Below are 57671 nucleotides of genomic sequence, written 5' to 3'. Positions count from 1 at the left end.
GTAAGGATCAATATTTACATGTGTTCTTATATGTGTGGAGCCATTTGATAAAAGTGTTTCAATCATTCTACTTGCTCGGTCTTTTGTTGAGTCAGCCAGTTCTGGAAGCTCAACTGCTTCTAAATCAAGGCGTTGTTGTAAGTTTTTAACTGGAATGCATGAACGCCAGCCTAAACCCATATACGTTTTATCTAAGTGGTTATGCATTTCTTTAAATGTAGGTACTGCTAGTAATCCTTTAACATCCACTTTTTCTATAGAGTCATGTATTGGTTCACTACTATTGATTTGCTCTATTATTTTTCCTTCCTTAATCTTTAGGTGAAATGTATTTGTATTCGTATAGGAGTAATTATCTTTATCCGTATATGCATCTGTCTCTAGCTTGACGTTTAAAAGCCATTTTTCATTCATAAATCAACACTTCCTTTTCAAAAAGTTATTTAATTATGTTGCCATTCGATATTGTATGTTTAATTTCTTTTCTTCTAGCTACTGTTTCAGCAGAACAACTGGCATCAACAATTAAAATATTGGCCTTATCCCCAGCTTTGGGCCAAACTTGCTCTCCGCCTTCGTTTAACGGTGTTACACCACCACTTGCGTACTTCCAGGTTTGACTTAGGCCGCGTTCATCGCTTATTTTGAAACGCTCAGCCAGAATGCTAAGCTTTTCGATTGTGTCCCCTGTACCAAATGGACTCCAGTGATCTGTTAAACTATCATGACCTATTGATACTTCTATGCCAGCTTTATCGAGTGCTAGGATGGGAATGGTTGGACGGTTTACTGGGATAGTTGTTGTAAGGTCAATCTGTGCTTTGCTGAGTGCAGTCATCATATTTTCTAAACTCTCTCCATGTAAATCACCTAGAGCGATAGCATGACTAATTGTTACTTTACCTTCTAAGCCATGTTTATGTGTTAAGTCTATTAATTTATAAAATGTAAATTCACCCAAAGTATCAGGGTCATGAAGATGAAGATCAAGTCCAGTATTTGCCTCTGTAGCAATATCGAACATTGTTTCTAATGATATATCTATATTTCTATCAATAGTTGCTGGATCAACACCACCAACTAAGGTTGCCCCCATTTTCATTGCTTCTCTCATAAGTGGCTCTACCTCACTCCGGAGTAATCCGTGTTGAGGGAAAGCAACTATATCATAGGTGATTTGGTCTTTATATTTTTCTAATGCTTTCACCGTTACACTTAAATTTTTTAGTCCAATAGATGGATCAATATTACAATGCGAGCGAATGTGTGTATGGCCATTACGGATTAGATGTTGGATGAAAATATCTGCTCGTTCTTCAGCAAACTCAAGCTGCTTTGGCAATAACTCTGTTTCTTCTTCAATTCTAGTTAAAATTCCGTTAGTAATTGGTTTACAAGCTTTCCAGGGTCCACCAAAATATGTTTTGTCAATGTGAATGTGCATTTCTCTAAAACTAGGTAAAACTAATTGACCTTTTGCATCAAGAATCTCCAAACCACTAGAAGGGGAGATGTTATCATCAATGGTTGTTATTACCCCGTCTTCAATCATGATATCTTTCGTTTGTGTAAGTGTTGAAGTGGCCTTCTGTTCGTGTTCTTGAAATCCGTATTCTAGCAAAGCGTTTTTTATTAATAAGTTATGCATAGAAACTACCTCCTAAATATAATTGAAGGGAGAAAAATTCTCCCTTCAGTTTTTTATTGCTCTACTGTTGCCTCGTTAATCATTAGATAATTAACAGGGCTCAACCAGAAGTCTTGGACATTATTACCGTGTACTGCTAGATGTTCATAATTACGAATTGGAATATAAACCGCATCTTCCATTTCTATTATTTGAGCTTTTTCATATAATTCTTTCCGTTTTTCATCACTTGGTTCTTTTCTAGCTTCTTCAATAATTTTATCAACCTCTGGATTTGAGTAATAGAAGTGGTTTCCTGGTGAACCGAATGAATCTGTGTGAAATAGATTATACTGATTATAATCTCCGTCTCCAGTAGCATTCCCCCAGCCGCCGATGAACATATCGTGTTCACCGCTATCAACCATTTCAATGTATGCTCCGTATTCCAGTACTTGGATGTTTACATTTAACCCAATTCCTTTTAACTGGGACTGAATTACTTCAGCCATGCTGATACGCTCTTTTCGATCACTCGTAATTAGTGTGACTTCTGTATCTGGATCTACACCACTTTCTTGAACTAGATCTTTAGCTTTATTTACATCATAGCTATATGGCTCTACTTGATCACTGTAGCCAAATACATTAGGACTCATCGTAGCATTTGCTAATGTTCCGATATTGTTGTAAATTCCGGATATAATCGCTTCTCGTTCAATTGCATGACTTACTGCTTTACGCAATTCAACATTATCAAAAGGAGCCTTCTGCGTATTGAACCCAACATATTCAACTGCTAAACCTTCTGTACGGACTAAATTCATATCATCAGAGTCTTTAATACGCTCAATTTCAGAAACAGGCACATTATCAGAGATATGTGCTTCCCCAGTCTCGATCATTGCCAAGCGTGTAGCATCTTCGGGGATAATCTCGAAAACGACTTTGTCTACTTTTGCAGGTGTATTCCAGTAATCCTCATTTTTAACTAGTGTAATAGCTTTTCCGGATTCCCATGAGTCAAAAACAAATGGACCCGTTCCAACTGGACTATCAGATAAAGATTCTGGGTCTTCCTGTATAGCTTTGGGACTCATGATGCTTGCTTCTTGACTTGATAGGATAGAAAGAATTGGTGAATATGGTTTGCTTAACTTGAGTTGTACTGTTGTATCATCGATAACCTTCACTTCATTGATCATGCTTAGTTTATCTCGTTGCGGTGATCCTGTTTCAGGGTCTAACAAACGATCGAACGTAACTTTTACAGCTTCAGCATTAAATGGTGTTCCGTCATGGAATGTAATACCTGTGTTTAATTTAAATTGCCATGTGTGGCTATCTAGTTGTTCCCATTCTTTTGCCAAGTTTGGAACAATGTTCATATCCTTATCAAATGTTACAAGTGTTTCATATACCTTTTGATATAAAACATTAGCAGAAGGTATGTTTGTAATGAAATGTGGGTCTAAACTTGTTGCATCCGATAACGTGACTATCTTTAATGTGCCACCTTCTTTTCCTGTTTTATCATCTGCTTGGGTACTATTGTCAGACCCATCTCCTGTAGAACAGGCTTGTAAAAAAACTACTAATAGTAAAATGGATACTATGAAACCAAACTTTCTTTTTTTAGCTAATTTAGCTATGTACATGTTATGCACTCCCTTGTCTCAAATTTAAAATCCTATATTGCTATTATAGAAGGTATTTTTTATTTTTGTTTACAATAAATTTACAACTCTTTAAATAATTTTGACAATTCCAAATAAAGTAATTGCAGATAAATTGGTTTTCTTCTATCTTAAAATATACCAGCCAATATAATTGGTTCTGAAAAAGACGGGGAGGTAAATGTTTATATGGAAGCTCAGGTTGATAGTAAGGATCAATTAGAATCTTTTAAAAGAATAAGGAAGGAAAGACGGATTGAAAACCTTCAAGAATTTTCCGGTAAGTTCTTTAATAATAAAGTTGCAGTTGCTGGAGGTATCATTGTAGCTTTCTACGTTTTTATTGCTTTGTTTGCTCCTTTTCTAGCACCATTTGATCCCTACGCAGTTGATTTAGAAAATAAACTGCAATCACCATCGTGGGAAAATTGGATGGGGACAGACGATAAAGGCCGGGATATTATGAGTAGAATTATTTATGGATCACGTTTATCAATGGGAGTCGGATTTGCAGCTGTTTTATTTGGTGCTTTTTTTGGGATTATTATGGGGTTAATTGCAGGTTACTATGGTGGATGGATCGATTCTGTGATTAGTAGAATACTTGACGTTATGCTAGCATTCCCCGGAATTCTTTTAGCGCTAGCTATCATTAGTGCGCTGGGTCCAAGTTTATTTAATGTAACGGTTGCGGTGGGTGCATTTTCTGTACCGCTCTTCGCTAGAATTGCACGTGGTTCAACAATGGAAGTTAGAAATTTGGAGTACGTTGATGCGATTCGTACTTTGGGTGCGCATGATGGGATTATAATTTTTCGACATATCTTTCCGAATATTTTATCTCCATTAATTATTCAAGGAACTTTACGTATTGCTACCGCCATTCTTTCGGCAGCCGGCCTTTCATTCTTAGGATTAGGAGCCCAACCACCATCATCAGAATGGGGGACCATGTTATCAAGTGGAAGAGATTTTTTGTTTAGCGCTCCATATGTTGCCATTTTTCCTGGTCTCGCAATAGCGTTGCTTGTAATGGGTTTTAACCTTTTTGGTGATGGTTTACGTGATGCCTTAGATCCAAGAATGAAATCTTAGGGGGGATATAATCATGATTTTATTTTTAGTAAGAAGAATACTTCAAACAATACCGGTTATTATTGGTGTAACAATAGTTGTCTTTTTAATTATGCAAATGGTTCCAGGTGATACAGCACAAATTCTGGCGGGGGAAGGTGCTTCAAAGGAGGCAATTGAGAACCTAAGACACGAATATGGGTTGGATAGACCATTACATGTGCAATATTTTGATTATATGCAAGGCGTGGTTCAAGGTGATTTGGGATTGTCCTTAAAAAATAATCAGCCAGTATACGAGGAGATTATGACTAGACTGCCAATATCAATTGAATTAGCTTTTTATAGTACTTTGATAACAGTGATTCTGGGTGTTATAGCAGGGGTTATATCTGCAGTGAGACCAAATTCAGTCTCAGATATGAGTGTTATGGTAGTAGCATTGTTAGGGATTTCTTTTCCAAGTTTTTTCTTGGGTTTAATTTTAATGTATATATTCTCTGTGGAACTTCAATGGCTCCCAGTTGCAGGGTGGGATACTGTTAAACATATGATATTACCAGCTATTGCCTTAGGAACTAGTGGTGCGGCAATTGTCGCTCGGATGACTCGTTCAAGTATGCTGGAAGTAGTTAGACAGGATTATATAAGAACAGCAAAGGCGAAAGGGCTAAACGGTTATCTGGTAATTTACAAACACGCTTTGAGAAATGCGCTTATTCCCGTTATTACTGTAGTTGGCCTTCAATTTGGTGCATTACTTGGTGGTACGGTGTTAATTGAATCCGTTTTTGCCATAAATGGTCTAGGTCGCTTGATAGTTGAATCGATAAGAATGCGCGATTTGCCAATGGTTCAGGGCGGAATTCTGGTGGCTTCTTTGGTTTTTGTTATTGTAAATTTACTCGTGGATCTTTTATATAAGTTCTTTAATAGAAGGATCGATTTAAATTAATGGGAGGGGTGAGTAAGGTGACACAAGAAAAAATCCTTGAGATAAATGCGTTGAAAACACAATTTAAAACGAAAAAAGGAATTGCTAAAGTTGTAGACGGTATTGATTTGACTGTATATAAAGGTGAAACGTTAGGAATAGTTGGAGAATCTGGATGCGGTAAGAGCATGACGTCATTGTCCATTTTAAAATTGATACCTGAACCGGGAGAAATAGTGGAAGGATCGATTACTTTAAATGGTGAAAACCTCATTAAAAAGACGGAGAAGGAAATGAGAGAGGTGAGGGGAAATCACATATCGATGATTTTTCAGGAACCAATGACATCATTAAACCCTGTAATCTCAATTGGGGAACAAATTGCAGAAACGATTCGACAGCATCAAGGCTTAGGTAAAAAAGAAGCAAATAAGCGAGCGATTGAGATGCTTGAACTTGTTGGAATCCCTTCACCAGAGCGCCGAGCAAAACAGGAACCCTTTCAGCTTAGTGGTGGAATGAGGCAACGCGTAATGATTGCTATGTCAATGGCATGTAATCCTGAGGTACTAATTGCAGATGAGCCAACTACAGCATTGGATGTTACTGTCCAATCACAAATCTTAAAATTAATGAAAAACCTTCAAGAGAAGTTAAATATGGGAATTATTTTTATCACACATGATTTGGGTGTAGTTGCAGAGACGTGTGATAATGTAGCGGTTATGTACGCCGGTGAAATTATTGAACAATCTACAACAGAAGAGTTATTTAAAGATCCAAAGCACCCCTATACAAAAGGATTATTAAATTCGCTACCTAAAATTTACGAGAATCAAGATAAACTTGTGGCTATGAAAGGAAACATACCTAGTCCAAATGTAGAACATAAGGGCTGTAAATTTGCTGATCGTTGTCCAATTGCACAACCAGAATGCTTAGAAAGCCGTCCTAGTCTTTTGTCATATGAGAATGGGGAGTACCAGGTCCGTTGTTTTGTATATGAAAAAGAGCACAGTAGAAAGGAAGAAAGCTATGGATAATACTAAAAATGGCACATCTATTTTGGCAGTGAACGATTTAAAACAGTACTTTCCAGTTAAAAAGGAAAAGATAAGGCAGAAGAAACAGTATGTAAAAGCAGTAGATGATATTTCCTTTTCTGTTGAAAAAGGTACTACCTTAAGTATTGTAGGTGAATCTGGCTGTGGTAAATCGACTACTGGACGTTCGATACTAAGGTTGGAAGAGCCAACCTCTGGAGAAGTTCTTTATAATAATGTGGATCTAGCAACTATATCGAAGAAGGAACTGAAAAAGGTTAGAGGTGAGATACAAGTTATCTTTCAAGACCCCTTTGCATCCTTAAATCCAAGGAGAACTATCCGGAAAATGTTGAATGAAGCTATGGATATTCAAAATGTAGTTGACAAGGAGAATCGTGAAGCAAGAATGATTGAATTAATGTCAATTGTTGGTTTGCCGGCAGATTCTTTAGAGCGATTACCACATGAATTCAGTGGTGGGCAAAGACAACGGATAGGTATAGCAAGAGCATTATCGGTTAATCCAGAAGTTATTATATGTGATGAGGCAGTATCTGCATTAGATGTATCAATCCAAGCACAAATATTAAATTTACTAAAAGAACTTCAAAAAAAATATGATTTAACATATTTATTTATTTCACATGATTTAAGCGTGGTTCGTCATATTTCCAATCGTGTTATGGTTATGTATCTTGGGAAGATTGTAGAAATTGCTGATAAAAAGGATCTGTTTGATGCACCATTACATCCATATACACAAGCACTATTATCCGCAATACCAACAACTGACTTAGATCATAAACGGAAGGAAATAGAAATAAAAGGTGATGTACCATCGCCAATTAATCCTCCATCTGGCTGCAGATTTCATACAAGATGCCCGTTTGCGACGGATAAATGCAGGAATGAAGAACCGCAATTGGAGATGAAAATGAATGGAAGTGATAACCATTTTATTGCTTGCCATCATGCAGATGAAATTTACGCTAACAGCTAGTTTTATGATATAATCTAGAATATAATTTTTACATGAGAAGAGTTTGATCTATGATTAGCATTGAAACCCTTTCCTTATATATTATGATTTGTGTATTGGCTCCTCTTATTGGAGCCTTTACTATATTATTTTTGTTTATTTTTGAAAAGAGATTTGAAGCTTTAGAGACACAAGCTAATAAACTTGCTTTGGAAAGAGAGTTACAAAAGAGTAAGTACGATATTTTAAGTCAGAAAATTCAACCGCATTTTTTCTTCAATACTTTAAATGTGATTTTAGGCTTGGCAAGATTAGATAGAAAAGTAGAACTAATACGCTCCATTGAAACATTAGGTAAGTTTATGAAACGAAAATACTCAATGGATGATTCGCTTGCAACTATTGAGAATGAAATAACATATACAAATTACTACCTTGATATTCAAAAGCTGCGATTAGGAGATAGGTTAGTTGTTAAGGTAGATATAGATCCAAATACTTCGCATATGATGATACCGACATATGTTATTCAAACCCTTACAGAAAACTGTTTCAAGCACAGTTTCGAAAAATATGAAGGCTTAGCAGAATTAGTCCTTTCGATTTATACAGAGGATGAAAAAGTAATATTGGAAATTTGGAATAGTAAGAAAGAAGTTTATGATAAAAAGATGTCGGAAGAGGAGCAAAATTCAGGTATTGGTCTCGGGAATATTCGTGATAGACTTGATTTGCTATATCCTAATGGAGGCGCAGAACTAAGATTAAATGACTATCATGACGGGACTAATGTGTTAATGAAGTGGCCCATACAATTCAAGTCGTAGGAGGAATTATGAAATGAACATCCTGATAATTGATGATGAAAAATTAGAACTTGATCAATTAGAATACCTTCTTAAACCATATTTCGCAAATCATTCCTTTTTACGAGCTCAAGATGCATCTGAGGCTTTGACAATAATGAAGACAAAGAATATTCACCTTGCTTTAGTTGATATACATTTGCCAGGAAGGTCGGGGTTGGAATTAGCGAAAAAGCTGAAAGAAAATGAATACACGAAGATAATTATGGTTACAGCTTATCAATCATTTGACTATGCCCAGCAAGCATTGAGGTTGAAAGTTGACAATTATATAACAAAGCCAATCGTTGAGTCTGAATTAATAGAAATAATCCGTCCATATATGAATGAAGCAACGTATTCGGAATTAATTTTACAAACAATTGACATCATTCATGAAAACTATGGGTCCAAAATAACCCTAACAGATATAGCTGAACAAATTCATTTAAATCATGCCTATTTAAGTCGTAAGTTTAACGATGAAGTTGGTATGAGTTTTCCCGATTTCCTCAACCATTATAGAATTGAAATGGCAAAACGAATGTTGCAAGATAGTCAAAATAATACAATTGGGGATGTTGCTGAAAAGTGTGGGTTTAGTGGTCAGCACTATTTTAGTTCTTTATTTAAAAAGAAATTAGGTATGACACCTAGTGAGTTTAAGAAGGAGCACCAACTGTAATGGAAGATAAATTTAAACATTATTTGACTGGTGCTAATAATTCGATAGGGGTGTCCTTTGGTGTACTTATTTTTTTGACTAGAGGGATACCTATTAGTATTATTATTTTTTCATCAGAACTGCTAATACAATATGGGCTGTTGGGGCAAATTGGTTTTATATTGGCGATTATGATGGCGTTTATTGGGTTTAGCTTTGTTGCCAATACTATTAAAAAGAACTTTAAAAATAATGCAACGATTGGTGATGTCATTTCTGCCAGAACTTCAGGAGCAACGACTAAAGTCATGCTGGGTATTATGTTTGTACTCAGCATAGGAATGCTTCTAATTCATTCTTTTTCAGTTCATTTAATGCTTCAAATGCTGTTTGACGTTCCTTTTTACATAAGCCAAGTTGTGTTTTATTTATTTTGTTTTGTGTATGCGGGTTTAGGAGGAATGAAACGAATATTAAAGGTGGAGCCACTATTTGTGATTGTTATTTTTTCAGCCATCATCTTAATTCCTGTTTATTTTTTTATTCAACAAGGGATAAGCCCGGTATATAACGGCATATGGTTATATCATCCATATTTACTCTATTGGAAAAATTACGATAGTATTTTTTTTGTAGTAACATCATTTTTACTAATTTTTAGTATGTTGATGGTGGATCGTGTATCCTGGCAACGTTTATTTCTGATTCAATCGGATAAAGTAAGGGCTGCATTAAGTTTAGCTGGAGTAATTATAGGGACAATTTTATTAGCCTTACTTTCTATGATTCTAATTTCATTGTCTGGTGAGGGCTATAATAATCCTGCAACTGTTTTATTTAATATGTTAACACAGCTACAAACACCTCCATTGGTAGGATTGTTTATAACATTTTGCTTAGTTATATCTTCAGCAGCGATTGGAGCAGAATTACATGCGGTAACTTCTTTTTTTGTAAAGAACATTTTCGATGAGACTAAGAAAACAACTAAGCTTAGTAAGATTCAATTATCATACCTCTTATCTGGATTTATCATATTTCTTTTATTAATCGCAGGTTTTTATTCACCAGTTAGTATTATAAACAGTTTATTTTTATATGGACTTGTCTGTACTTCAATGTTTTTCCCCATGCTCTTGATTATATATGGAAAAGCCTTTGTTCATTCATTATACATATATGGTGTACTTATCAGTATATTCAGTGGATTAATTCTTTTTTTTGCAAAAGGTCATTTTATTGGTATTTGGACAACCTTTACTGTGTCCACCTGCATAACATTCATACTTTATACACATCAGTCGATGCAAAACAAGAATCATTCGTCTAAGACTTAAATAGTGGCTGGATGTACAGAGATACGTCTAACTTTTATAATTATTTAAAATTATCAAATAATCATAAAAGTCAGTAAATATTTTGTAAAAAAAGGTTAATAAATTTAGATATACTATTAGAATACCAAGCGAATAGGAGTGATCTATCATGGCACTAAGTGCTAAGGGAATTGGAAAAAGAAGATCAAAGGCTAACTATTTTTCGATGGTTATTCTAGTCTTATTAATACTTTTCGTACAAGCTTGCTCAACAGGTGCTCAAGACAGCAGTGAGGATGAAACCGAAGAAGGAACAGCAGGAAGCAATGGTGGAACATTAAAGATAGCAAGGTCCTCTGATGCAACGAGTCTGGATCCTCATTTTGTAACAAACATTTCTACTGCAAATATTCTATATCAAAAAGTTTATGAAACACTTGTTGTTCCAGATATGGATATGAACATAAAACCTAATCTCGCTAAAGAGTGGGAGCAATTAGATGAACTTACGTGGGAATTCACTTTAGAGGAAGGCGTGACTTTTCATGATGGGGCTCCTTTTAATGCAGAAGCTGTTAAGAAAACATTTGACAGGTTGTTAGATCCTGAGACCGCTTCACCCCAAGCTGATAAACTAGGCATGGTTGAAGAAATAAAAGTAATTGATGAGTATACTGTTCAGTTTATCTTATCGGAACCATATGCTCCGTTATTATCCATTCTAGCTGCAAATGAAGGAAGTATAATTAGTCCGGAACTTATTGAAGAAAGTCCTGAGGAAATAGCTAGTAATCCCGTTGGTACAGGTCCTTTCAAATTTGATCATTGGGAATCTGGTGATGAAATTTTGTTAGTTGAAAATGAAAATTATTGGGGGAAGAAACCTAATATTAATAACGTCGAGTATCAAATAGTACCAGAAGATTCTACCCGAATAGCAATGGTAGAAACAGGTGAAGCACATATTTCTGATCAAGTCCCAGTTACAGAAGTAAATCGAATTGAGAATTCGTCTGCTTTAAAATTAGAACGTACAGATGGATTGGGTACAGAATTTATTGGTTTTAATACACAAAAGGCTCCTTTCGATAATGTATTGGTCCGAAAAGCGATTAGCCATGCAATTGAGAGAGAATCCATTATATCTGGCGTTTTCAATAATGTTGGAAAACTCGCAACTTCAACAATGAGCGCTAAAGTATCTGGCTATACAGAATTGGACCCATATGAGTATGATACAAATAAAGCAAAAGAATTACTTATAGAAGCTGGATATCCGGATGGCTTTGAGATGACTATACTTACTGCAGATATAAAGGAGCGGATAAGTCTTGCAGAGGTTGTCCAATCACAACTTAAAGGTATTGGTGTGGATGTAAACGTACAAGTGTTAGAGTATGGTGCATATATAGCAGCAACAGATAAAGGTGAAGGTCATATGTTTAACGGAAGCTGGGGTAATGCAACAGGTGATGGTGATTATAACCAATATAACTTGTTCCACACAAATTCAATAGGTCCTTCTGGTAACTTTTTCTTTTATTCAAATAAAGAAGTAGATGAATTAATTGAGGAAGGCAGAAAAGAACAAAATCCAGAAAAAAGGGAAGAATTATACAAAAAATCCCAGCAAATAGAAATGGAAGAAGCCGTTTATGTTCCGATTCGTGTCGTTGAACACCTTGCAGTTTATAATAAAGATAAAATTGAAGGTTTGCGGTTGAACCCCGTCAGTTATTTGATGCTGGATGACGTGAAGATTTTGGAGTAATATCGTGAACTGGGTTTAAGAACTGCCTAGTTATAAAACGTTGTGCGCCCTACGAGGGAGAACGGTAAACTTATACGAGCTGTTAAATCTAATGTGTTTTTAATAACACTATTGGATTTAGCAGTTTTTTAAATTTTTGCGCTGGAAATGGGACAATGAACCTGTCCCCCCTGTCCCACTTAGGCACTACGTCTCAATCAATATTTGTTAGATTAATCAGAAAACAGTGATAATGGATTATATACTGGGAGACATAGTTATGGTAGTTTGAATATTAAATAGCAAATTATTTGTCTATTTATGTCAAATTACTAGATTCAATGTCTCCACAACAAGAGCTTTTCTTTTACCCACAACCAAGACCAACTCCAGAAGTAATTATACCAATCTAGTAGTAAACAAATTACAAGGAGAGGTGGAACGATGCGAAGTAAATCTAACTTTTTAAAATCGGTGAAGAAAGTTTGTCTGCTCGGTATAGGGATTCTATTGCTAATGGGTCTCCAGCAGGGGAAAACTATTTTTGCCAAGGAAAAAGGGGAAATTACCATCCATCCGACGCCACAAGAACTTATTAAAAGGGGCGATGGTTTTCCACTGAACCCGAAAGTTGGGTTAGTTATTGGGGAAAACACAGATGATTCTGCGATTAGGGAAGTAGAGGAATCACTTGAAAAGGCCGGTGTCAAGAAGGTTGTCAGGAAAAACGCTGACGAGCCAAAGCCAAAAACGCCTGTAACCATTTGGCTTGGAGGACCTTCCCAAAATAGTGCATCCGGAGAGATTCTGGAAGGTTTGAATACACAAGGTCCAGCTGAACTTGATGAGGAAGGCTATGTGCTCGCATCTGGTATGAGCAAAGAGGGGCAAAAGCAGGTTGTGCTTGCAGGAAAAGATGCTGCAGGAACATATTATGCTGCTGAAACATTTGATCAGTTAATTAAGAAGCGTGAAGGACGGGACTGGATTCCGGCAGTAGAAATCCGTGACTGGCCAGAAATGCCAATCCGTGGGTCAATTGAAGGGTTTTATGGTCCGCCCTGGACACATGAAGACAGGCTAAGTCAATTGGAATTCTATGGTGAGAATAAACTGAATACGTATATCTACGCACCTAAAGATGATCCATATCATAGAGAAAATTGGCGTGAGCCATATCCTGAGGAAGAATTGGCAAAAGTTAAAGAACTAATCGATACATCAAAAGAGAATCATGTGGACTTTACTTTCTCCCTGTCTCCTGGTCAATCCATTTGCTATTCGGGTGAGGAGGACTTTACCTTATTGAAGCAGAAAATGGAGACGATGTGGGATATAGGTGTACGTTCCTATGCCATTTTTCTAGACGATATTAGTAAAAGTTTACACTGTGAACAGGACCAAGCTAAGTTCGGTGACGCTCCAAATCCAATCGCTGCGGCGCACGCATATTTATTGAACCGTTTTTCCGAAGAATTTATTCAGCAACATGAAGCAGCAAAGCCATTGATTACCGTTCCAACGGATTATTCCGGAAATGGTACGACTGAATATCGGGAGCAGTTTGCTGAATTGCTTCATAAGGACACGATTGTCATGTGGACTGGTCCGAAAGTTGTCTCTGAACAAATTACATCAGAAGGCGCACAAAAGGTTCGGGATATCTTCCAGCACGATCTGTTACTATGGGATAATTACCCAGTAAACGATTATGATCGTAACAGCCTGTTTCTTGGTCCGCTCGTTAAACGGGATGCTGATATAACGGGAAGTGGGGTTACAGGTCTAACTTCGAATCCAATGAATGAAGCGGAGGCTTCGAAAATTCCGCTGTATACAATTGCTGATTATTCATGGAATCCAGCTGATTATGAACCGAGAAACTCATGGGAGCAAAGTATTCAATCATTTGGTGGAGATGCAGCTGATGTATTAAGAACGTTTGCTGAGAATTCCTATTCATCACCGATTAATGATACAGAGTCGCTAACGCTAACACCACTAATCAAATCGTTCTGGGAATCCTATGTATCAAATGATGCTGAACAGGCTGCAGATAAGTTAATTGCTGAATTTGAAAAACTGCAGCAGGTTCCTCAAAAGCTTCAGCAGCAAATGGAAAATGAAAAGTTTCTAGAGGAAGTAAAACCATATATGGAGAAACTAGAACTATATGGTGAGGCCGGTGAAGTTGCCGTTAACTACTTAATGGCACAGAAAGATGGCCAGACAGATAAAGCAAACGAGTACAGGGAGAAGCTAATGACGTTGTTCAATCAATCGGAACAAATTCCGCAAAAAATTGGACAAGGCGTTATCAAACCGTTCCTGGTCAAGAGTGCTTTAACATTACCATCCTTGGATTTAACGTTACAGCCAACAATTGATGCGTTCTGGAAATCCTATGACACGAATGATGCTGAGCAAGCCGCGGACAAGCTGGCTGCTGATTTTGAAGAGCTAAAGCAAATTTCCGAAACCCTTAAGCAAAACGTGGACAATGAAGAATTCTTAAAAGCAATTGAACCATATCTGCAGAATCTCGAAGTACACGCTGATGCGGGCGAAACAGCTGTAAATTACCTAATGGCACAAAAAGAAGGTCAGTCAGATGAAGCAAGTCAATATGAAGAAGAACTTAGAACATTGATGGTACAGGCAAATAAAATTCCACAAAAGATTGGCCAAAAAGTCATCAGACCATTCCTGATTGATAGCATGTGGAAGGATCTAGATGTTGTTGATTACCGCAAACTGGATGGCATCAACACATTCCGTGGGGGAGGGGAACTTATTCAATACACCCCTGAACATGGAGACACAACAGGAACAAATCAGTGGGGATATGAAGTAACTGTCGTCGACGGAACGGTCACAAAAAGAGGCGGAAACAATTCCCTAATCCCTGAGAACGGCTATGTACTGAGTATCCACGCGAATGACTGGCTAAGAGACAACGCCACTACTGGTACCAGTATTCAAATAGAAAATGGTATGGTGCTTGTTGTGGAGACTGATAATGGCTAGATTTTGATAGATTGATTTTTGTATAAAAACTGCCAGGTCTATGGGATTTATATTCCATGGATCTGGCAGTTTTGTTTGGGCGTGTTGTTAAATTAATGTTAATTTGCAGGACTATGTGATGTTAGTGTTGAATGGAATTAAGATAGGATTATCAAAGGAAAAGGCGCTGGATTATACCCTGAGAAAAGGTGGTTATCATGGATAGTAATCAATTTATAAATGTTCAAAAGGCTAAGAGGCTGCTGGAAATTAATAAAATGCTGACAAAGTCTTTAAAACTGGACGAGGTTCTGCGAAATGTAATTGAGGCAGCAAAGGAACTTATAGAAGTTTCAGATACATTGATTATATATTTATATGATGAGCCGACAGGTAAATTATATTTGGCTGAGGGTGAAGGTATTGATAAAGAAAATTTGAGTAAGATAGCCTTTTCACCTGGCGAATCTATAACGGGTAAAGTTTTTGAAGAAAGAAAGTCGAAGCTATTTAAGTCAGAAGAAGAAATTGATTCCTATATGCAGGACATGAGTGAGCAGAACTATAAATACTACTATAGAGGTGTGCAAAACAGGAAAATTAAGAATGCGTTTTGTGTTCCTATTTTAAATAAAGATCATTGCCTTGGTGTCCTGGTTGTCGATAATTTCGAGGAGGATCATGCTTTTACAGAGACAGATATGAAAGTGATCGAAGTTGTTGCTGATCAAAGTGCGATTGCCATTGATAACTCCAATGTTTACCGTCGATTAAAGGAAAAAAATGATTTATTATCACAATCAACCCTAATTCATAATCAGTTCTATAAATTAATTATTCGTGGAGACGGAATTGATAAGGTGCTGAATTTGCTGGAGTCTATTATAAATTCTAAAGTGACACATCAGGCGACTATTTTTTATGAAAATAAGGAAACGGCGTATCCCATTGTCAGGGGAAATGAAGTGTTAGGGATTCTGGAACTTGAACAGCCGTTCCATCAATTTTCAAGAATGGATCAGGTAGCTATTGAACATGCCAGCTTAACAATAGCATTGGAATTAGTGAAGAACAATGCATTGTTTGAAAAAGAACTTCATTTCCGGGAAGAAGTATTTAATCAATTGCTGGAAGGTTTATCAAGTGACGATTTACAGCGAGCCTTACAGTATAATCAGTGGGATGAAACGTGGAACCTGCAGTGCGTTATTATTGAAGGGAAAGCAGGACCGCTCTGGAATCAGGAGAAGTTAACGGATAAAGAGTGGTTTGTCCGAACAATTGAACAGGTGATAGCTTCAATAAGCAGTAACAGTTTTATTTTGACAAAGGCGTATCAATTAATTCTGGTTGTTCCAAAGATAAGTGATAATGTAGTCGATTCTGTTGTGAAAAATATCGATGCACAGTGGGATGGTAAGAAGCAGCTTATCTATGGAATTGGTCGGGAAACAACGATTGATCATTTAGCACATTCGTATAAAGAGGCTGTACAGTCAGTTGGTTACGCAAAGTCAAATCCAACAGCGAAAGTGGTGGAGTACGCTAAATTAGGCATTGAGCGATTACTCCATGAGGTTGATCAGGATACTATTCAAATGTTTATGTATGACAAACTTAGTAGTGTACTTAATTTAAATAGAAGTTTTATTGATACGCTGGAATGCTTTATTAACCTAAATAAAAATCATAAAGAGGTCGCTAAAGCATTACACATTCACCCGAATACATTATATTACCGGCTGAAAAAAATAGAAGAAGTTCTTCGGATTGATTTAAATAATGAAAAAGATTGGGTGGATTTAGTGATTGCAATGCGATTATATATGGCGGGCAACAAAAATTAGACTTAAATTTTGTTGCCTGCCATATTTATTTTAACAATTTAGAGTATTATAATTATTATTAACCTATTAAGGAGGCTAAATCGTGACACAAACATATAATAACTACATTAATGGTAAATGGGTAGCATCAAGGACAGGAGAGCAGTTTTCAAGTATTAATCCTGCAAATGTACATGAGGAGCTTGGTTATTTTCAGCGTTCCAATGGTGAAGATGTTGAATTAGCTGTAACCGCTTCTGAAAACGCCTTCCATGAATGGGCAAGCACACCAGCACCAAAACGGGGAGATGTCTTGTTTAATTTAATAAAGCTGTTGGAAGAACAGAAAGAGGAATTAGCTGCATTGATTACAAAAGAAGTAGGCAAATCATTCCGTGAAGCAAAAGGTGAGGTACGTAAGACGATAGAAGCGATGAAGCAATTTAGTGGAGAAGCGACACGTTTGAACGGGGAAACTGCTCCTACGCAAATGGATAATATATTAGGATATACGATTAGGGAGCCACTTGGAGTTGTCGGTGTTATTGCTCCGTTTAATTTTCCATTAGGGATTGGGATTTGGAAAATAGCCCCTGCTATTATTGCCGGGAATACGGTCGTTTTTAAACCGGCAAGTAATACGTCATTAATTGGTGTAAAAATTATCGAACTGTTAGAAGCGTCTGGTCTGCCAGCCGGAGTGGTTAATATGGTAACAGGTCCTGGTGGCGTGATTGGAGGCGCAATCGGAAGCAACCCGAAAATAAAGGCAGTCTCGTTTACGGGGTCAACTGATGTTGGACTCGCATTGGGAAAAGAGGTAACAAGTCGTGGCGGACGCATACAAGCTGAAATGGGTGGTAAAAACCCAGCAATTATTCTGGAAGATGCTGATATAGATAAAGCGATAGAAAGTATCGTTGTCAGTGGATTTCTGGATAATGGCCAGCGGTGTACCGGAACAAGCCGTCTGATTGTACCAAAAACAATTTTGAAGGAAGTAAACGAAAAGCTTGTTGAACGAGCTAATCGTCTTGTTGTTGGAGAAGGATTTGGTGATAATGTTGATAGCGGACCAGTTATTGATGAACATCAACTAAACACGTATTTACATTATGTAGATGTATCGCTTGAGGAAGGGGCAACATTGGAATGTGGTGGTCAGAGGTTACTGGACAATGGAAAAGAAAATGGCTATTTTGTTGCTCCAACTGTATTCAGCAATGTTACTAAGAATATGACAATTTTTCATGAAGAAATATTTGGACCGGTTATTGGAATCATAGCCGTAGACACATATGAAGAGGCTATAGAGCTAGCGAACGATAGTGACTTCGGGTTATCATCCACAGTTTACACAAATGACTTAAAGAAAGCATTCCATTTTGTACGGAATATTGAGTCGGGTGTAACACATGTTAATATGCCATCGACGTATTTCGAAAATCAGTTTCCATTTGGCGGAAAGAAAGCATCCAGTATGGGGCCTCGTGAGCAAGGTTCAACTGCACTGGACTTTTGGACCGATTATAAGACTGTTTATATAAATCCATAAATACCAGACAGCGAAGAAGGGAGTTGTTCAGTAATTGGAAACGATTGGTGTCATTGGCTGTGGCCTGATGGGGCGCGGTATTGTAAGAAATTTAATGAAAAGTAGTTATCGGGTACTAATTTATGATATTGATAAAGAAGCAGTTCAAAGTCTAGTAAATGACGGGGCAGAAGCTTACGCTGGTTTAACCGAAATGGCAGTAGAAGTAGATTATTTGATTTTATCATTACCATCTCCTGAATTAGTCAAAAAAACATTAGTGGAAGAAGGCGTGATCGACTCGATGCGTGCTGGAACGAAGGTTATGGATATGAGCACAAACGATGTGGAGGTTACAAAATGGTTGTATGAGTATGCTGAAACACGTGGAATTGACTTTTTTGACTGTCCTTTAAGCGGTGGACCAGCTGGTTCGGAAGATGGAAAACTTACCATTATGGTTGGAGGATATGATAAATTATTCCCAAGCCTATTGCCCGTTCTAAATTCTATTGGAAAACATATTGAGTATATAGGTCCAAGTGGTGCCGGTCAGACAGTTAAACTTTGCCACAATATGGTGGTTGGGGGTGTGATAACACTTTTAAGTGAAACGTTTTTAACTGGTGAAAGGTCGGGTGTTTCAAAGGATAAAATAGCTTCAATTTTACAGAATGGCTCAGCGCAAACAAAGGTAATGGAGGTGTTTGGACAGAATATTTTAGATGGAACCTTTGATGATGTTAATTTCTCTCTAACAAACATGCTAAAAGATATTGACCTGTATCGTAATCTAGCAGAAGCTCAGTTTATACCGACGTATGTCAGTCAACCGATTGATCAGCTTTATCGAATTTCAAATCATAAGGGAAGAGGTAAACAGGATTCCTCGGCTGTTTATAACACGTTAGCTGATATTGGAAAAAAGGGGTAGTAGATTGATATTTTTAAATAAGGGGGAGTTATGATGAGTAGTGAAGTTGCACAAGGATTATGGAAAGACTGGAGACTTCATGCGCTAGTGCTATTAATTGTTATTGTTACAGAAGCAATTGGAACATTCAGCTTCTCAATCGGCCCAGGGGTCGTCTTGCTGTTGCCTATGCTTTATGCATTGATTATCGGGTTAATTCTATATTTCACACCTGTAGTTAAAGAGAAACAATCAAAAAATGCGGAACCAATTATTGTACTTGGTGTAGCATTATTGCTGGCAAAAATCGGGGTTATTATCGGGCCATCATTACCGCAGATTATAGAAGCCGGTCCTGCTTTACTGTTACAGGAACTAGGAAACTTAGGGACAATATTCCTCGCTCTACCTGTTGCTATCTGGTTAGGCTTGAAACGAGAATCCATCGGTATGACGCACTCCGTTGCGCGCGAACCTAACGTGGGTTTAATTATGGATAAATATGGGATAAGCTCACCTGAAGGAAGGGGAGTCATGGCAGTTTATATCTTCGGTACAGTTTTCGGAGCTGTATTCATGGGGCTGATTGCTGGATTCCTCGCGACATTAACTCCATTAGATCCCCTATCGTTTGCAATGGCCTCAGGTATTGGGAGCGGCAGTATGATGGCTGCAGCAAGTGGATCACTGATTGCAGCGTTTCCTGAAATGGAGACACAAATCGTTGCATTTGCAGGTGCCAGTAACTTGCTTTCGCTATCAACAGGACTTTATATTAGTATCTTCATTGGCTTACCTTTAACAGAAAAAATGTACGCATTAATGACACGCCGCCGTAACCGAAAAAATCCGGAAGTGGCAGAGGATGAAGAGAAAGTCATCACAAAATAGGGGGGAGTTACCTTGTTAAAAAATATTCAGGAATGGACATTGTTATTAGCTATATTTGGTTTTACATCGTTATTAGGTAACTGGGCAGGCTATGATATTGTGCCACTCGTGGCAATACCTGGTATGATAATTCTAATTGCTATTTGTCTGGCAGGTTTTATTTTAAACAAAGCTATACCAATAGATTTCCCGAGTGTAGCATATATTGCAATCATCGGTGTACTAGTATCAATGCCGTGGATGCCCGGGTCAGATGCTATAGTTGCCTGGACTGGTGAAGTACAGTTACTTGCTCTAGCAACACCAATACTGGCCTATGCAGGTATTGCAATTGGTAGGTCTTGGACAGACTTTATGCAGCTTGGATGGAAAACCCTTGTAGTAGCAAGTCTAGTATTAATAGGAACATTTGTCGGATCAGCCCTAATAGCAGAAGTAATCCTGCGCATGCAAGGGATAATTTAAGGGGACACCGGGGACAGGTTCCTTGTCCCGGGAGCTGGTTTGTTAATTCACCCTACAACACTTTAATTTATATTTTTCTGCTATGATAGGCGACATATTAAAAGAGTATTCCTTTTCTCAGTAATTACAAGTAGAACTAATATGAAAATAGGAAAAGTGGCATTAGTTAATGCCACTTTTTCATGTGATATTTGACTTTTTTTCCTGCTCTCCAATTGATTCGGCCGCACGGATCGGGAAGGTAAACTTGTAGCCTGAATGCCTGCACTTCTCGGATTATGTCGTTGTATGTCCAACGGAATTTTTTCAGACAGTATGCATTGATTGAACTGCTTTTGATGAGAAAAGGGAACACACTGGAACACACTATAGGATGCATAAGAAGCATCTCCATGCTTATGCATTTTTAATGTACTAAATGATGAATATGATATAATGGAATTGGAAAATAAAGAATGGAGAAGGTGTTCTTCATAAAGATATATGTAAAGAGTGAAGATAGGAATCTTGTATGAGGCTTTACAAATCAATGAAAACACGTATACATTCAGAACGGAAGATGAGACATTTGAACTTTCAACGTCTCCAGCTTTCTCACGTGGTTTTACGGACAAAATATTTTTTTAATTTCGAAATACGAGTTTAGGGTCGATTTTAAATGGTTTCATTTCAGCAAGTCGCACTCTGGCTTTAAGTCCCCAAACAACCTCCTAATGGGCTTCCTTATCTGTCATTGTTGACCTCATCCACTAACTTGTCAAAGTCTTTTTTATCTCCACTATAATATAAAAAATTTCTATCTCTATTTTTTGCATCTTTTAATTGATCCACAATACCCTCATGTTGATTACTCTGGCCTTGAATTTAATGGCTATTACTGGACATATATCAATAAAGTTAATCGTTGATTATGATGATCTTGATAAAGAAAAGAAACTGTTAGTTGATGCTTGCTATTCTGCGTTTTACCCTTCAAAGATTTTTTGGTGAGTACGATATAGACCCATTATAGTCTAACAGCACTCTAATCGCGGGGTGCTTTTTTATTTACACTTATTTAAAATAATTAGAAGCATAGGGAAGGTTCCATTGCTTTATTTGTTCAATTATGTATTTTACTTTGAAGCTTTTGTAGTGTGGATGCTTTTCGAAAGCTCACTTCGAATTTGCAGAAAGCACAAGAATAGCGCTTATGTTTTCCTTTATCTAAGAAACGACTTAATTAGTGATCTTATTCTAAGCATGGTTTCGGGATTAGATCCTTACCACACTTGTAAGGTAGAGGGGCAATTCGCGCGACAGAGAGCTCTACTCGTGGGACAACTCCCCAGCTTTTGCAAGAATTTCCCCAAGAATATTGACTTTCTGCATTAGCAGATAGTCCCTTTCTTTTTATTACTATCGTATCTCAAGCTGAAAAAGTGGCATCTGGATTGAAAAATTTATTTTTTATCCGATGCTACTTTATATATGTGATGGTTGGTTCGATTTTGGTTTAAACATATTAGGTTATTTTTCTAGGCGTTATTTTTTTAATAGATTCCGAAGTTTCATCTTCGAGATAGCACGCACTACTAGATTCCTCAAGAGGTATTCAAAGTCTTCAATTATACTAGTCATTCGTTATTTAAATCCGGTTTCATTCTTCATGTTTGATTCTAATTGCAAGCTATTTACCTCATTGATTAATTACCTATAGTACGGCCATGGATGGAAAAATTGATAGTCAATGTTAAAATTTTAGCATTTGTACGTTTAATTAATAAAAATGTTAAACGAATCGCCAAAATCCTGCCATTCAGTGTTATCTGATTTCTATCGTCAACCCCCTTATATGTAACTTTTGTTAAATATTTTCCAGAAGTTTCTAAAGAGAAAAAAGATGAAGAATATATTGACAATTATAATAATTATGAGTAGAATGTAAAAAAAGATACTTTGTTATAACAAAGTTAATGTTTATTAGTACAAAGTTAGTTGTTGGAGGTGTAGAACATAAAAAAATCTTTAAATTCTATGATATTCGATGATATCTATAACAAAATCAAGTCTGGTTATTATTCTGTTGGAGATTTAATTCCAACGGAAAATGAAATGCAAGAAATTTATGGAGTTAGTAGAGCCCCCATTAGAGAGGCGTTAGGGAAATTACAAACCGAGGGTTTTATTGTCCGAAAACCCGGTATTGGGACTGTTATTGCAGAAAACTCTATTTCGGCTCCATGGACACCAATGGGAGGATTCAGCACTCACTTTAGTAATAAAAACAGTATTTTAGAATGTAAAACTATTGATGTATCAAGAGCAATAGTCGAGGAAGATATTACAAATAATTTAAACCTTGTAAAAAATACTCCTGTCGATAAAGTAACAAGATTAAGAAAAGAGAACGAAGTGCCCATTTTTCTTCTTAATCATTATTACGTACAAGTTGATATTGAAAAAATAAAGGCTGCTGGAGATATTCTATACATGCGGCAATTTGCATCAGAATTACTTGGTATTAATTTCGAATATGTTAGTGAAGAACTCACAGCCGTGAGTGCAACCGATCAAACCAGTTACTTGTTAGAAGTCGACAAAGGATCACCTTTATTAAAGATAAACAGGACATCTTATAATTACGAATTCCAACCGGTTGAGTATGTTGAGTATTTTGTTAAATCGGAAAATTGGCCATATAAAGTGGTGTTTACAAGAAATAGTGAAAACTTTGATATGTAGCTTTTTTCGATTAAAAAAGGAGGTATGACTTTGAAAAAACGTAAGGATATGGCATATTTTCTGCGTTATTTATGTAGCTTTCTGCTGGTAATTATTATAGTTATTACACTACTTCAAGTATTCTGTAGATTTGTTCTAGACAGTCCTCTTACTTGGACTGACGAATTATCAAGATTCCTTCTTGTATGGATGGTATTTCTTGGTACGGCCGTTGTTTCATTTGATGATAAGCATTTAGCAGTGAATCTTGTACAGGAAAATATGTCAGCAAGAACGCACTTGGTAACCACTTTAATTATGAGAACTGTTATCATAACTTTTCTAGCAATTGTAATATACACATCAATTGAAGTAGTAATGGTAGCGCACTATCAGAAAACTGGAGCATTAGAGATTCCTTTCTCTTTCTGGAGAGCAGCAGCACCTGTCGGGTCATTATTAATGATTATATACACATTAATAAGAAGCATTAATGATATAAAAGATTTTAAAGCCGGTTCTTATAATGATAATGATTTGCGAGAGGAGGAGTTGCACAAATGATTTTTATAATTGTCCTATTAATGGTCTTATTAATTGTGTTAGGTATGCCGGTTGCGTTTGCTCTCGGATTATCATCTCTAGTCTACTTAGTAATTGAAGGAGTAGATTTGGGAATGGTTGCTCAAAGCATGGTTAGAGGGGTAGACTCCTTTACCTTACTCGCTGTCCCTTTTTTCTTATTAGTTGGAGAGTTAATGAATTCAGGAGGTATTACAAATAAAATCATTGATATTGCACGGGTTATTGTTGGTCACATTAAAGGTGGACTTGCTCAAGTAAACATCTTAGCTAGTGTAATGTTTTCGGGTATTTCCGGGTCAGCGACTGCGGATACGGTAGCATTAGGGTCAGTGTTAATACCTTCAATGGAAAGAGAAGGTTACGATAAAAAATTTGCTGCTGCTGTTACTGCTGCTTCTTCAATCGTTGGTCCAATAATACCTCCCAGTATTACACTAATAATTTTCGGAATTGTTACTCAACAGCCTATCGGACCATTATTAATTGCCGGAATCATTCCTGGACTAATGCTAGCTGGTTCACTTATGGTTTATACCTATTTCTTATCAACCAAAAGAGGTTATCCAAGTTATAAAAAAGCAACATTTAAGGAAGCTAGAAGTGCTTTTTCATCAGGTTTCTTAGCATTGTTGCTACCAGTAATTATTGTAGTGGGAATAGTAAGCGGGGTTTTTACTCCAACAGAATCTGCAGCAATAGCTGTATTATATGGAATAATTATTACATTCTTTTACTACAAGAACGTAAATGTTAAATCTTTTGTGGGAATTATAAAAAGATCAAGTTTTGACACTGCAAATATTTTATTCACCCTTGCAGCAGCAACAGTATTCGCTTGGGTAGTTACAAGGTCAAGAATATCAGTTATTTTAGGAGAAATTATTTTAGGGATTTCAACAAATCAATACGTCATTCTTACTATGATGGTTGTATTTTTACTGCTTATCGGATTATTTATGCTTCCGTCTGAAGCAATTATAGTTTTCGCCCCAATCTTAACACCAATTGTCATGCAAGTGGGGGTTGACCCAATTCATTTTGGTGTGCTTATGGTATTAAGTTTGACTATTGGAGGTGCAACACCGCCAGTTGGAATATTACTATACATTGTTGCAGATATTGCTAAATTAAAATATACGACCTTAGTTAAAGAAATGATGCCTATGTATGTTCCTTTAGTCGTATCAGCATTTGTAGTTGCTTTTGTTCCAACACTTTCATTAGTTTTTGTAAATATGTTTTTTTAACAATTAGTCTTAGGAGAGATAACAATGAACATTAAAAAGAGTGCAATACATCAAATGACATGGAAAGAAGTAGAGAACGCTTTTAAAGAGGATCCCGTAGTAATCGTCCCTTTAGGCTCAATGGAGGAGCATGGACCACACTCTATAACAGGAGACTTCCTTGCTGCTACTGAAATTGCAAAGAGAGTATCGGATAAAACGGACGCTCTTTATATTCCTACAATACCTTTTGGGAATTCCGAGTATTTTAGGGGATATCCTGGTACAGTTTCGCTTTCTCAAGAGACTGTAATTCGAATTTTAGGAGACATTTTTGTAAGTCTAATGGAGCATGGTATCTCTAAAATCGTAGTTTTTAATGGACATGCTGGCAATGGACCAGCAGTTGATCAGGTAGCCAGAAATATAAGAAGAAATCATAAAGTGATGATCTCTTCAATAGATTTATGGCAAACACTGAGTTCAGAGAAAAAGTCTGAGATTTATAATGAGGAAGACCCATCAGGTCATGGCGGAGAGCCTTTAACTTCGATTATGTGTTATTTATATCCAGAAGACATGAGAATGGACCTTCTACAAGAAAGTCTGGAGGTTAATCATAAGTGGGAAAACTTTGAAATTGAAAACTTTAAAAAAGTAAAATTAAAGGACTCTTCAGCTAACTTATATTTTAATATGGAGGAAATTTCAGTTAAAGGAATTATGGGAAATCCGTCTCATTCATCAGCATCTAGAGGCGAAAAGATAGTAACTTATTTAACAGAATATGGAACAGAGTTAGTTGAAAAGGTATCTAATTCGAATATGAAGTTGAAATAAGCTTTTATTTTAATAATTTAAGGAGGTGTAACATTTAAGAGTTTACCCAAGGCAAAAATACTAGATTCAACATTTATAAAATCAAATTACAAATTAGGGGGCTTCTCGAAATGAAGAAATTACTTTTAACTTTAGGTATTATAACAGTGATGTTATTTTTAGCAGCTTGTTCAGAAGATTCTGGCAGTTCAGGCTCAGGCGCGAAAGACGAAGGAGAAACATTTGAAGTAACATATAGTACTTGGGCAAGTGAGGGTGAACCTGCTTATCAGGGTATGGAGAAATTCAAAGAAATTGTGGAATCAGAAACTGATGGAAATGTAACAGTAGAATTGTTTCCAGGGAATCAACTTGGGTCAACAGCAGAACAAATGGAGCAAGTGAAGATGGGCACGATTCAAATGATGTCAAGTGGGGATCCTGGATTGGATGAAATTGAGTATCTAGCCCTTCCATATTTAATGAAATCTAATAAGCATTGGACAGCAGTTTTAGAATCTGACGTAGGTAAAGAATGGAATGGTAAATTAAAGAGTGAGCAAGGTGTAAGAAATATCGGTATATTACCACGTGGCCCAAGAGTAGTATCCTCAAATAAAGAAATACACAACCCGGAAGATATGAAAGGGCTGAAATTACGTTCTCCGGCAGTAGATTATTATGTACAAACATTTGAAGCTTTAGGTGCAAACCCAACACCAATGGATTTTGGTGAGGTATATAATGCCCTTCAAACTGGGTTAGTAGAAGGTCAGGAAAACCCACTAGAAACTATCTATGCTGCTGGTTTTCACGAAGTTCAGGACTATGTAATTAATACAAACCATATGTTTAAGCCAGCTTTTGTAACTGTTAACGAAGAGTTCTTCCAAAGCTTACCCGAAGACTATCAGCAAATCTTCCTTGATGCAGCGAAGCAGGGTGAAGAGTATGCACAACAACAACTTGATAAAAGTGCGGAAGAAATGATGAAGGAAATGAAAGAAAGTGGGGTTGAGTTTATTGACCCAGACATTGAAGCTTTTAAAGAAGCCACACAAGTTGTTCGTGATAATTTAGGTAAGGAAGTATGGGGCGAGGAAGTATATAATAAAATCGTAGAAATCGGCCAATCAGAATTGGAATAAGGTAAGAAATGTGGAGGTTATATTTTAATATAACCTTCCTCTTTTTTGAAAATATTATATAAAGTAAGAAGGAGTAATTCAAATGGATATTCGGTCAATCACCTCTGAAATCAAAGAACAAATGATTCTAATAAGAAGGCATCTTCACAAAAATCCAGAGTTAAGTATGAAAGAATACAACACGACAAAAATAATTATAGAGACCTTAAAAGATACAAATATTGAACTTTCAGAATTGCCTAATGGAACAGGGGTTGTCGGTGTGTTAAGAGGGGGTAGTGAAGGTCTAACTTTAGGCCTTCGTGCCGATATTGATGCCTTGCCTATAATAGAGAATACTGGATTAGACTTCACATCAGAAAATGAAGGAATTATGCATGCCTGTGGTCATGACATTCATACGACTGTTTTATTAGGTGCCGCATTGGTGTTAGATAGAATGAAAGATTCTTTAGAGGGAAACATTAAGTTTATCTTCCAGCCAGGAGAAGAGATAATGAAAGGGGCACAATTTGTTATGGAACAAGGGGTGCTTCAAAATGAACCAAAAGTAGACCGGATTGTATGTTTGCACACTTGGCCACTAATTGAAGCTGGACAGATTGGTGTACGAAAGGGCCCGATAATGGCAGCCACAGATTCATTCGAGATAGAAGTTCAGGGAACGGGTGGTCATGCTGCTCATCCACATAAAAGTGTTGACCCGATACCAATCGCTGGTGAAATAATAGGAGCTTTACAAACAATTGTTTCCCGAAGTATTTCACCTTTGGAATCTGCTGTTGTGACGTTTGGTCAAATAAATGGGGGGAATGCAGATAATATTATAGCTAATAAAGTTGTTTTATCAGGGTCGGTTCGCACATTAACTCCAGAAATGAGAAATCATATAAAGGAACAAGTAGTACAAATAAGTGAACACATTGCGATTGGTCATAAATCTAAAGCAACTGTATCGTTTAAACCTGGAAGTCATCCAGTTATTAATAATAACGAATTAGTTGAGGTAATGTCAGATACTGTAAAGGAATACCTAGATGAGGAAAGTTTAGTTTACTTACCTGAGCCCTCTCTTGGAGGGGAAGATTTTTCCTTCTATCTTCAAGAAGTAGAAGGAATGTTATTTAGACTTGGAACAAAAAATGAACAGGAGGCATCCACTAGATCATTGCATAATCCGGGTCTCATTTTTGATGAAAAAGCAATACCGACCGGTATCATAGCAATGAGTTCGTTTGCGTTGGAGTATTTAAAAGTTGGTAAAAAATAGGGGGATAAATAATCAACTGTAATGATAATGTTCTGGATGGTGCCGACTGCAGCAGTGTTTAACCGTTGGGTGAATGAAGACACATCTTCAAGAAAATCTGGATCGGGTATTAGCTAAGAGCTTTGGGATGTTTGTCGGAGGAGGCTGTGTTAGCTACTCGGACAATTAGGGCCATGTTCCTCATTTAGTAGTCTAATAGTAGCATTAGACTAACATCAGCCATTGGGGTCAGCTCACCGTAAATAATAATCCTGGGATTGGATATAAAGTAGATATAGAGGAAGTGGATAAGAACACCATCGAAAAGAAAGTCTTCAGGCATAGTAACTAGATTAGTAGAAGCTGTTAGTATTGGTAATAACCATGGGCTAACAGCTTTTTTATGGGACGATTGGGGATAGGTTGAGACCACTGATAAGTGCCCTTTTTAAAATAGGTTTCTACGAAAAAGAGTACAGATTCTCAAAAATCTGTACTCTTTTTAATAATTTGGTAGAAAGGGTATTTGAAAAAGCATTTGAAAAAGCTTTTTTAGAGGATAGTATCCCTGATATCCTATTTAAGTTAACCGCTATCGTGGTGAATTTAGCTTGTATTTCCATACTTCTTAGTACTTCTTAGACCGTACCCCCTGGTACGATCAAACCCGTGAAATTGCTTCATTTCCCCATTTTTCCATTCCTGATAAAATCTATTTTTATATTTTTCTTTGAATTCTTCTGATTTTTGTTCCTGACTATATCCATAGAAGAATGTGGTGTTAATGCCTAGTTCTAATACTTTCCCTACTGTTTTCCCTGTAATACATTCGCTCCTATAGGGTAGGCCTTACATGTTGTCTAATACTGAGTAGATGCTTAATTGTGCAACATCATTATTGAGCATAGAAAGTCCACCGTTGTGTGCTTGGTAGTAGTTTTGGAAATACTTCTATTCATCATTTACCCGAAAAATTTTGCGAACTAATGTTTTACCGTTAGCGAATTCTACGTACTACAATCGTTGATTTTAACTGTTGGTGGCGACACCTGCGGGAATAGCATGAGCCTTGGACCCCGCAACCGATAGCACGAGGAGGCTCAATTCACGCCCACGGAAAGCGTTCGCCTGCAGAGGCAATTAATAGGTCTAGCACATTTTCAAATAGTTTGGATTTACTACTTTATTTTTAATTATGAAATTGAATCAATTATTTAAAATAACTCAGCTATATTTCAAAAAAATTACATTTCTAGATAGTAAGACTTTTTTGAAAGTATATTTTTGAACAATAGCTTTCATTTCTTGGGTATATCCCATGCAATCAAGAATAATTGCATGGGCAGGCAGTTCATTTAATTGACGTGCTGCAGTTACTAAATCTGCTTCCCTAAAATTGTATGGGGAGCATGTCGTTGGTATGGCAGATATATCCACATCTTTCGAACTTGCGCAATAGGGATTCAACTCGCTCGAAAAGGGGTCTGACTCGTGCAGAGGCACAGTAGGGACAGGTTCCTTGTCCCGGCACTTCAAGTCTTCAGTCTTTAATTACAATGTCATCCTGTGTTTCGTCTTGTAATCCTCTGTCCCTCGAAACTATCCTTTACTCTGACTCATTAGTTTTCCATGAAGAGCCTTTAACTGACTTAACAGTAGTTCGTAGTCAGCTAATTCGATGTTACAAGAGTTCACTTCTCTTGTAATAGCTTGTTTGATGGCGTCTTTTTCTTCTATAGCTTTTGGCTGTAGGAACACACAAACTTTTCGCTCATCTTTAGCAGTACGCTCTTTTTTAACCCAACCGTTTCCTTCCATTCTTTTGATCATCGGGGTTAATGTCCCGGTACCTAAATTTAATCGGCCACCCAATTCTTTGACTGTTATCCTGTCATTCTCCCAAAGGGCTAATAAGACTAAATATTGTGGGTAGGTAATACCAAAGGGATGAAGTACTTTTGAATATAATTTAGTAAATTGATTGTTAACGTCATAAATTGCAAAACAAAGTTGATTATCTAATGTTAAAAAATCCTGCAAAGAACTCATCCCTTCTATAGATTATAATTGTTTCATAATATCTTTTTCTATTTTACTGGGTTTTTTTGTCGGTGCAAAGCGTTCTACTACATTTCCATTTCGATCTGTTAGGAATTTCGTAAAGTTCCATTTGATGTCTTTAGAAAGAACACCACCTTTTTCTAATTTCATATAGCGGTATAAAGGATCCTCATTTTCCCCATTTACATCAATCTTGCCATACATCGAAAACGTCGCTCCATAATTTAATTGACAGAACTCCGTTGTTTCCTCAATATTATCAAATTCCTGGTTGTTAAATTGACCACATGGAAATCCCAAAATCTCTAAACCTTGATCATTATATTTATCATAGATTTCTTGAAGTTCCTTAAACTGATCAGTTAATCCACACTTACTGGCAGTATTTACAATAAGAAGAGGCTTTCCTTCAAAAGCTTTTAAAGGTTGCTCGGAACCATTTGTTTTCTTAACGGTAAAATCATAGACAGTTGTCATCATGAACCCCCCTATTTCTAATTAATTGTGCGCGATTTAATCATACACGATTAATTAGTGTGATCCAAATATACAAAACATCTCGTGATCGTGAAGACATCTGCTCCCCCTAACGACCAAAATCAGTCCAATCATAATTATTCTCTCGTTGTTTTCGTTTCTGTTCCTGTTTTTTACTTTTTACACTTTTTTCCTTGGTGAATGTCATAATGTAGCCGCAATCCTCACATGCGTATTTGTGAACATCTGAATCACAGTCAAGAAAGGAATTCTTCTCCTCTGATACCAGCATCAGATTAATATCAGTCCTCGTATCTGTATGATGGTCTATATCAGTATCTACGTCGACATCGATATCAACTGGATACTCGAAACTGTTCGCCATCGTTCTTACATTATTATAGGCAGTTGAATAAATATCGACGTTAACATCAATAGTATAGTATCCTTTACGGAAGTGTTCTCCACCACACACTAAACAATTGATTTCACTCACAACAATTCCCCCTCATCTGAATGTATATTTTTTGATAAGGATTGTTATGATAGCGGGCAGTACATTGGCAGCTGTCTTATTTACTGAGTGGGTGGACTTTAAGTTAAAGGGAGAAAATACCTTTCTTTTAAATATTATCGTTTCTATTGCTGGGGAAGTGGCATATGGATTAGAAATTTATATCCAATGCCAATTTTTTAACGTGGGGATCGATTGTAGTGAAAACAGATGCTATTTTGACTGGACCACACGGAGCGGGACGATGAACCTGACCCCTCTGTTCCTAAAAGTGTATCCCTAAGTATAATATCAAAAACTACCTTCATCCAATATAATTATAAGATGGTTTAAGTTTATAAAAATATGGGAGGATTCGTTGATGATTAAAAATAAAGTTGTACTGATTATTCTTGGTTTAACTATCGTCACCTTGTTTTTGAGTGGCTGTGGAGACGATGAAGTCACCATTCCGATTGGAGATAATGGAGATAGTGTATCTGTAGGTGGGGATGAAGGAAGTGAAGTAAAATTGGAGTCAGAGAATGGAGAGGGCGTTTCAGTAAGTTCATCTCAGGAACTGCCGGAAGAATTTCCTGAAGAGATTCCTTTTCCTGGTGAATATAAAATCATCAGTACAGTACAAGTAAATGAAGGGGATACTAATGGACTAACTGTTTCATATTTAACTGAGTCGGTGAATGTAGATGAAATTATGGATATGTATAAGGCTTTCATGAATGAAAATGAATATAAACTAGTTAGTGAAATGAATATGAATGGTATAAATAGCTTGAGTTTCCACAATGACAAGTTAGCAATAAACACAAGTGCTGTGCCCGAGGACTCCGGAATCATGGTAAATCTAAGTGTATCCTTTGTGGGACAATGAGGGACAGGAACCTTGTCCCGGCAGCATAGTTAAAGGGGGAAGGAGGGAAGGGGACAAGAGGGACAGGTTCATCGTCCCAGTTCGACAGCAGTGGGACAAGGGACCTGACCCCTATGTCCCATGTTTACGTACATCCAGATTACCGCCGGAAGCGACGCATGCTACGTTTTTGTCCCGTACGCCCAACTTTCTGAACATTGCCGCAGCTACTGCGACAGCACTGGATGGTTCAATGACCTGCTTCATTCGTTCGAGAACAAAAAATAGAGCCTGCTGGATTTCTGTTTCACTGACTAATACCAGGTCGTCCAAGTATTTTTGCAAAACAGGAAATGTCAGGTCACCAGGCTGATTCGTTCGTAGCCCATCGGCAATTGTACTTGTTCCAGGAATTGAGGTAATCTTACCCTTTTCTAATGAAAGGTATGTATCATTAGCGGTTTCCGGTTCGACTCCAATCACTTTTACATTTGGCTTTGTTTCCTTGATCGCAGTTAATATTCCGGAAACAAGACCACCACCACCGACTGGGACAACGACCACATCCACATCATCTAACTGCTCCAGTATTTCCAGCCCAACTGTACCTTGCCCTGCCATGATATAGGGGTCGTCATATGGCGGAATAAACACGCCATTTTTTTCAGCTGCTAACACCTTTGCGCGAGGTAATCTTTCCGCTGAAGTCGTCCCACATTTTTCAATCTCCCCATTATATTCTCGAATTGCATTTAATTTACTGGCCGTAGCATCCTCAGGTACAACAATTGTGGCTGGAACTCCAAGAACATTGGCAATATACGCAACTGCCTGCCCGTGATTTCCAGATGAAGCAGCTGTCATATAGGTCGCCCCTTCCTGAACGGATTGTTTAACTTTATTGGTTGCACCTCTTATTTTAAAGGAACCTGTTTTCTGCAAATGTTCACTTTTTAAGAACATGTTGTTCCCACAAATGGAAGAAAGCGCTGTGCAGGTAAGGATTGGCGTTTCTTTGATCGCATCTGAAATTTGTTCGGTTGCTTGATGTATGTTTTTTAAAGTAATCATAGGGTACAACTCCTTCATGAAACATATTGTTGGAATTATTTTAATTGTATATAATTCTAAAATCACTTTCCCATATAAGTATAGTAATTCTTTTATTGTTTTAGAAGGAAGGAATAAGCACATGAAGATGATAGAATTTCCATTACTCAGAGAAATAGATATAAATAAGTGTCTTGATTGTTAATAGATCATAAATTTTCTACAAATGTTCACTTTTTAAGAGCATGTACGTTCCCGTAAATGGAAGAAAGCGCTGTGCAGGTAAGAATCGGCGTTTTATTGATCGTATTTGTAATTTGCTTAGTAGCTTGATGTATGTATTTAAGTGTGATCATAGGGGGGAGGACACCTCTAGCAGCATTCTCAGTAATATGGACGGAAGACATAAAGCGGATTAAACCATGTTGAGATTAAATAGAAATTAGAATATATAGGGAAGTAGGACAAATTGGACAAGAAGGGGAGAGTGGGGGTGGATTAATCAACCCCACCCCTTTAATATCCATGTTTCTCTTACATTTTGAGTGCGATATTTTTTAATGTTGTATAATTTCGCAATGCCTCAAGTCCTTTTTCTCTTCCAAAGCCACTTTTCTTGTATCCGCCAAATGGCATTTGAATTCCGCCACCAGCACCATAATTGTTAATGAACACTTGGCCTGCACGAATTTGGCTGGCCATACGATGAGCACGACCAACGTTTTCTGTCCAGACGCCGGTTACTAAGCCGTATGGTGTATCGTTTGCAAGTTTTATTGCTTCTTCATCATTTTCAAAGACAAAAACAGAGACAACCGGGCCGAAGATTTCCTCTTGCGTTAAGGCGCTTTCCTGCTTCACATTATCCAAAACAGTTGGTTCGAAATAAAATCCGGTTTCTGCTCCTTCGACTTCAACACCTTCACCACCGGTTACAATGTTCACATTTTCTTTACGTGCAATTTGCATGAATTCCTCAATCCTGTTGAATTGTTTTTCTGTCAGTATTGGACCTAAATCGTGATCATCTTCTCCTTTTCCGATAGTTATAGCTTCCATTCGTGCTTTAACTTTTTCCAAGAAATCTTCTTTAATATTCTGTTGAACTAATAACCGGGACCCAGCAGAACATGTTTGTCCCGCATTTTGAATAATTGACTTAACTACCCATTCGGCTGCTTTATCCTGATCAGCGTCGGCAAATACAATATTTGGTGATTTCCCGCCAAGTTCCAAAGTCACGGGTACAATATTTTTCGCTGCTGCTTGCATGATTGCTGTTCCAGTTTGGACTGAGCCGGTAAAAGTAATATGGTTAATATCCGAATGATTAATTAATGGTGCTCCTGCTTCATTACCATACCCTGTAACAACATTATAGACTCCTGTAGGTAGTTTCGTTTCTTCAATTAATTCTGCTAGTTTCAACGCAGTCAAAGGTGTATCTTCTGCGGGCTTCACAACAACTGTATTCCCTGTTGCTATAGCTGCTGCGACACTTCGTGAGGTAATCTGAATCGGATAATTCCATGGAATAATATGCGCGGTTACTCCAACTGGCTCACGCACGGTATAATCAAGCACGTCAGCTTGAATTGGAATTGTTTCTCCTAAAATTTTATCTGCCATTCCTGCATAATATTCAAAATAACGAGCAGCCGCTTCGACATCATTTTGGCTCTGACTGAGCGGTTTTCCAGTATCACGTGTTTCCATTTGAGCAATTTCTGATGCAGCATCCCTAATTTTTTTAGCAATCTTATATAAAATCCGGCCACGTTCATCAGGTAAAAATGTGCGCCATTGCTCGGATTCAAACGTCTCACGTGCAGCTTTAACAGCTTTTTCTATATCAGCAGTGTTGCCTCTTGGCACAGTTCCGATTGTTTTTTGTGTTGCCGGATTTCTTACGGTAATAGTTTCATCATCTGCATTTGAACACCATTCGCCATTAATATACATCAACTGACTTTCACGCACTTAGCACGACCTCCTTAAAAATTAGATTCCACGACCGCCATCAACATTCAAAATACTGCCTGTTACCATTTGTGCTTCACTAGAAGATACATATAAAACTGCTGATGAAATGTCCTCAGGTGTTATTAACTGTCCAAGTGGCACACTCTTTTTAAATATTTCGTCCTTTGTTTGGTTAACATTCTCACCACTTCTGGAAAATTTTCCAAGCATGGTTGTATCAGATGGACCAGGATTTATCCCATTCACACGTATACCGTGTTCTGCTAATTCAACAGCTAATGCTTTCGTTAACGTTGTCGCCGCCCCTTTTGATGCAACATAGGCATTTAACCCTGGGCGTGCTCGCTCCGCTGCTATGGAGATAATATTGGTGATGACTCCGTTCCCTTGTTTTTTCATATGTGGAACTAGTTCTTTACTTATCAAAAATATCGCTGTTGCATTTACTTCCATAAGCTTATTCCATTCCGCCAAGCTAACTTCTTCAATGTTCGTAGCTGCCTGGGCAATACCTGCAGCGTTCACAAGTACATCAACTGTCTCATATTTATCAATTGCATGTTGAACCGCTGTTTTCACTGCAGTTTCTTCACGAATATTTGTATTGATGAGCATTAAAGAATCCGTATGAAGGTCTTTCACTGATAATAATCGACCAAAATTTAAGTCGAGAGCAACGACATTGGCACCTTCCTCCAAGAATCTTTCGACAATAACTTCACCCATGCCACCGTTTGCTCCTGTCACCACAACATTTGTATTTTTATAACGCATTTTCAACCAGCTCCTATAGTTGTTTGTCTAATTCCTGTATGATTGCATCACCGACTTCTGATGTAGATGCATTTCCGCCTAGGTCGGGTGTCAGCACTTCGCCATTTACTAGTACAGCTTCAATTGCGTGCATTATTTTTGCTGCTAAGTCATCGCGTCCAAAATGCTCTAGCATAAGTGCCGCTGACCAAATTTGTGCGATTGGGTTGGCTATTTTTTTACCGGCAATATCTGGAGCAGAGCCGTGAATCGGTTCAAACATCGATGGAAAGTTTCGTTCTGGGTTTAGATTAGCTGACGGTGATAATCCTAAACCACCCACCAAAGCAGCACCTAAATCGGTTAAAATATCCCCAAATAAATTAGACGCAACAAGCACTTCAAACGTATGTGGCTTATTAACAAAATATGCTGCAAGTGCATCAACATAAATTGAATCAAGTTCAATTCCGTCATAGTCTAAAGCTACTTCATTTACTACGTCATCCCACAGTTTCATCGAATGAATAATGGCATTTGATTTAGTAGCACTGACAACACGGCTGATTTCATTTTTTCTTGCGTAATCAAATGCATATGTAGCAATTCTCTCCACGCCTTTTTTTGTAATAATCGTATTTTGAATTGCCATTGCCTGGTCTGTCTGATCATAGATTCGTCCACCACTGTTGGAGTACTCGCCTTCAGCATTTTCACGAAAAACATAAAAATCAATTGGTTCCTCATTCTGAAGTGGGCTTGTAATCCCATTGAGTTGCTTAATTGGGCGTAAATTTACATATTGCTGGAATTGTTTTCGTATTGGCATAATCAATTCCCAAACAGGTATATGTTCTTCCACCCGCTTATCACCGAGTGCGCCGAAGAAAACTGCATCGTACGTCTTTAGCTTTTCCAGGCCATCATTTGGCATCATGCGACCATGTTTAATATAGTAGTTACTATTCCATTCAAATGTCGTACTTTCAAAGGTGAAACTTGTATCCAAATCTTGTAATTTCAATAAGACTTTCATTCCTTCTTGAACTACTTCTGGCCCTATGCCATCACCTGGTAATACTGCAATTTGATATTTTTGCAACAACCTAACACCTCAATTACTATTAATTTATTTTGTTAAAAACAAGCTGATACTTGGCACGAATGAAATAATAAGCACACTTATAATCATGACAATAACAAATGGAATAATGGCTACAATTAGCTTTTCGATTTTTGTTCCTGATATATTGGAGGCAACAAATAAATTCACACCAACTGGCGGTGTTATAAATCCAATCGCCAAGTTGACAATCATAATAATTCCAAAATGAACCAAATCAATGCCTAATGCACTAGCAATTGGAGCAAGGATTGGAGTTAGTATTATAATTGCTGCCGACGTTTCCAGAAACACACCAACAAACAATAATAATAAATTTATAATTAACAATGCGATTACCCAATTGTCGGTAATACTTAGCATAAACTCAGCGAGTTCTTTTGGCACACGTGCTCTTGTCAAATAATATCCAAAAACAGATGCACCAGCGATGATAAACATGATAACTGCAGTTATGACCACAGAAGAAGAAAATATTTCAACTAAATCGGAAAGCTTAATTTCCCGATAAATAACAATACCAACAATCAGACCGTAGACAACAGCAACAACTGCTGCTTCGGTTGGAGTAAAAATACCTCCATAAATACCGCCTAAAATAATAACCGGCATAAGTAAAGCCAATATCGCATCAGCAAAAGCTTTCAGGATTTCCATGAAGGAGTACGTTTCGCCACCGCCATAGTTCCTTTTCAAAGATATGACATATACTAAAATCAATAATGAACCGGTAACCAATATTCCCGGAATAATTCCTGCGATAAATAATTCACCAATCGAAACGCCCGCTGTTACGCCATACAATACTAGTGGTACACTTGGCGGGATCATAATTCCTACTGTTCCCCCAGCAGCCTGGACAGCGGTTGAGAAGCTTTTATCATATCCTTTTTTGACCATGGCTGGAATTAGCAAGGAGCCAACGGCCGCTGTCGTTGCGGCTGCTGAACCAGAAATTGCAGCGAAAAATGCACATGCTACAATTGATACTATCGCCAGTCCCCCGTTAACTCTACCAAACAATACATTGGCAAAATGAATAAGCCTTTGCGATATACCACCACTTTCCATTAGTTTTCCGGCCAGGATAAAAAATGGAATTGCCAACAGCGGAAAGGAGTCCACAGCGTTAAACATTCGTTGCATAATGACTATCAGGGAAACATCTCCTTCGATAAAGAAGATCGCTGCAGAAGCCGTTCCTAGTGTTACTGCAATGGGGACATTAATTAAAAAGAGGACAATTAGGATGCTAAACAGTAGGAGTGTCATCAAGATCGCCTCCTTTTTTCATATCGTTTACGTAAACAGCAATTAAATTAATAGTAAGTAATAAGCCGCTAACTGGAATAGCTGCGTACACTATCCCCATTGGAATTTCGAGCACCGGTGAAGTTTGCAACATAGTATTGGATACAAGATCGTACCCGCTGAAAACCATTAGTACAAAAAAAATCAGGCTGACAAAAGTCGCAGCTGTTTGCAATATCTTTTTTCCTAAACCTGAAAGTAAATTGACAAAAAACTCGACACCTATATGCGCCTTTTGGGACATTGCATAAGCTGCTCCCAAGAAAGTCAACCATACAAGTGAGTAGCGCGCCAATTCTTCTGTCCATGCAAGTGGACTATTGATTGCGAATCGAAAAATAACCTGCATAAACACAGAAGCTACTAAAACGAGCATGATTACATTGAGGAGATGTTTTAACATGAAATTGGTAGTGTTAATAATTTTCTGCATCCTACATTTACCCCCTTTAAGAACAAAATAGGGAGGAAAAGTATCCTCCCTTATCAAACAAGTTTGACTCTATTGAGCATCTCTAATTTCTTGTAGAAGATCCTGATGTTCTACTTGCTCGTATACTGGCTCGACTTTTTTCTGGAATGGTTCTGTATCAACTTCTTCGATGATTTCCATTCCTTGTTCTTTTAATTTTGTTAATGATTCTTGTTCCATTTCGACAATTAGCTCGCGTTCTTCAGCACCAGCCTTCTGAGCTTCTTCCACTACAATTTTACGTAAGTCTTCAGGTAATTCTTCATAAGTTTGTTTACTCATCATGTACACTGCAACAGAGTAAACATGGCCGGTTAATGACATGTACGTTTGATTAGATTCATAAAGGCTGAATTGATCTGCAACAATAGCAGGATTTTCTTGTGCATCTACAACACCTTGTTGCAGTGCTGTCAGTGCTTCGGTCCATGCCATAGGAGTTGGTTGAGCCCCAAGGGCTTCAAAAGCAGCCAGGTGAATATCATTTTCCTGTGTTCTAATTTTTAACCCTTCTAAGTCTGCGGGTTTTTCTATTGGGTGTACACCGTTTGTGATGTGTCGATAACCATTTTCTCCCCATGAGAGGCCAATAATGCCTTTTTCTTCCATCTTATCAAACAATTTGTCGCCGATTTTGCCTTCCAGTACATTAACGGCTGATTCTCGATTCTTAAAAAGAAAAGGGACATCTAAAACCTCTAGCTCTGGAACAAAGTTCGTTACTGGCGCCGTAGAAGAAACGACCATATCAACCGTTCCAAGCGTCATCCCTTCAGTTAATTCACGTTCAGCACCTATTTCGCTGTTTGGATAGACTTCGATCACTACTTGTCCATCCGTACGTTCTTCAACTCTGTCGGCCATATTTTCAAAAGCAATATGGTATGGGTGGTCATCTGGCAACGAGTGACCCGCTTCAAGCGTATACACCTTATCATTTCCTTCTCCATTGCTTCCTTCTGCATCATCACTACTACAAGCAGTTGAAAATAATGCTAATAACAATCCAATTAATACGATATAAAATGGCTTTGCTTTCATTTATTCTCCCCCTTAGTTCATAAGTATCCGCCGAGAAATGCTTTAGTATTTCATTAATTAGTGCAAACAAATTGATAGTAGATTTAGCGTAGTTTTTAAATGAAAGATTACTTGGCGTAAATAATACGTATGATGTAATATGTATATAATAGTATCTAATTCTTACTCTTTTGTAAATGGAGAATTTACTAAAAAATTAAATTATTTTGAAACGGATGTGACAAAGTGCAATTATTGTTTCAGAAACTACATTCAAGTGAGAGAATGTCCTCACAAATTGTAACTGTAATAAAAGACAGATTAGTGAATGGCTCACTAAAACCAGGTCAAAAACTACCCACTGAACAAGCATTAATTGAGCAATTTGGAGTGAGCCGCACTCCCGTCAGAGAAGCCATAAAAACGTTGGAGGCAATTGGAATAATTGAAATTAGACGGGGGGAAGGGATGTACATCAGCAATGCTGGAAATAATTCTATTTTAAATCCACTTATATTCAGTTTATTGCTACATAGCAATAACACAGAGAAGCTAATCGAATTTAGGCAACACTTTGAAATTCTTATGGTAAATATTTTAGTAACAAAACCTGCTGTCAATCTGCAGCACATTGAGAATGTCTTACAATCACAAATAGAGCGCATGAACTATGAGTTATCTTCTGAAGAACTAGTGAATATCGATTTGGAATTTCACTATACGCTTTTAGAAGAGACAGAAAATCCGTTTGTCATAGAAATTGGGAAAACAATCTATGAAGTTATTCGGCCAAAAATGAGTCACTTTAAAGATCCGAGAAATATCCAGCGAACACTTGACACGCATCGATATTATCTAGAAATACTAAAAGGGGACATACCATTCGAACCAACTACCGAAGTAATTCGGAAGATAAAGATGAATGAAGAAATGGTTGATGAGTAGCCTAATATAGGTGGGTTTGATGTTTCACAGATTGTATTTGATATTTGCTCAGATGCTTAATGAATGCTCCTGTGTATTCCTATATAGAACTTGGATACGGAAATTATTTGCTGATTCTTTTCCTATTTTTAAAGTGTAAAATGGAAAAGTTAATAAACGAGCCTTATCTTTAGATCACATTATTTCGATTAAATAAGAATTAGACTGGAGATAATGCCTAATAACATTTCGCGTTTTGTTTTTTGATGATGAAAAAAGGGAAATATTACATAGTGGATTTTCATGCAGGTATCATAAACGATATAGACACCCTGACTTCATGAATGATATGTTTAAAGAGATTTCACAAATGAAGGAGTGAACACAAATGTTGAGATGGCTATTTGTGTTTGTTGCTATTTTATTTATGGTGTCGATTCAAACACCAGATACAGTGCAGAAGACGTGGAAGGCTGACAAAATAGAAACAGCGACTTTTGATAAATGGACGGTAGATGTAAAAGAATGGCTCGCTGACAATGATATAAGTGTTGCGAAAATTAAAGCTAATTTAACGCAACTGGTGAGGGTTCCAAAAGGTGGAGACACGGGACCGAAAAGTTCTTCAGAGCAAAGTGCTTCGTCGGACCTTGAGGCAAAAGATCCTTCCGAGTTTGAGAAGGAAGTAGTTGAACTTGTTAATCAGGAACGGGCAAAAGAAAACCTGGAACCGCTGAAAATGCATGATCGTTTAAGCAGTCTTGCCCGAAAGAAATCCCAAGACATGGCGAAAAATAATTACTTTAACCACACATCGCCAACATATGGTTCTCCCTTTGATATGATGCAGCAATTCAACTTTTCTTATAGTATGGCTGGAGAAAACATTGCGGCCGGGCAACGCAGCCCTGAACAGGTTGTAGAGGGTTGGATGAATAGTGAAGGACATCGAAAAAATATTATGAAAGATGGCTTCACACATATTGGTGTTGGATATGTAGAAGGTGCCGGACTACCATATGGAACCTATTGGACACAGCTTTTCATGACACCGAGATAAGTTTGGGGAGGTTGACTGATTTGGAAATAACCAAGGTATATAAAAAGGGCGATAAAGAAATTAATGAGGATGCCTATGTTATAAATGAAGATTCTCGTATTTTTGCGGCTATTGATGGTGCAACAGGGTTGGATGGTATTCCGGGGTATGTAGCGTCACAAGCAGTACAGGAAGAATTACAGCAGTTAACGCAAGCTAAATCCCTCTATGAAAGTATGCAAATCTCAAATGAAAAGTTAAATGGAAAAGCTGTGGAATACTATGAAACTAATTTTAGGAAACTAGATACTCCCAGTATTAACGAGATACCAAAAAGGCAGAGAAGTTCAACAGGTGTGGCTGCTGTCCAATTTGATCAAAAGGGGTTAGCTTTTGACTATTTTCATGTAGGGGATTGCATGTTGTTCCTGAAATATGAAAATGGTGAAATACGCACTGTTACTTATGATCTGGTCCAATACCTGGATCAAGTCGCGATTAACGAAGTTGTTAAGTTACGTGAGGCAGATGGAAATGAGTTGGATATAAGAGACCTTCGGGAAAAGGTCAAGCCCATTTTGCTCCAGAATCGGGATAAGCTTAATTCGACTGATGGATACAGCGTTATTGATGGCAGTGATGAGGCATTCGATTATATCGAGTATGGGAGAATCTCGCTCAATCGAGTTACTGGAATTCTTTTACTAAGTGATGGTCTGCTTTTGCCTACAGAATTGGATGAAACCGATGCATGGAGCAAAACTGCCGAAATAGCCTTTACCAGTGGCTTGGATGGGTTGTTGGGTGAGGTTGATAAAAGAGAAGAAGCTGATCCGCAGTGTATCAAATATCCTCGAATGAAACAGAGGGATGATAAGACTGGGGTTTTGGTTGAGCTGTAGAAAGGGGACAGGAACCTTGTCCCCCTATTTCCTGAAATATGTGAAAGATTAACAAACTGAGACTTATTGATTTGATCTATTTAACAATCGATACTGAACACTTCTTCTGATTGTTTAGGTTTCGTCATATAAAATCTTCTTTCATTTAACTTACTTTTCCAAACCGTTTATCATCACTTGAAAAAGGTCTTTATGGTCTTCGATAAGTGAAAAACTCCCCTTATGAATACTCCAGTCGTATAAAATACCACGCATTACCTGAAGGCAGATGGTCATCATTTTTTCTGGTGAATAATCTGAACGAAATTCGCCAGCATCCTGCCCTTTTGTAAAGATTCCCATTAAAATAGCATAAAGAGGTCTGTCGGGGAGTAAGAAAAAGCTTTCTCTCTCTACATTGAGTTCTATTTCATAAATCGTACGAACCACATCCCATCCGAGATCTCGCTCAATATAGGTCATTTGTAGACGAAGAAATTCTGTTAATTTATCAGTATACTTGGTTTCATTGGCAATTATATCAATTAATTCATCCACGTAATAATCATCAATTTCTTTGAATTTTTCTAAAAAAACGTCGTGCTTACTTTTGAAATGTGTATAAAAAGCTCCCTTTGATGTGCCTGTCTTATGAATGATTTCATCGACCGTAACTTGGCTAAAACTTTTTTCTTTAAACAGCTCTAATGCAGCACCTGAAATTTTTTTCTTTGTTTGTGAAGCCTTGCATTTCCTAGTATTCATTTTATTCTCCTTTTTTAGAACATTATAAATCAATTGACAAAGAGACTATGGTCTGTCAAAATCAAATATAATTAATATTAGCAACTTTACATATCTATTGTAAAGCATTAATGTAAGCGTTGCCAAAGAAGGGGGAACTTTTTAAAATGTTACGTTCGATTTCTGAACGCTTAAGAATTATTATTGAAAAGTATTTACCAAATGCATTTATCTTTGCAATTTTATTGACCTTTATCACGTTAATAATGGGGATGACGATGACTAATGAGGGGCTAATGGATATGACCACTCATTGGTATAACGGATTCTGGGACTTCCTGGCATTCACGACACAAATGATTCTTATATTAATTACGGGCTATGCATTAGTGAAGGCACCGCCTGTTGAGAAATTATTAATTCGTGTGGCTTCAAAACCAAAAACACAAAAATCAGCTCTAATCACTACTATCTTGGTAGCGGCTGGGGCAGGTTACTTTAGTTGGGGACTAGGTTTCGTACTGGGTGCATTATTTGCAATTGAGGTTGCTAAACGTGTTCCAACAGTAGATTTTCGCATATTAATCGCAGCAGCATATACTGCTGTTATTGCGATTCTGCCAGCAAGTATTACATTAACAGCTCCACTACTTGTAAATACGCCAGATCATTCCTTGGAGGAAACTGTAGGTCTGATACCACTAACCCAAACAATTTTTAGTCCTACCATGCTTTTAACAGCGTTTATTGGGTTGGGAGTAATCATTTTTGCTTACCTTAAAATGATGCCGGAAAAGGATGAAGTAGTTCCTTTTAATGGTGATGAAAACGGAGAATCTAAAAAGCCAGAAGTTAAGGTGAGAAATACATTTGCAGAAAAAATGGATCATAGTAAACTCATAAACTATGCAATTGTTGCTTTTGGTTCTTTATGGATTATCATGTATTTTGCTCAAAATGGGTTTAATTTAGAGCTAAATATATTAAACTTCAGTTTCATTATTTTGGGCCTAGCATTACATGGTTCACCTAGTAGTTATTTAGAGGCGATCATTAGCGGAATGCCGTCTTCGGGTGGTATTTTACTTCAGTTTCCTTTTTATGCGGGAATTATGGGAATGATGGCAGGGTCTGGACTAATATCAATTATTGCAGAAACCATTGTATCATTTTCAAATGAATTTACATTCCCGTTACTAACATTTATTTCTGGGGCGATTGTCAATGTGTTTGTGCCGTCTGCAGGAGGTCAATGGCAGATTCAAGGGCCAATTATGTTAGAAGCACTGCAGTCATACAACTTACCCCCCTCTGTTGTAGTTAACTCAGTTTCAATTGGGGATGTGACAACCAACTTATTACAGCCATTCTTTGCATTACCGGCATTAGGTCTGTCTGGACTTGGTCTAAAAGATATATGGGGATATTGTCTTGTTTCTATGATTCTATTGTTTATAGTAGCTTCAGTTATTATTACAGTTATGCCATTACTTACTTAAGTTAGCAAGGAGGAATCGCAGTGCTTACACATGGTGACATGACCATTTACACGTACCTTAAAAAACAAGCAAATTATTTTAAAACCAAACCATTTCTTTACTTTGAAGAAGAAGTAATATCGTATACAGAAATGCTTATGCGAACAAATAGAACGGCCGCATGGCTGGAACAAAGTGGAATTAAAAAAGGCGATACAGTAGCCATCATGTTAAAGAACTCTCCTGTATTTTACGATATATGGTTCGCATGTGGCGCTTTAGGGGCTATTATGTTGCCAATTAACGTAGCATCTACTGCTTCAGAGTTGAGGTATTTTCTCGAGCATTCTGATAGTAAAGGGTTTATATTTGATGAAACATTAATAACCGAAAAGCATAGGGAAGTAATGGTGGATGTACCTTTACGCTTTTATCAATCTACAAACACAGATTGGAAGCAAAAAGTAAGTTTAGAAGACCCCAGTCCACATGATAAAAACGTGCATGCTGAGGATGTTTGTGGAATTATGTACACATCCGGTACAACAGCTAAACCAAAAGGTGTATTGGTCACACATGAAAACTATTTGTATGCAGGTCACTCGTCTGTGTTGTATCAACAATTAACACCTGAGGATCGCTATTTGATATTTTTGCCATTATTTCACGTTAACTCACAGTATTATTCGTCAATGGCGATGCTTGTTGTTGGGGGCTCAATTATTCTGCAAGAAAAATTTAGTGCCAATACGTTCTGGGATGATGTAGAAAAATATAAACCAACTGTATCCAGTTTTGTTGCAACAATTATAAAAATCCTAGTGAGGTTAGAGTCACATCCTTATGAAAGGCAACATTCAATACGTCAAATCGGCTATGGGTTATTTGTAACAAAAAATGATGTTGAAACATTTAAAGAGAGATTTGGGATCCATTTATTTCAATGGTTCGGTATGACAGAGTCGATCACAACAAATATTACAACACCATTATACGAAAGAATGCCAATGGATGAAGAGACAGGAATATTATCAATTGGTAAACCAGGACTTGGGCAGGAAGTTAAAATAATAGATCGTGAAGGATTTGAATGCCCAACTGGAACAGTGGGTGAAATTACGATTAAAAGCCCTTCTCTTATGAAAGGGTATTATAAAAGTGAAATAGAAACGAATAAGACAATAAAAGAAGGCTGGTTGTATACCGGTGATAATGGCTATATGAATGAGGATGGATTTATATGGTTTGTGGATCGAAATAAAGACATGATTAAAAGAGCAGGAGAAAATATTTCTTCGGTTGAAATTGAAAATGTATTATCAGACCATCCATCTGTAATCAATTGTGCGGTGGTTGCTTCACCTGATGAGTTACGAGAGGAAAAGGTGGTAGCTTATATTGAAACAGAAGATAATACATTATCAGCAGAAAAATTAACTTCATTCTGTAAAGAACGCTTATCATCTTTCAAAATACCAGAAGAGTTTCACTTTGTTGAAGAATTTCCGAGGACTTCGATTGGAAAAATACAGAAAAATGTACTACGGGAAAATATCAGGTTATCAGGAGGAATGTAAATTGGAATCAGTTTATATAATTGAAGGTGCAAGAACTCCTTTTGGAATATTTGGTGGCGCGCTCAAGGATATTACAGATATTAGGTTGGGTGTTACTGCATCACAAGAGGCTATAAAGAGAAGCGGATTATCTGCTGAAGAGATTGAAGATGTATCATTTGGTAATGTCATTCATACCAATATTTCATCCTCTTATTTGGCTCGACATATTGGATTGGAAAGTAGGGTTCCTCAGTCTTCTTCAGCCCTAACGGTTAATAGATTGTGTGGTTCCGGATTACAGGCAATTATATCAAGCACCCAAAATATTATGCTAAGTGGTGTTAATACCGCTTTAGCAGGCGGAACAGAAAATATGAGTCAAGCTCCACATGTACTTCGGGATACTAGGTTTGGATCACCTAATGGGTCTCCTAAGGTTGATGACATGTTATGGGGGACACTTACAGATGAATATATTGGTTGTGGAATGGGTGTTACAGCCGAAAATCTTGCAGAGAAATACAGTGTTTCACGCGAAGAGCAGGATGAATTTGCACTAAAATCACATAAAAAAGCAGATGCTGCTACCAAATCAGGTAGATTTTCAGAGGAGATAGTCCCGGTTACTGTTACTAAAAAGAAGCGAGAAAAGGTAATTTCAGAAGACGAACATATTCGTACAGATATTAAGGTAGAGGATTTATCAAAATTAAAACCTGCTTTTAAAAAAGATGGTTCTGTAACAGCTGGTAATGCAAGTGGTATAAATGACGGAGCGGCTGCTGTTATACTTGCATCTGGGTCATACTTGGAGGAACGTCGTGATATAACCCCACTAGCACGAATTGTTTCATGGGGTATGGCTGGAGTTGACCCTGAAATAATGGGGATTGGACCCGTCGCTTCTAGTGAAAAAGCGCTTAAAAGTGCTGGTCTAGAGTGGACAGATATAGATTTAATAGAGTTAAACGAAGCATTCGCATCACAGTCATTGGCAGTTTTAAAGGAATTAGAGGTTAATCCTGAAATTGTAAATGTAAATGGTGGGGCGGTCTCATTGGGTCACCCGGTAGGTGCGAGTGGGACACGTATAACTTATTCACTCGCTATTGAAATGAAAAAGAAAAAAGTAAGGTATGGGATGGCTACATTATGCATTGGCGGAGGACAAGGAATTGCAGTAGTTTTAGAGAATCCAGAACTGTAAAAGAATAGTAGATCTTGAATAAATTTTTGACACGAGTTATCAATTTTGTTGGTAACTCGTGTTTTTAGGTAGTAGGGATTTCTTCTGAATTTAGGGATAAAAACCATTGACACAAGAACGGTCAAATGAGTATACTGTAATAACCAAGTTAGTTGATAGGGATTATCATGAAAGGGGGTAATTCATTGTTTCTTGAATTGAATCATGTTGGAAAGACCTTTACAGACGAAGAGAAGCAGTCATCATTTGAAGTTTTTTCCGATATTGACATAAATGTATCTGAAAACGAATTCGTATCGATTTTGGGGCCGTCTGGTTGTGGAAAATCGACGTTGCTATCGATGGTCGCAGGACTTGAAAACGCCACTGATGGATCAATTTTGCTTCAGGAAAAGGAAATCAAACAGGCTGGACGTGATCGTGGTATGGTTTTTCAGCAACCTTCGTTATTCCCGTGGCTCAATGTTCGCGATAACATTACCTTTCCATTAAAAGGGATTATGAGTAAAAAAGAGGCTAATGAACGTGCGGATCACTATCTTAAAATGGTCCACTTAAGCAGGTTTAAGAATAGCTACATTTATGAACTGTCTGGCGGAATGCAACAGCGTGTTGCGATAGCACGGGCACTTGCAATGGATCCGAAAGTCTTATTAATGGATGAACCATTTGGAGCGCTGGACGAACAGACACGCCATATATTGCAGGATGAGTTAATTAAAATTTGGCAGGAAACACAAAAAACGATCCTCTTTGTGACGCACAGTATCCAGGAAGCTATTAAACTGTCAGATCGTGTCATTGTGATGGGGACGCGTCCTGGGCGTGTGATATCTGATTTTAAAGTAGATATACCAAGGCCAAGAAAGCGTGAGGATCAAGTAGTAATTGAGCATGAAAAGAAAGTTATGGATTTGCTTGAAGGTGAAATAAAAAAAGTCTTAGAGGAAGAGTTATCAAATGAAGTTCAATATAGTCGTTAAACGTGTACTATTTTTAGCTGTGATCATTGGATTATGGCAGTTGGTTTATTCGATGAATATGTTTGCAGATGTTGTATTTCCGTCCCCTGGTAAAGTTTGGGCAGCATTATATAATGGCTTTGCAGATGGGGATTTCGTCAAAGCATTAGGGGCGAGTTTTAAGCATTTGTTTGCAGGCTTGTTCATGGCGATTTTTCTGGGAACGATTGTTGGTGTGATACTTGGTAAATCAAAGCAGGCGGATGAGACAGCGGGCATGTATTTGATTGCCTTACAAAGTATTCCGAGTATTGTCTGGGTTCCACTTGCTATCATGCTATTTGGGTTCACCGAATTTGCGGTTGTATTTGTTGTTGTTTTGGGCGGAACATTTGTTATGGCCTTAAATGTCAGGTCAGCAATTCATAATGTCCCACCTCACTTCGTACGGGCGGCAAGAACGATGGGAACGAGCGGGTTTGGATTATTTTACCGTGTTGAGATACCTGCAAGTATTCCCTATTTCATGTCAGGTGTCAGGCTCGCCTGGGCATTCAGCTGGCGCGCATTAATGGCTGGTGAATTACTAAGTAATGGACCAGGGCTCGGCTATTCGCTGAGATACGCGCAGGACTATGCCCGCATGGACCAGGTTATTGCAATCATCATTATTATCGGGCTGATTGGCGCAATCGTTGATCAACTTGTCTTTTCTAAATTAGAGAAAAACGTTATGAAACGTTGGGGATTAGTTAAATAAAATGAAGGGTGGAAGTTTTAAATGAAGAAGTTCTTATCAGTCATAGCATTAGCAGCACTTAGTCTTGTGTTAGCTGCATGTGGAAGCAGCAGTGGTGAAGCATCAGGTGGAGATGGAAGCGGTGAGGGATCAAAGGAAATTACAATTGGGTACTTCCCGAATATTAACCATGTTGCAGGAATGGTAGCGGAAGAAAAGGATCTATACACCGAAACATTACCAGACGGGACAAAAGTAAACTACCAATACTTTCCGGATGGTTCAGCATTTATGACCGCTATTGAAACAGGCGACATTCAAGGCGGACTTGTCGGACCAGGGCCAGCGATGAACCACTTTACAAGCGGGGCAAAAATTAACGTTGTCGCTGCAGGTTCAACTGGTGGTACGGTTATTATGGCTAGAAAAGGGGCCAACATTGATTCACCAGAGGATATGAAAGGGAAAACCTTTATCTCGCCACGTGTAGGCTGTACGCATGATGTTCAATTCGAAACAATGATGAAAGAGGAATACGGCATCACATCCGATCGTACTGGTGGGGAAATGAAGCATGTTACAGGTAAACCAGCAACATATCATAGCATGTTTACTACAGGAAATGTTGACGCAGCAACTGTTCCAGAACCATGGGCATCTGTTATTGAAGAAAAAGGAAGTGGCGAAGTACTTGTAGATACGAAAGACGTTGCATATGGTGAAACATTACCAGCAGCAGTGTTTGTAACGTCACAAGATCTAGTCGACAACAAACCTGATTTAGTTCAAAGTATCGTGGATGGTCACAAAAAAGCAACAAAGTTCATTCAGGATAACCCAGCAGAAGCAAAAGAAATTGCTATCAAGAAGATAAAAGAAATTACCGATCAGGAACTTTCGGCATCCGTTATTGATAACGCATGGGAACGAATTGATTTCACATATGAAGTTGACGCAGAAGTATTACAGGATTTTGCGAATTCCTCCTATGACCTTGAATTCCTGGAAGAAAAACCAGACCTAGAAGGATTAGTTGACACTAGTTTTATTAAATAATAGAGGAAAAAGCCAGCCGCGGGGGCTGGCTTTTTTGCTTGGCAGTTAAGAAAGGATAAATCCTTTCTTACTGCATAAGTGCAACTAAGGCTTCCGCCATTAAAGCTTGGCATAAGTCAAGTTTTCTAAGGACGGAGGGGAAAGGGACGAAGGGGACAGGAACCTCGTCCCAGTCCGGGAAACGGGGGACAAGGAACCTGACCCCACTGTCCCGTGACAGTTTCCTGGTAGTATTGTAGAGTAGAAGAATCAACTGTGGAAATAGGTGAATAGGTTTATGGTTAAAATTTACATTTTATTATTACTGGTAATGTTAATGTGGGGGTTAAATTTATCGGCGCTGAAGGTGCTTGTTGATGCAATTGACCCAATGCTGTTGACGTCTTTTCGAATTATGGCAGCTGGTATTGTAGTGTTGGTAATCTGTGCTGTGATGGGGATATTCAGATTACCACGGAAGCATGAGTGGCTTGTCATTTTTTACATAGCTATTTTTAATGTCGTTTTACATCATTCGTTTGTTGCAGTTGGTCTAAATTTGACGTCGGGAATAAACGGTGGGCTAATTTTAGGGATGATGCCGCTGGTTACCGTGATGATGACTGTTATTATTTTGCGTCAGCGTGTTACGTGGCTAAGAGTCTCAGGATTTATTTTAGGATTTATCGGAGTAGTCGTGACAACGTTGACAGGTGCTGACGGATTGGCGGCTGTTTCATTAGGTGACTTCATCGTGTTCCTGGCAGTTGTCGTTCAGGGATTTAGTTTTGTTTTAATTAGCAAACTGAAGCCGACATTTGATCCACGTCTGGCAACTGGCTACATGCTTTTACTTGGGTCGGTTTTTATTTTTATATTGAGTCAGGCATTTGGATCAGGAATTCAGGAGATTACCTATTTGCTTGATTGGAAACTGGGGGCAGTCTTTTTGTTCAGTGCAGTTTTCGCATCAGCGTTTGGCCATATGACATATAATTACGCTATTAAAAAAGTAGGACCAGCTGAAGCAGCTCTCTTTATCAATATGAATACACTTTTCGGGATTATTGGGGCGTCTATCTTTTTAAATGAAGTAATTACCATAAGTCATGTGGTTGGATTTATCTTTATTTTAAGTGGGATATTTATCGGTACTGGAGCAGTTGAACATATGCTGTTGAAGTGGAAGAAGAGAGGGACGTAGGGTCAGGTTCCTCGTCCCGCAATTGCTAGGTACCAATACCCTATACTCAATGCAAATAAGGGGCAAGTTCATGGAGCTTGTCCTCTGGTAATGCCTTTTCTATCATTGGAAAAATCACACGCTCTTCTTTTCGAATATGTGCCTCTAACAGCATACCCAACTCGTGCATGGCATCTAAACTGACATCTTTTGCGTTGATAAGATTATCCATTTGTGCACGTATCTTCACGTGTTCCAAAAGCATCTCTATAATCTCCGGCTGCTCTACATTTTCATACTGGGCGTAAGCGGGTAAAAGAAATTCCTCTTCTTCCCGGAAATGCTGTTGTCCATTTGGATTCCAAAATTCATCGGCTTCCTGCTTAATTTCTTCTATTGTTAAACGGCTTTCATCTGTTCCAGCTCGTTTTAGCTTCAGTGCCAAGTGCAGCCCAATCATATGGTGTCGTGACAGAGGTTGTAGTGACTCATGACGTTTGATGCCTTTACGGTGTGTCATTGTGATCCTCCTTTTATTCTCATCCAATCTTTTCCTCATTATAGCATTTTCAGTATTAGGGACAAGGAACCTGACCCCATGTCCCGGTTTAATGAAATTCTGATTTTGGGTAAGTATATAAATAAGTTCGAAATCAATTGATTTACATATTGCATAGGATACTTTATAATCAATGAGACATTATTCCGATAAGATTACTGGGGGTATAAAAATGAAGAAATTATTTTATTTGTTGGTACTGGCAAGTGTAGTGGCTGTTCTGTCGGCATGTGGATCTGGCGAAGAGCAGCAAAATAACAGTGCAGATAATGAGTCTGGAGAAACGGCAAGCTTATATGATCAAGTTATGGAAGAAGGTGTACTTACTGTAGGAACAGAAGGCACTTATGCTCCATTTACATTCCATAATGCAGAAGATAAACTGACTGGCTATGATGTGGAAGTCATCCGGGAAGTTGCAAATCGTATGGGTGTCGACGTTGAATTCATGGAAACGAAATGGGATTCAATGTTTGCAGGATTGAATTCGAAACGATTTGATCTGATTGCTAACCAGGTGGGAATCAATGAAGAACGTAAGGCTAACTATGACTTTTCTGTACCTTACACATATTCATCAGCGGTAGTTGTTACACCTAAAGATAATGAAAGTATTGATTCATTTGACGATTTAAAAGGGAAAAAGTCCGCACAATCCCTTACAAGTAACTTCGAGGAGATTGCTAAAGAAAATGGAGCAGAAATTGTTAACATTAAAGGCTTAGCACAGTCAATTGAATTGCTGAAGCAGGGTAGAGCAGATGTGACGGTTAATGACAGGCTTGCTGTCCTTGATTATATCCAGCAGCAAGGGTCAGAGCAAATTAAAATTGCTGCTAAACAGGATGATGCGTCCAAAACAGCATTTGCTTTTAATAAAGGAAATGAAGAATTAGTTAACGCGGTCGATAAACAATTAAAAGCAATGAAGGAAGATGGCACGCTAGCTAAAATTGCAAAAGAATGGTTTGGTGAAGATGTTTCTTCCAAGTAATATGTTATTTACCATAGATGCAACGATGGGAGGCTGGGAGTTATTCAAAAACTCTCTGCTTCCGATGATTTTAGGCGGGATTCAATATACAATCCCGCTTACTTTAATAGCATTTACCGTTGGAATATTGTTCGCACTATTACTTGCTATCATGCGGCTTTCCAAGTCAGCATTTCTCCGTGCGCCGTCTATTGCAATTGTATCGGCAGTCAGAGGGACGCCATTGCTTGTTCAATTATTTATTGTGTTTTATGGGCTGCCAAGTCTTGATGTAACGATTGACCCTTTTCCAAGTGCTGTTATTGCATTTTCGATTAACGTAGCTGCATATGCATCCGAAATTATCCGTGCTTCTATTTTATCTATTTCAAAAGGGCAATGGGAGGCCGCATATACGATTGGGATGACTCAAAATACAGCGCTTAGGCGAATAATTCTTCCTCAAGCCACGAGGGTATCCGTGCCGCCTTTATCCAATACGTTTATCAGTTTGGTGAAGGATACATCACTTGCTTCATTAATTCTTGTTACGGAGTTATTCAGGAAAGCACAAGAGATTGCTGCTGTAACATACGATTTCATGTTGATCTATATTGAGGCGGCATTTTTATATTGGATTGTTTGTTTTCTGTTGTCACTTGTTCAGCAGGCAATCGAAACGCGGCTGGAGCGTCATATTTCTTCCTAGGAAGGTGAATTATCTGTGTATTTAACTGTAAATGGCTTGACCAAATCATTTGGTGATCTGGAAGTTCTGAAAGACATCAATTTAACGATCGAAAAAGGAAAAGTATTATCAATCATAGGTCCTTCAGGTTCTGGAAAAACAACACTTCTTCGCTGTCTGAATGCATTGGAACAACCAAATGAAGGAACCTTTTCATTTCATGATTCTTTTAATCTTGATTTTTCCAATAAGATCCATAAGCGGGGTGTATTGAAATTAAGAAGAAAGTCCGGGATGGTGTTCCAATCCTATAATCTTTTTCCACATAAAACTGCCCTGGAAAATGTGACAGAGGGCCCAATTATCGTGCAGAAGGGTGAGAAGGAAGAGGAGCAGGCTAGGGCAATGGAGTTGTTGACCAAAGTGGGGTTAAAGGATAAAGCGGATCTTTACCCAAATCAGTTATCCGGCGGTCAGCAGCAACGCGTAGGTATTGCACGCGCATTGGCAATTAAACCTGAACTGATGCTATTTGATGAACCGACTTCTGCACTGGATCCGGAATTGATCGGAGAAGTATTATCTGTCATCAAAGACCTGGTAAAAGAAAACTGGACAATGGTTGTCGTGACCCACGAATTACAATTTGCCGAACAGGTGTCTGATGAAGTCCTGTTTATGGATGAAGGTTCTATCGTCGAACAGGGACCTCCAAGCCAAGTACTGAAGGAACCAAAAGAAGAGCGGACGAAGCAGTTTCTAAAAAGGATACTGAATCCTGCGTAACAGGTCGGGGTTCTGCGAATGAAGTAAAAAGCCGAAATTCCAATTGGATGGGATCTCGGCTTTTTTTGTGATAGGAGGGAAGGGACAAGGGACCTGACCCCATGTCCCGCCGGTGGCCCTCCGTCATAAAACTTGGCTTAGAAATGTTTTTGTTCGTTCGTTTTTTGGATTTTTAAATAGTTGTTCAGGTGTTCCGTCTTCAACGAGAAGTCCTTCATCCATGAATAAGATGCGGTCACCCATTTCTCTGGCAAAGCCCATTTCATGCGTGACAACCACCATCGTCATGCCTTCGTATGCAAGCTGTTTTATGACTTCAAGCACTTCTTTTACCATTTCCGGGTCAAGTGCTGAGGTTGGTTCATCAAACAACATAATCTTTGGCTGCATTGCTAAAGCCCTGGCTATTGCTACCCGCTGTTGCTGCCCGCCTGATAATTGTTCAGGAAAGGCATCTGCTTTATCACTAAGTCCAACTTTTTCAAGTAACTGGAATGCTAGTTTTTTAGCTTCAGCGGCAGGCATTTTCCGAATTCTTTTCGGTGCGTGTGCAACATTTGCCAGTGCCCGCATATGCGGGAAAAGGTTGAACTGCTGGAACACCATTCCCACGTCTCTCCTTATCTCATTAATATTCGTGTTTTCATCGTTTACTTTCACGTCATTGATAAAAACTTCCCCAGCGGTAATATCCTCCAAGAGGTTAATACAACGAAGAAAAGTACTTTTACCAGAACCACTGGGTCCGATTACACAAATAATCTCTTTTTCCTTTACCTCATAACTAATTCCTTTTAAAACTTCTAAGTCACCAAATGATTTAAATAAGCCTTGTATTTTAATCATTACTTCATCCTCCTGCAGATCTGGAACCGGATGTGAAAGGACGTTTTCTTGGTGATGGAACATAGCTATTACTAAAACGATTTTCCACATACGTAATAATCTTCGTAAAAACATATGTCAGCATTAAATATAAAATCGCAACTGTAATATATGGCTCCCAGAATCGCGCATAGGCGCCTGCAACTACTTTGCCCGCGTAAAGCAAGTCATTCGCCGCTATCACCGTAACCAGCGATGAATCTTTAAGCAGTGCAATTAATTCATTTCCGAGTGGAGGTATCATCCGACGAAAAGCCTGGGGCAAAATAATGCTTCTCATTGCTTCGGTAAATGGCATACCGAGTGATCTGGCTGCTTCCATTTGCCCCTTTTCAATAGACTGAATACCTGCCCGGACTATTTCCGCATTATATGCTCCATTATTTAAAACGAGTGCAAGTGCTCCAGATGCAAAGTAGCCTAAGGAGTGACCGAAAATGGTTGGGATTACCGCTAAGTGAATTAGTAATATTTGTACTAGCAATGGAGTCCCACGGAAAAAGTCGACATAGTATTTACAAGGGTAGTAGATCCACTTCTTCTTGGACATTTTCCCCAATCCAAAAAATAAGCCTAATATAATTCCCCCTAGATAGCCGACGAGGGTGAGTGCCAGCGTTATGCCGACACCTCGAATAAACAATTCTTTGTAGCTCCATATCATATCAAAGCGTATATTTTGCAGGAAATCCATTACAACTACCCCCAAATGAGCAAACTTTAAATAATCCTGTTATGACAGATGTTTACTCAACAGCGAAGCCAGTGATTTCCTCCAATTTACCACTATCTTTGACCTTCTGGATTGCTTCGTTTAATAATTCCAGCATTTCCGTATTCCCTTTTTTAACCATTAGTCCATAATACTCTTTCTCAAAACTATCATCCTCGATTGTCGTTAGTTCTGTGTCTGGGTTGTTCTTGATATATTCGTTGACGGTGGAATTATCACCAACTGCCGCATCAGCATTGCCGTTCAACATTTCATTGATAGCAAGTGGCATCGTTTCTGTTGCAACAATGTCAGAACTTGTTTTTCCCAGCAGCTCCTGTATAGCGACATGTCCCGTCGTGTTTATTTGGACTGAAACTTCTTTGCCTTCAAGATCGGCATATGATTTTATATCTGAGTCTTCTTTCGTGAGAATTAATTGATTCGCAAAGTAATATGGGTCGGTGAAATCGAATGACTCTTTTCTTTCTTCTGTGATGGTAATGGAAGATACAGCAAAATCTACTTCTCCATTTTCCACCGCAGGAAATAATGGCTCCCACCCAATGTTTTTATACTCTACTTCAACACCTGCTGCTTCAGCAATCGCATTGACAACGTCAATATCTATCCCTACAATATTTCCATCGCTATCCATATACTCCATCGGTGCATATGTTGCATCTGTACCCACAACAAGTTTTTGCTTACCGCTATCTCCGTCTTGCTCAGCATCGGATTCTGAACCACAGCCGAACAGTAAAAAACTAAGACCCACTATTAAAAAAACGAATGAAAACAAACGTAATCCTGCTTTCAAATCTACTCCCCCTTATTTAATTGTTAATGCAGTTATAAAGTATATGTACTTGTTCAATGCAATAGAATTAGTATGTGAAAGGTTTTGTACGGAATGTTTCAAAAAAAGCCAAAGTCCCTATTGTAAGGGATTTTGGCTTAAGTTAGTGTGGCATCTACTGCTTCTGAATTGCTTTTCTTGCTAATTTATCTGCATAGTTATTTTTATCAGGAATCCACTTGATGAAAAAGTAGGGGAAGTTACTTGAAGCAACTCTGATCTTCTCAAGTAAGGGGAGAAAGGTTTTGTTTTTCGTGAAATCTTTTTCAATTGCATCTACTACAAGCTTTGAGTCCGATCGAAATGACAGTATTTCATCTGGAAAATTATCACGGCAAATTTCCAAAGCTTTCAACACAGCATGAAATTCTGCTTCATGGTTGGACATCTCTCCCAGTGGAATAGAATATTCGTAAATTTTTCCGTTTGTTTTTATGTGAACTCCAGCACCACTAATTCCCGGATTGCCACTTGAAGCTCCATCTGTGTATACATTAATCAATGCTTTTGTCTCCTTTTTTAGGCGGGTATAGTAATGAAATTATAACAGTTTGGCGGATAGTTTTCC

Annotated in this window: 54 protein-coding genes and 2 pseudogenes (1 of these 56 only partly in view); 35 read left to right on the top strand and 21 right to left on the bottom strand. The window is 38.0% G+C overall.

Going from position 1 to position 57671, the window contains the following annotated elements:
- The 3 genes in view from ACTWQM_RS02615 to ACTWQM_RS02605 are tightly spaced (at most 53 nt apart) and all read right to left on the bottom strand, a layout consistent with a single transcriptional unit that may run on beyond the window.
- A protein-coding gene (locus tag ACTWQM_RS02615) for an amidohydrolase (RefSeq protein WP_443256606.1) crosses the window boundary here: on the bottom strand, positions 1 to 414 show its beginning. It extends 807 nt beyond the left edge of the window; only the first 414 of its 1221 coding nucleotides appear in the window; the start codon lies at positions 412 to 414; its stop codon lies beyond the left edge, outside the window.
- A 25-nt stretch (positions 415 to 439) separates the two neighbouring features.
- Positions 440 to 1648 carry an amidohydrolase gene (locus ACTWQM_RS02610; protein WP_443256605.1) on the bottom strand — a complete coding sequence of 403 codons (1209 nt, stop codon included), beginning with the start codon at positions 1646 to 1648 and terminating at the stop codon, positions 440 to 442.
- A gap of 53 nt (positions 1649 to 1701) precedes the next feature.
- Positions 1702 to 3285, bottom strand: coding sequence for a glutathione ABC transporter substrate-binding protein (locus tag ACTWQM_RS02605; protein ID WP_443256604.1), 1584 nt, complete (start codon positions 3283 to 3285; stop codon positions 1702 to 1704).
- A 207-nt stretch (positions 3286 to 3492) separates the two neighbouring features.
- On the opposite strand from ACTWQM_RS02605, the gene ACTWQM_RS02600 reads away from it, so the two are divergent.
- The 21 genes from ACTWQM_RS02600 to ACTWQM_RS02500 all read left to right on the top strand — a co-directional run bounded on the left by ACTWQM_RS02600 (position 3493) and on the right by ACTWQM_RS02500 (position 28297).
- Entirely contained in the window at positions 3493 to 4398 is a 906-nt protein-coding gene (locus ACTWQM_RS02600; RefSeq protein WP_443256603.1) for an ABC transporter permease, read from the top strand.
- A gap of 13 nt (positions 4399 to 4411) precedes the next feature.
- Positions 4412 to 5332, top strand: coding sequence for an ABC transporter permease (locus tag ACTWQM_RS02595; protein ID WP_443256602.1), 921 nt, complete (start codon positions 4412 to 4414; stop codon positions 5330 to 5332).
- A 17-nt stretch (positions 5333 to 5349) separates the two neighbouring features.
- Positions 5350 to 6354: an ABC transporter ATP-binding protein gene (locus ACTWQM_RS02590; RefSeq protein ID WP_443256601.1), complete on the top strand. Its 1005-nt coding sequence runs from the start codon at positions 5350 to 5352 to the stop codon at positions 6352 to 6354.
- Positions 6347 to 7357 carry an ABC transporter ATP-binding protein gene (locus ACTWQM_RS02585; RefSeq protein WP_443256600.1) on the top strand — a complete coding sequence of 337 codons (1011 nt, stop codon included), beginning with the start codon at positions 6347 to 6349 and terminating at the stop codon, positions 7355 to 7357. Before ACTWQM_RS02590 ends, ACTWQM_RS02585 begins: the two co-directional genes overlap by 8 nt.
- 50 nt (positions 7358 to 7407) lie before the next feature.
- Positions 7408 to 8163, top strand: coding sequence for a sensor histidine kinase (locus tag ACTWQM_RS02580; protein WP_443256599.1), 756 nt, complete (start codon positions 7408 to 7410; stop codon positions 8161 to 8163).
- A 13-nt stretch (positions 8164 to 8176) separates the two neighbouring features.
- Positions 8177 to 8866 carry a response regulator transcription factor gene (locus tag ACTWQM_RS02575; RefSeq protein ID WP_443256598.1) on the top strand — a complete coding sequence of 230 codons (690 nt, stop codon included), beginning with the start codon at positions 8177 to 8179 and terminating at the stop codon, positions 8864 to 8866.
- Complete coding sequence (locus ACTWQM_RS02570) at positions 8866 to 10182, top strand: hypothetical protein (RefSeq protein ID WP_443256597.1); 1317 nt, start codon at positions 8866 to 8868, stop codon at positions 10180 to 10182. The genes ACTWQM_RS02575 and ACTWQM_RS02570 overlap by 1 nt, the downstream gene beginning before the upstream one ends.
- A gap of 148 nt (positions 10183 to 10330) precedes the next feature.
- Positions 10331 to 11932, top strand: coding sequence for a glutathione ABC transporter substrate-binding protein (locus tag ACTWQM_RS02565; RefSeq protein WP_443256596.1), 1602 nt, complete (start codon positions 10331 to 10333; stop codon positions 11930 to 11932).
- A gap of 423 nt (positions 11933 to 12355) precedes the next feature.
- A complete protein-coding gene (locus ACTWQM_RS02560) occupies positions 12356 to 14938 on the top strand; it encodes a beta-N-acetylhexosaminidase family protein (protein WP_443256595.1) in 2583 nt (860 codons plus the stop codon).
- Between the two features lie 197 nt (positions 14939 to 15135).
- Positions 15136 to 16764: a helix-turn-helix domain-containing protein gene (locus ACTWQM_RS02555; RefSeq protein WP_443256594.1), complete on the top strand. Its 1629-nt coding sequence runs from the start codon at positions 15136 to 15138 to the stop codon at positions 16762 to 16764.
- Between the two features lie 82 nt (positions 16765 to 16846).
- Positions 16847 to 18298 carry an aldehyde dehydrogenase family protein gene (locus ACTWQM_RS02550; RefSeq protein WP_443256593.1) on the top strand — a complete coding sequence of 484 codons (1452 nt, stop codon included), beginning with the start codon at positions 16847 to 16849 and terminating at the stop codon, positions 18296 to 18298.
- 34 nt (positions 18299 to 18332) lie between these two features.
- Positions 18333 to 19211, top strand: coding sequence for an NAD(P)-dependent oxidoreductase (locus ACTWQM_RS02545; RefSeq protein ID WP_443256592.1), 879 nt, complete (start codon positions 18333 to 18335; stop codon positions 19209 to 19211).
- A 33-nt stretch (positions 19212 to 19244) separates the two neighbouring features.
- A complete protein-coding gene (locus tag ACTWQM_RS02540) occupies positions 19245 to 20081 on the top strand; it encodes a DUF3100 domain-containing protein (protein ID WP_443256591.1) in 837 nt (278 codons plus the stop codon).
- Between the two features lie 12 nt (positions 20082 to 20093).
- Positions 20094 to 20546: a hypothetical protein gene (locus ACTWQM_RS02535; RefSeq protein WP_443256590.1), complete on the top strand. Its 453-nt coding sequence runs from the start codon at positions 20094 to 20096 to the stop codon at positions 20544 to 20546.
- A 492-nt stretch (positions 20547 to 21038) separates the two neighbouring features.
- Positions 21039 to 21173, top strand: a complete 135-nt coding sequence (locus tag ACTWQM_RS02530; protein WP_443256589.1) for a hypothetical protein — start codon at positions 21039 to 21041, stop codon at positions 21171 to 21173.
- A 1389-nt stretch (positions 21174 to 22562) separates the two neighbouring features.
- Positions 22563 to 23270, top strand: coding sequence for a GntR family transcriptional regulator (locus tag ACTWQM_RS02525; RefSeq protein WP_443256588.1), 708 nt, complete (start codon positions 22563 to 22565; stop codon positions 23268 to 23270).
- A gap of 30 nt (positions 23271 to 23300) precedes the next feature.
- On the top strand, positions 23301 to 23813 hold the full coding sequence (locus ACTWQM_RS02520; protein WP_443256587.1) for a TRAP transporter small permease: 513 nt from the start codon (positions 23301 to 23303) through the stop codon (positions 23811 to 23813).
- Entirely contained in the window at positions 23810 to 25081 is a 1272-nt protein-coding gene (locus tag ACTWQM_RS02515; protein WP_443256586.1) for a TRAP transporter large permease, read from the top strand. Before ACTWQM_RS02520 ends, ACTWQM_RS02515 begins: the two co-directional genes overlap by 4 nt.
- 24 nt (positions 25082 to 25105) lie before the next feature.
- Positions 25106 to 25900 carry a creatininase family protein gene (locus ACTWQM_RS02510; RefSeq protein WP_443256585.1) on the top strand — a complete coding sequence of 265 codons (795 nt, stop codon included), beginning with the start codon at positions 25106 to 25108 and terminating at the stop codon, positions 25898 to 25900.
- 110 nt (positions 25901 to 26010) lie between these two features.
- On the top strand, positions 26011 to 27027 hold the full coding sequence (locus ACTWQM_RS02505) for a TRAP transporter substrate-binding protein (RefSeq protein ID WP_443256584.1): 1017 nt from the start codon (positions 26011 to 26013) through the stop codon (positions 27025 to 27027).
- Between the two features lie 82 nt (positions 27028 to 27109).
- A complete protein-coding gene (locus tag ACTWQM_RS02500) occupies positions 27110 to 28297 on the top strand; it encodes a M20 metallopeptidase family protein (RefSeq protein ID WP_443256583.1) in 1188 nt (395 codons plus the stop codon).
- Between the two features lie 530 nt (positions 28298 to 28827).
- On the opposite strand, the pseudogene ACTWQM_RS02495 reads toward ACTWQM_RS02500, so the two are convergent.
- The 5 genes and pseudogenes from ACTWQM_RS02495 to ACTWQM_RS02475 form a co-directional block, all read right to left on the bottom strand.
- Positions 28828 to 29119: pseudogene (locus ACTWQM_RS02495) on the bottom strand (transposase); the annotation flags it as partial.
- A gap of 381 nt (positions 29120 to 29500) precedes the next feature.
- A complete protein-coding gene (locus ACTWQM_RS02490) occupies positions 29501 to 29713 on the bottom strand; it encodes an AroM family protein (RefSeq protein ID WP_443256582.1) in 213 nt (70 codons plus the stop codon).
- 162 nt (positions 29714 to 29875) lie between these two features.
- A complete protein-coding gene (locus tag ACTWQM_RS02485) occupies positions 29876 to 30316 on the bottom strand; it encodes a MarR family winged helix-turn-helix transcriptional regulator (protein ID WP_443256581.1) in 441 nt (146 codons plus the stop codon).
- Between the two features lie 21 nt (positions 30317 to 30337).
- A complete protein-coding gene (locus ACTWQM_RS02480) occupies positions 30338 to 30814 on the bottom strand; it encodes a glutathione peroxidase (protein ID WP_443256580.1) in 477 nt (158 codons plus the stop codon).
- Between the two features lie 109 nt (positions 30815 to 30923).
- Positions 30924 to 31310, bottom strand: coding sequence for a hypothetical protein (locus tag ACTWQM_RS02475; RefSeq protein ID WP_443256579.1), 387 nt, complete (start codon positions 31308 to 31310; stop codon positions 30924 to 30926).
- Positions 31311 to 31689: 379 nt separating this feature from the next.
- Between ACTWQM_RS02475 and ACTWQM_RS02470 the strand changes: the two genes are divergently transcribed.
- Positions 31690 to 32199, top strand: a complete 510-nt coding sequence (locus tag ACTWQM_RS02470; RefSeq protein ID WP_443256578.1) for a hypothetical protein — start codon at positions 31690 to 31692, stop codon at positions 32197 to 32199.
- Between the two features lie 111 nt (positions 32200 to 32310).
- On the opposite strand, the gene ACTWQM_RS02465 is transcribed toward ACTWQM_RS02470, so the two are convergent.
- From ACTWQM_RS02465 to ACTWQM_RS02435, 7 genes are all read right to left on the bottom strand, one after another.
- Positions 32311 to 33249, bottom strand: coding sequence for a threonine ammonia-lyase (locus tag ACTWQM_RS02465; protein ID WP_443256577.1), 939 nt, complete (start codon positions 33247 to 33249; stop codon positions 32311 to 32313).
- A gap of 513 nt (positions 33250 to 33762) precedes the next feature.
- Complete coding sequence (locus ACTWQM_RS02460; RefSeq protein WP_443257077.1) at positions 33763 to 35190, bottom strand: aldehyde dehydrogenase family protein; 1428 nt, start codon at positions 35188 to 35190, stop codon at positions 33763 to 33765.
- A gap of 39 nt (positions 35191 to 35229) precedes the next feature.
- Positions 35230 to 35985, bottom strand: a complete 756-nt coding sequence (locus ACTWQM_RS02455) for an SDR family NAD(P)-dependent oxidoreductase (protein ID WP_443256576.1) — start codon at positions 35983 to 35985, stop codon at positions 35230 to 35232.
- Positions 35986 to 35998: 13 nt separating this feature from the next.
- A complete protein-coding gene (locus ACTWQM_RS02450; protein WP_443256575.1) occupies positions 35999 to 37066 on the bottom strand; it encodes a tartrate dehydrogenase in 1068 nt (355 codons plus the stop codon).
- Between the two features lie 27 nt (positions 37067 to 37093).
- Positions 37094 to 38359 carry a TRAP transporter large permease gene (locus tag ACTWQM_RS02445; RefSeq protein ID WP_443256574.1) on the bottom strand — a complete coding sequence of 422 codons (1266 nt, stop codon included), beginning with the start codon at positions 38357 to 38359 and terminating at the stop codon, positions 37094 to 37096.
- On the bottom strand, positions 38340 to 38831 hold the full coding sequence (locus ACTWQM_RS02440) for a TRAP transporter small permease (RefSeq protein ID WP_443256573.1): 492 nt from the start codon (positions 38829 to 38831) through the stop codon (positions 38340 to 38342). The genes ACTWQM_RS02445 and ACTWQM_RS02440 overlap by 20 nt, the downstream gene beginning before the upstream one ends.
- A gap of 69 nt (positions 38832 to 38900) precedes the next feature.
- The gene (locus ACTWQM_RS02435) at positions 38901 to 39911 is read right to left on the bottom strand and encodes a TRAP transporter substrate-binding protein (RefSeq protein ID WP_443256572.1); all 1011 of its coding nucleotides are present in this window, start codon (positions 39909 to 39911) and stop codon (positions 38901 to 38903) included.
- A 264-nt stretch (positions 39912 to 40175) separates the two neighbouring features.
- On the opposite strand from ACTWQM_RS02435, the gene ACTWQM_RS02430 reads away from it, so the two are divergent.
- The 3 genes and pseudogenes from ACTWQM_RS02430 to ACTWQM_RS02420 all read left to right on the top strand — a co-directional run bounded on the left by ACTWQM_RS02430 (position 40176) and on the right by ACTWQM_RS02420 (position 42755).
- A complete protein-coding gene (locus ACTWQM_RS02430) occupies positions 40176 to 40835 on the top strand; it encodes a FadR/GntR family transcriptional regulator (protein WP_443256571.1) in 660 nt (219 codons plus the stop codon).
- A 631-nt stretch (positions 40836 to 41466) separates the two neighbouring features.
- Positions 41467 to 41874: pseudogene (locus ACTWQM_RS02425) on the top strand (CAP domain-containing protein); the annotation flags it as partial.
- A gap of 20 nt (positions 41875 to 41894) precedes the next feature.
- Positions 41895 to 42755: a protein phosphatase 2C domain-containing protein gene (locus ACTWQM_RS02420; RefSeq protein ID WP_443256570.1), complete on the top strand. Its 861-nt coding sequence runs from the start codon at positions 41895 to 41897 to the stop codon at positions 42753 to 42755.
- Positions 42756 to 42905: 150 nt separating this feature from the next.
- Here ACTWQM_RS02420 and ACTWQM_RS02415 read toward each other — a convergent pair whose 3' ends face one another.
- On the bottom strand, positions 42906 to 43499 hold the full coding sequence (locus tag ACTWQM_RS02415) for a TetR/AcrR family transcriptional regulator (protein WP_443256569.1): 594 nt from the start codon (positions 43497 to 43499) through the stop codon (positions 42906 to 42908).
- Positions 43500 to 43645: 146 nt separating this feature from the next.
- Between ACTWQM_RS02415 and ACTWQM_RS02410 the strand changes: the two genes are divergently transcribed.
- The 7 genes from ACTWQM_RS02410 (at position 43646) to ACTWQM_RS02380 (ending at position 51662) form a co-directional block, all read left to right on the top strand.
- Positions 43646 to 44977 (top strand): short-chain fatty acid transporter, encoded by a 1332-nt coding sequence (locus ACTWQM_RS02410; protein WP_443256568.1) that lies wholly within the window; start codon positions 43646 to 43648, stop codon positions 44975 to 44977.
- Between the two features lie 20 nt (positions 44978 to 44997).
- On the top strand, positions 44998 to 46533 hold the full coding sequence (locus ACTWQM_RS02405; RefSeq protein ID WP_443256567.1) for a class I adenylate-forming enzyme family protein: 1536 nt from the start codon (positions 44998 to 45000) through the stop codon (positions 46531 to 46533).
- Position 46534: 1 nt separating this feature from the next.
- Positions 46535 to 47722: a thiolase family protein gene (locus ACTWQM_RS02400; RefSeq protein ID WP_443256566.1), complete on the top strand. Its 1188-nt coding sequence runs from the start codon at positions 46535 to 46537 to the stop codon at positions 47720 to 47722.
- 185 nt (positions 47723 to 47907) lie between these two features.
- Entirely contained in the window at positions 47908 to 48705 is a 798-nt protein-coding gene (locus ACTWQM_RS02395; RefSeq protein WP_443256565.1) for an ABC transporter ATP-binding protein, read from the top strand.
- Positions 48683 to 49444: an ABC transporter permease gene (locus tag ACTWQM_RS02390; RefSeq protein WP_443256564.1), complete on the top strand. Its 762-nt coding sequence runs from the start codon at positions 48683 to 48685 to the stop codon at positions 49442 to 49444. Before ACTWQM_RS02395 ends, ACTWQM_RS02390 begins: the two co-directional genes overlap by 23 nt.
- Before the next feature lie 21 nt (positions 49445 to 49465).
- Positions 49466 to 50479 (top strand): aliphatic sulfonate ABC transporter substrate-binding protein, encoded by a 1014-nt coding sequence (locus ACTWQM_RS02385; protein ID WP_443256563.1) that lies wholly within the window; start codon positions 49466 to 49468, stop codon positions 50477 to 50479.
- 277 nt (positions 50480 to 50756) lie between these two features.
- On the top strand, positions 50757 to 51662 hold the full coding sequence (locus ACTWQM_RS02380; RefSeq protein ID WP_443256562.1) for a DMT family transporter: 906 nt from the start codon (positions 50757 to 50759) through the stop codon (positions 51660 to 51662).
- 46 nt (positions 51663 to 51708) lie between these two features.
- On the opposite strand, the gene ACTWQM_RS02375 is transcribed toward ACTWQM_RS02380, so the two are convergent.
- On the bottom strand, positions 51709 to 52161 hold the full coding sequence (locus ACTWQM_RS02375) for a hemerythrin domain-containing protein (RefSeq protein WP_443256561.1): 453 nt from the start codon (positions 52159 to 52161) through the stop codon (positions 51709 to 51711).
- A 211-nt stretch (positions 52162 to 52372) separates the two neighbouring features.
- Between ACTWQM_RS02375 and ACTWQM_RS02370 the strand changes: the two genes are divergently transcribed.
- Genes ACTWQM_RS02370 through ACTWQM_RS02360 form a run of 3 tightly spaced genes read left to right on the top strand, consistent with a single transcriptional unit; the run spans position 52373 to position 54647 of the window.
- Positions 52373 to 53194: a transporter substrate-binding domain-containing protein gene (locus tag ACTWQM_RS02370; protein ID WP_443256560.1), complete on the top strand. Its 822-nt coding sequence runs from the start codon at positions 52373 to 52375 to the stop codon at positions 53192 to 53194.
- Complete coding sequence (locus tag ACTWQM_RS02365) at positions 53178 to 53882, top strand: amino acid ABC transporter permease (RefSeq protein WP_443257076.1); 705 nt, start codon at positions 53178 to 53180, stop codon at positions 53880 to 53882. Before ACTWQM_RS02370 ends, ACTWQM_RS02365 begins: the two co-directional genes overlap by 17 nt.
- A gap of 15 nt (positions 53883 to 53897) precedes the next feature.
- Positions 53898 to 54647, top strand: coding sequence for an amino acid ABC transporter ATP-binding protein (locus ACTWQM_RS02360; protein ID WP_443256559.1), 750 nt, complete (start codon positions 53898 to 53900; stop codon positions 54645 to 54647).
- A gap of 123 nt (positions 54648 to 54770) precedes the next feature.
- On the opposite strand, the gene ACTWQM_RS02355 is transcribed toward ACTWQM_RS02360, so the two are convergent.
- From ACTWQM_RS02355 to ACTWQM_RS02340, 4 genes are all read right to left on the bottom strand, one after another.
- Entirely contained in the window at positions 54771 to 55493 is a 723-nt protein-coding gene (locus ACTWQM_RS02355) for an amino acid ABC transporter ATP-binding protein (RefSeq protein ID WP_443256558.1), read from the bottom strand.
- A gap of 4 nt (positions 55494 to 55497) precedes the next feature.
- On the bottom strand, positions 55498 to 56226 hold the full coding sequence (locus ACTWQM_RS02350) for an amino acid ABC transporter permease (RefSeq protein WP_443256557.1): 729 nt from the start codon (positions 56224 to 56226) through the stop codon (positions 55498 to 55500).
- A 52-nt stretch (positions 56227 to 56278) separates the two neighbouring features.
- Positions 56279 to 57064: a basic amino acid ABC transporter substrate-binding protein gene (locus ACTWQM_RS02345; RefSeq protein ID WP_443256556.1), complete on the bottom strand. Its 786-nt coding sequence runs from the start codon at positions 57062 to 57064 to the stop codon at positions 56279 to 56281.
- 154 nt (positions 57065 to 57218) lie between these two features.
- Positions 57219 to 57605 (bottom strand): RNase H family protein, encoded by a 387-nt coding sequence (locus ACTWQM_RS02340; protein ID WP_443256555.1) that lies wholly within the window; start codon positions 57603 to 57605, stop codon positions 57219 to 57221.
- Between the last annotated feature and the right edge of the window lie 66 nt (positions 57606 to 57671).

Origin of the sequence: Virgibacillus sp. L01 (genome assembly GCF_052246775.1) — a bacterium.
GTDB lineage: Bacteria > Bacillota > Bacilli > Bacillales > Amphibacillaceae > Lentibacillus.
The sequence above is the reverse complement of the archived record's forward strand: the minus strand, read 5'-3'. Positions and strand labels throughout refer to the sequence as shown.

What these genes read in the sequence shown, in the direction of transcription:
- ACTWQM_RS02560 (WP_443256595.1), top strand. Translation starts at nt 12,356, where the DNA reads ATGCGAAGTAAATCTAACTTTTTAAAATCGGTGAAGAAAGTTTGTCTG.
- ACTWQM_RS02375 (WP_443256561.1), bottom strand. Translation starts at nt 52,161, where the DNA reads ATGACACACCGTAAAGGCATCAAACGTCATGAGTCACTACAACCTCTG.
- ACTWQM_RS02585 (WP_443256600.1), top strand. Translation starts at nt 6,347, where the DNA reads ATGGATAATACTAAAAATGGCACATCTATTTTGGCAGTGAACGATTTA.
- ACTWQM_RS02445 (WP_443256574.1), bottom strand. Translation starts at nt 38,359, where the DNA reads ATGACACTCCTACTGTTTAGCATCCTAATTGTCCTCTTTTTAATTAAT.
- ACTWQM_RS02510 (WP_443256585.1), top strand. Translation starts at nt 25,106, where the DNA reads ATGAACATTAAAAAGAGTGCAATACATCAAATGACATGGAAAGAAGTA.
- ACTWQM_RS02365 (WP_443257076.1), top strand. Translation starts at nt 53,178, where the DNA reads ATGTTTCTTCCAAGTAATATGTTATTTACCATAGATGCAACGATGGGA.
- ACTWQM_RS02465 (WP_443256577.1), bottom strand. Translation starts at nt 33,249, where the DNA reads ATGATTACTTTAAAAAACATACATCAAGCAACCGAACAAATTTCAGAT.
- ACTWQM_RS02605 (WP_443256604.1), bottom strand. Translation starts at nt 3,285, where the DNA reads ATGTACATAGCTAAATTAGCTAAAAAAAGAAAGTTTGGTTTCATAGTA.
- ACTWQM_RS02470 (WP_443256578.1), top strand. Translation starts at nt 31,690, where the DNA reads ATGATTAAAAATAAAGTTGTACTGATTATTCTTGGTTTAACTATCGTC.
- ACTWQM_RS02460 (WP_443257077.1), bottom strand. Translation starts at nt 35,190, where the DNA reads ATGTATATTAATGGCGAATGGTGTTCAAATGCAGATGATGAAACTATT.
- ACTWQM_RS02410 (WP_443256568.1), top strand. Translation starts at nt 43,646, where the DNA reads ATGTTACGTTCGATTTCTGAACGCTTAAGAATTATTATTGAAAAGTAT.
- ACTWQM_RS02570 (WP_443256597.1), top strand. Translation starts at nt 8,866, where the DNA reads ATGGAAGATAAATTTAAACATTATTTGACTGGTGCTAATAATTCGATA.
- ACTWQM_RS02480 (WP_443256580.1), bottom strand. Translation starts at nt 30,814, where the DNA reads ATGACAACTGTCTATGATTTTACCGTTAAGAAAACAAATGGTTCCGAG.
- ACTWQM_RS02385 (WP_443256563.1), top strand. Translation starts at nt 49,466, where the DNA reads ATGAAGAAGTTCTTATCAGTCATAGCATTAGCAGCACTTAGTCTTGTG.
- ACTWQM_RS02455 (WP_443256576.1), bottom strand. Translation starts at nt 35,985, where the DNA reads ATGCGTTATAAAAATACAAATGTTGTGGTGACAGGAGCAAACGGTGGC.
- ACTWQM_RS02440 (WP_443256573.1), bottom strand. Translation starts at nt 38,831, where the DNA reads ATGCAGAAAATTATTAACACTACCAATTTCATGTTAAAACATCTCCTC.
- ACTWQM_RS02380 (WP_443256562.1), top strand. Translation starts at nt 50,757, where the DNA reads ATGGTTAAAATTTACATTTTATTATTACTGGTAATGTTAATGTGGGGG.
- ACTWQM_RS02500 (WP_443256583.1), top strand. Translation starts at nt 27,110, where the DNA reads ATGGATATTCGGTCAATCACCTCTGAAATCAAAGAACAAATGATTCTA.
- ACTWQM_RS02540 (WP_443256591.1), top strand. Translation starts at nt 19,245, where the DNA reads ATGAGTAGTGAAGTTGCACAAGGATTATGGAAAGACTGGAGACTTCAT.
- ACTWQM_RS02595 (WP_443256602.1), top strand. Translation starts at nt 4,412, where the DNA reads ATGATTTTATTTTTAGTAAGAAGAATACTTCAAACAATACCGGTTATT.
- ACTWQM_RS02430 (WP_443256571.1), top strand. Translation starts at nt 40,176, where the DNA reads ATGTCCTCACAAATTGTAACTGTAATAAAAGACAGATTAGTGAATGGC.
- ACTWQM_RS02575 (WP_443256598.1), top strand. Translation starts at nt 8,177, where the DNA reads ATGAACATCCTGATAATTGATGATGAAAAATTAGAACTTGATCAATTA.
- ACTWQM_RS02350 (WP_443256557.1), bottom strand. Translation starts at nt 56,226, where the DNA reads ATGGATTTCCTGCAAAATATACGCTTTGATATGATATGGAGCTACAAA.
- ACTWQM_RS02415 (WP_443256569.1), bottom strand. Translation starts at nt 43,499, where the DNA reads ATGAATACTAGGAAATGCAAGGCTTCACAAACAAAGAAAAAAATTTCA.
- ACTWQM_RS02555 (WP_443256594.1), top strand. Translation starts at nt 15,136, where the DNA reads ATGGATAGTAATCAATTTATAAATGTTCAAAAGGCTAAGAGGCTGCTG.
- ACTWQM_RS02370 (WP_443256560.1), top strand. Translation starts at nt 52,373, where the DNA reads ATGAAGAAATTATTTTATTTGTTGGTACTGGCAAGTGTAGTGGCTGTT.
- ACTWQM_RS02435 (WP_443256572.1), bottom strand. Translation starts at nt 39,911, where the DNA reads ATGAAAGCAAAGCCATTTTATATCGTATTAATTGGATTGTTATTAGCA.
- ACTWQM_RS02505 (WP_443256584.1), top strand. Translation starts at nt 26,011, where the DNA reads ATGAAGAAATTACTTTTAACTTTAGGTATTATAACAGTGATGTTATTT.
- ACTWQM_RS02390 (WP_443256564.1), top strand. Translation starts at nt 48,683, where the DNA reads ATGAAGTTCAATATAGTCGTTAAACGTGTACTATTTTTAGCTGTGATC.
- ACTWQM_RS02515 (WP_443256586.1), top strand. Translation starts at nt 23,810, where the DNA reads ATGATTTTTATAATTGTCCTATTAATGGTCTTATTAATTGTGTTAGGT.
- ACTWQM_RS02610 (WP_443256605.1), bottom strand. Translation starts at nt 1,648, where the DNA reads ATGCATAACTTATTAATAAAAAACGCTTTGCTAGAATACGGATTTCAA.
- ACTWQM_RS02580 (WP_443256599.1), top strand. Translation starts at nt 7,408, where the DNA reads ATGATTAGCATTGAAACCCTTTCCTTATATATTATGATTTGTGTATTG.
- ACTWQM_RS02565 (WP_443256596.1), top strand. Translation starts at nt 10,331, where the DNA reads ATGGCACTAAGTGCTAAGGGAATTGGAAAAAGAAGATCAAAGGCTAAC.
- ACTWQM_RS02525 (WP_443256588.1), top strand. Translation starts at nt 22,563, where the DNA reads ATGATATTCGATGATATCTATAACAAAATCAAGTCTGGTTATTATTCT.
- ACTWQM_RS02600 (WP_443256603.1), top strand. Translation starts at nt 3,493, where the DNA reads ATGGAAGCTCAGGTTGATAGTAAGGATCAATTAGAATCTTTTAAAAGA.
- ACTWQM_RS02355 (WP_443256558.1), bottom strand. Translation starts at nt 55,493, where the DNA reads ATGATTAAAATACAAGGCTTATTTAAATCATTTGGTGACTTAGAAGTT.